Source organism: Melioribacteraceae bacterium (assembly GCA_035362835.1).
Lineage (GTDB): Bacteria > Bacteroidota > Ignavibacteria > Ignavibacteriales > Melioribacteraceae > DSXH01.
Genome location: DAOSDY010000002.1, coordinates 548,376 through 606,046 on the forward strand (window position 1 = coordinate 548,376; position 57,671 = coordinate 606,046).

58 protein-coding genes (2 of these 58 cut by a window edge) are annotated in these 57,671 nt (G+C 40.0%); 27 read left to right on the forward strand and 31 right to left on the reverse strand.

Annotated features, from left to right (window positions below; genetic code table 11):
• The 6 genes in view from recA to purD are tightly spaced (at most 59 nt apart) and all read left to right on the forward strand, a layout consistent with a single transcriptional unit that may run on beyond the window.
• On the forward strand, positions 1-190 hold the 3' portion of the coding sequence (recA, locus tag PLZ15_09590; GenBank protein ID HOI29994.1) for a recombinase RecA. 863 nt of this gene lie to the left of the window's left edge; the window shows 190 of its 1,053 coding nt (coding positions 864-1,053); its start codon lies off the left edge, out of view; it ends in the stop codon at positions 188-190.
• Positions 191-193: 3 nt separating this feature from the next.
• The gene (locus PLZ15_09595) at positions 194-826 is read left to right on the forward strand and encodes a regulatory protein RecX (GenBank protein ID HOI29995.1); all 633 of its coding nucleotides are present in this window, start codon (positions 194-196) and stop codon (positions 824-826) included.
• A 59-nt stretch (positions 827-885) separates the two neighbouring features.
• Positions 886-2,055, forward strand: a complete 1,170-nt coding sequence (locus PLZ15_09600) for an acyl-CoA dehydrogenase family protein (GenBank protein HOI29996.1) — start codon at positions 886-888, stop codon at positions 2,053-2,055.
• Between the two features lie 47 nt (positions 2,056-2,102).
• The gene (gene guaB, locus PLZ15_09605; protein ID HOI29997.1) at positions 2,103-3,581 is read left to right on the forward strand and encodes an IMP dehydrogenase; all 1,479 of its coding nucleotides are present in this window, start codon (positions 2,103-2,105) and stop codon (positions 3,579-3,581) included.
• Between the two features lie 32 nt (positions 3,582-3,613).
• Positions 3,614-4,894 (forward strand): glycosyltransferase, encoded by a 1,281-nt coding sequence (locus PLZ15_09610; protein ID HOI29998.1) that lies wholly within the window; start codon positions 3,614-3,616, stop codon positions 4,892-4,894.
• Positions 4,895-4,898: 4 nt separating this feature from the next.
• Complete coding sequence (purD, locus tag PLZ15_09615) at positions 4,899-6,179, forward strand: phosphoribosylamine--glycine ligase (protein HOI29999.1); 1,281 nt, start codon at positions 4,899-4,901, stop codon at positions 6,177-6,179.
• Here purD and PLZ15_09620 read toward each other — a convergent pair whose 3' ends face one another.
• Genes PLZ15_09620 through PLZ15_09655 form a run of 8 tightly spaced genes read right to left on the reverse strand, consistent with a single transcriptional unit; the run spans position 6,180 to position 13,924 of the window.
• On the reverse strand, positions 6,180-6,530 hold the full coding sequence (locus PLZ15_09620; GenBank protein HOI30000.1) for a histidine triad nucleotide-binding protein: 351 nt from the start codon (positions 6,528-6,530) through the stop codon (positions 6,180-6,182).
• Between the two features lie 2 nt (positions 6,531-6,532).
• Positions 6,533-7,885, reverse strand: a complete 1,353-nt coding sequence (locus PLZ15_09625; GenBank protein ID HOI30001.1) for a sigma-54 dependent transcriptional regulator — start codon at positions 7,883-7,885, stop codon at positions 6,533-6,535.
• On the reverse strand, positions 7,882-8,538 hold the full coding sequence (locus PLZ15_09630; protein HOI30002.1) for a hypothetical protein: 657 nt from the start codon (positions 8,536-8,538) through the stop codon (positions 7,882-7,884). The genes PLZ15_09625 and PLZ15_09630 overlap by 4 nt, the downstream gene beginning before the upstream one ends.
• Positions 8,539-8,552: 14 nt before the next feature.
• The gene (locus PLZ15_09635; GenBank protein ID HOI30003.1) at positions 8,553-10,208 is read right to left on the reverse strand and encodes an acyl-CoA carboxylase subunit beta; all 1,656 of its coding nucleotides are present in this window, start codon (positions 10,206-10,208) and stop codon (positions 8,553-8,555) included.
• A gap of 9 nt (positions 10,209-10,217) precedes the next feature.
• A complete protein-coding gene (locus tag PLZ15_09640) occupies positions 10,218-11,381 on the reverse strand; it encodes an acyl-CoA dehydrogenase family protein (protein ID HOI30004.1) in 1,164 nt (387 codons plus the stop codon).
• Complete coding sequence (gene meaB / locus PLZ15_09645) at positions 11,381-12,346, reverse strand: methylmalonyl Co-A mutase-associated GTPase MeaB (protein HOI30005.1); 966 nt, start codon at positions 12,344-12,346, stop codon at positions 11,381-11,383. The genes PLZ15_09640 and meaB overlap by 1 nt, the downstream gene beginning before the upstream one ends.
• A 47-nt stretch (positions 12,347-12,393) precedes the next feature.
• Positions 12,394-12,969 carry a nicotinate-nucleotide adenylyltransferase gene (gene nadD, locus PLZ15_09650; protein ID HOI30006.1) on the reverse strand — a complete coding sequence of 192 codons (576 nt, stop codon included), beginning with the start codon at positions 12,967-12,969 and terminating at the stop codon, positions 12,394-12,396.
• Positions 12,959-13,924: a PrsW family intramembrane metalloprotease gene (locus PLZ15_09655; protein ID HOI30007.1), complete on the reverse strand. Its 966-nt coding sequence runs from the start codon at positions 13,922-13,924 to the stop codon at positions 12,959-12,961. Before PLZ15_09655 ends, nadD begins: the two co-directional genes overlap by 11 nt.
• Positions 13,925-14,064: 140 nt before the next feature.
• Here PLZ15_09655 and PLZ15_09660 point away from each other — a divergent pair, with 140 nt between their 5' ends.
• The 14 genes from PLZ15_09660 (at position 14,065) to PLZ15_09725 (ending at position 26,946) form a co-directional block, all read left to right on the forward strand.
• Positions 14,065-14,562 (forward strand): DUF177 domain-containing protein, encoded by a 498-nt coding sequence (locus tag PLZ15_09660; protein HOI30008.1) that lies wholly within the window; start codon positions 14,065-14,067, stop codon positions 14,560-14,562.
• A gap of 14 nt (positions 14,563-14,576) precedes the next feature.
• Positions 14,577-14,756, forward strand: coding sequence for a 50S ribosomal protein L32 (gene rpmF / locus PLZ15_09665; protein HOI30009.1), 180 nt, complete (start codon positions 14,577-14,579; stop codon positions 14,754-14,756).
• Positions 14,757-14,771: 15 nt separating this feature from the next.
• Positions 14,772-15,806 carry a phosphate acyltransferase PlsX gene (gene plsX, locus PLZ15_09670; GenBank protein ID HOI30010.1) on the forward strand — a complete coding sequence of 345 codons (1,035 nt, stop codon included), beginning with the start codon at positions 14,772-14,774 and terminating at the stop codon, positions 15,804-15,806.
• Positions 15,790-16,797, forward strand: a complete 1,008-nt coding sequence (locus tag PLZ15_09675; GenBank protein HOI30011.1) for a beta-ketoacyl-ACP synthase III — start codon at positions 15,790-15,792, stop codon at positions 16,795-16,797. Before plsX ends, PLZ15_09675 begins: the two co-directional genes overlap by 17 nt.
• Complete coding sequence (fabD, locus tag PLZ15_09680; protein ID HOI30012.1) at positions 16,797-17,711, forward strand: ACP S-malonyltransferase; 915 nt, start codon at positions 16,797-16,799, stop codon at positions 17,709-17,711. The genes PLZ15_09675 and fabD overlap by 1 nt, the downstream gene beginning before the upstream one ends.
• On the forward strand, positions 17,711-18,322 hold the full coding sequence (locus PLZ15_09685; protein HOI30013.1) for a DUF3109 family protein: 612 nt from the start codon (positions 17,711-17,713) through the stop codon (positions 18,320-18,322). The genes fabD and PLZ15_09685 overlap by 1 nt, the downstream gene beginning before the upstream one ends.
• Positions 18,306-19,067, forward strand: a complete 762-nt coding sequence (fabG, locus tag PLZ15_09690; protein ID HOI30014.1) for a 3-oxoacyl-[acyl-carrier-protein] reductase — start codon at positions 18,306-18,308, stop codon at positions 19,065-19,067. The genes PLZ15_09685 and fabG overlap by 17 nt, the downstream gene beginning before the upstream one ends.
• Positions 19,068-19,110: 43 nt before the next feature.
• Entirely contained in the window at positions 19,111-19,344 is a 234-nt protein-coding gene (locus tag PLZ15_09695; GenBank protein HOI30015.1) for an acyl carrier protein, read from the forward strand.
• 91 nt (positions 19,345-19,435) lie between these two features.
• Entirely contained in the window at positions 19,436-20,680 is a 1,245-nt protein-coding gene (gene fabF, locus PLZ15_09700) for a beta-ketoacyl-ACP synthase II (protein ID HOI30016.1), read from the forward strand.
• A gap of 2 nt (positions 20,681-20,682) precedes the next feature.
• The gene (gene rnc / locus PLZ15_09705; GenBank protein ID HOI30017.1) at positions 20,683-21,468 is read left to right on the forward strand and encodes a ribonuclease III; all 786 of its coding nucleotides are present in this window, start codon (positions 20,683-20,685) and stop codon (positions 21,466-21,468) included.
• 88 nt (positions 21,469-21,556) lie between these two features.
• The gene (gcvP, locus tag PLZ15_09710; GenBank protein HOI30018.1) at positions 21,557-24,430 is read left to right on the forward strand and encodes an aminomethyl-transferring glycine dehydrogenase; all 2,874 of its coding nucleotides are present in this window, start codon (positions 21,557-21,559) and stop codon (positions 24,428-24,430) included.
• Positions 24,431-24,444: 14 nt separating this feature from the next.
• Complete coding sequence (locus tag PLZ15_09715) at positions 24,445-24,876, forward strand: CoA-binding protein (GenBank protein HOI30019.1); 432 nt, start codon at positions 24,445-24,447, stop codon at positions 24,874-24,876.
• 17 nt (positions 24,877-24,893) lie between these two features.
• Positions 24,894-26,240: a POTRA domain-containing protein gene (locus PLZ15_09720; GenBank protein ID HOI30020.1), complete on the forward strand. Its 1,347-nt coding sequence runs from the start codon at positions 24,894-24,896 to the stop codon at positions 26,238-26,240.
• Complete coding sequence (locus PLZ15_09725; GenBank protein ID HOI30021.1) at positions 26,218-26,946, forward strand: RsmE family RNA methyltransferase; 729 nt, start codon at positions 26,218-26,220, stop codon at positions 26,944-26,946. Before PLZ15_09720 ends, PLZ15_09725 begins: the two co-directional genes overlap by 23 nt.
• On the opposite strand, the gene PLZ15_09730 is transcribed toward PLZ15_09725, so the two are convergent.
• The 21 genes from PLZ15_09730 to PLZ15_09830 form a co-directional block, all read right to left on the reverse strand.
• Positions 26,947-27,768, reverse strand: a complete 822-nt coding sequence (locus PLZ15_09730) for a purine-nucleoside phosphorylase (GenBank protein HOI30022.1) — start codon at positions 27,766-27,768, stop codon at positions 26,947-26,949. It lies immediately after the preceding gene.
• Positions 27,768-29,120 (reverse strand): nucleoside transporter C-terminal domain-containing protein, encoded by a 1,353-nt coding sequence (locus PLZ15_09735; protein ID HOI30023.1) that lies wholly within the window; start codon positions 29,118-29,120, stop codon positions 27,768-27,770. Before PLZ15_09735 ends, PLZ15_09730 begins: the two co-directional genes overlap by 1 nt.
• 14 nt (positions 29,121-29,134) lie before the next feature.
• Positions 29,135-29,707, reverse strand: coding sequence for a thymidine kinase (locus PLZ15_09740; GenBank protein HOI30024.1), 573 nt, complete (start codon positions 29,705-29,707; stop codon positions 29,135-29,137).
• Entirely contained in the window at positions 29,704-30,105 is a 402-nt protein-coding gene (gene cdd / locus PLZ15_09745) for a cytidine deaminase (protein ID HOI30025.1), read from the reverse strand. The genes PLZ15_09740 and cdd overlap by 4 nt, the downstream gene beginning before the upstream one ends.
• Before the next feature lie 113 nt (positions 30,106-30,218).
• Positions 30,219-30,410 carry a hypothetical protein gene (locus PLZ15_09750; protein ID HOI30026.1) on the reverse strand — a complete coding sequence of 64 codons (192 nt, stop codon included), beginning with the start codon at positions 30,408-30,410 and terminating at the stop codon, positions 30,219-30,221.
• A 58-nt stretch (positions 30,411-30,468) separates the two neighbouring features.
• The gene (locus PLZ15_09755; protein ID HOI30027.1) at positions 30,469-30,915 is read right to left on the reverse strand and encodes a hydrogenase; all 447 of its coding nucleotides are present in this window, start codon (positions 30,913-30,915) and stop codon (positions 30,469-30,471) included.
• Positions 30,916-30,993: 78 nt separating this feature from the next.
• Positions 30,994-32,289, reverse strand: coding sequence for a T9SS type A sorting domain-containing protein (locus PLZ15_09760; protein HOI30028.1), 1,296 nt, complete (start codon positions 32,287-32,289; stop codon positions 30,994-30,996).
• A 144-nt stretch (positions 32,290-32,433) separates the two neighbouring features.
• Entirely contained in the window at positions 32,434-32,805 is a 372-nt protein-coding gene (locus PLZ15_09765; protein HOI30029.1) for a nuclear transport factor 2 family protein, read from the reverse strand.
• A 27-nt stretch (positions 32,806-32,832) separates the two neighbouring features.
• A complete protein-coding gene (locus PLZ15_09770; protein ID HOI30030.1) occupies positions 32,833-33,366 on the reverse strand; it encodes a hypothetical protein in 534 nt (177 codons plus the stop codon).
• Positions 33,367-33,463: 97 nt separating this feature from the next.
• Entirely contained in the window at positions 33,464-33,898 is a 435-nt protein-coding gene (locus PLZ15_09775) for an SRPBCC domain-containing protein (GenBank protein ID HOI30031.1), read from the reverse strand.
• A 10-nt stretch (positions 33,899-33,908) separates the two neighbouring features.
• Complete coding sequence (locus tag PLZ15_09780) at positions 33,909-34,475, reverse strand: dihydrofolate reductase family protein (protein ID HOI30032.1); 567 nt, start codon at positions 34,473-34,475, stop codon at positions 33,909-33,911.
• Between the two features lie 53 nt (positions 34,476-34,528).
• Complete coding sequence (locus PLZ15_09785; protein HOI30033.1) at positions 34,529-35,488, reverse strand: AvaI/BsoBI family type II restriction endonuclease; 960 nt, start codon at positions 35,486-35,488, stop codon at positions 34,529-34,531.
• Position 35,489: 1 nt separating this feature from the next.
• Positions 35,490-36,929 (reverse strand): DNA methyltransferase, encoded by a 1,440-nt coding sequence (locus PLZ15_09790; protein HOI30034.1) that lies wholly within the window; start codon positions 36,927-36,929, stop codon positions 35,490-35,492.
• A gap of 327 nt (positions 36,930-37,256) precedes the next feature.
• Positions 37,257-38,621, reverse strand: coding sequence for a patatin-like phospholipase family protein (locus tag PLZ15_09795; protein HOI30035.1), 1,365 nt, complete (start codon positions 38,619-38,621; stop codon positions 37,257-37,259).
• Between the two features lie 161 nt (positions 38,622-38,782).
• Positions 38,783-39,670: a serine protease gene (locus tag PLZ15_09800; GenBank protein ID HOI30036.1), complete on the reverse strand. Its 888-nt coding sequence runs from the start codon at positions 39,668-39,670 to the stop codon at positions 38,783-38,785.
• Positions 39,671-39,873: 203 nt separating this feature from the next.
• The gene (locus PLZ15_09805) at positions 39,874-41,760 is read right to left on the reverse strand and encodes an ATP-dependent helicase (GenBank protein HOI30037.1); all 1,887 of its coding nucleotides are present in this window, start codon (positions 41,758-41,760) and stop codon (positions 39,874-39,876) included.
• 217 nt (positions 41,761-41,977) lie between these two features.
• A complete protein-coding gene (locus PLZ15_09810) occupies positions 41,978-42,595 on the reverse strand; it encodes a hypothetical protein (protein ID HOI30038.1) in 618 nt (205 codons plus the stop codon).
• A 189-nt stretch (positions 42,596-42,784) separates the two neighbouring features.
• Positions 42,785-43,069, reverse strand: coding sequence for a hypothetical protein (locus PLZ15_09815; protein ID HOI30039.1), 285 nt, complete (start codon positions 43,067-43,069; stop codon positions 42,785-42,787).
• Entirely contained in the window at positions 43,066-43,479 is a 414-nt protein-coding gene (locus PLZ15_09820) for a hypothetical protein (GenBank protein ID HOI30040.1), read from the reverse strand. The genes PLZ15_09815 and PLZ15_09820 overlap by 4 nt, the downstream gene beginning before the upstream one ends.
• A gap of 563 nt (positions 43,480-44,042) precedes the next feature.
• On the reverse strand, positions 44,043-46,037 hold the full coding sequence (locus PLZ15_09825; GenBank protein HOI30041.1) for an ATP-dependent helicase: 1,995 nt from the start codon (positions 46,035-46,037) through the stop codon (positions 44,043-44,045).
• Between the two features lie 97 nt (positions 46,038-46,134).
• Complete coding sequence (locus tag PLZ15_09830; protein ID HOI30042.1) at positions 46,135-47,400, reverse strand: MFS transporter; 1,266 nt, start codon at positions 47,398-47,400, stop codon at positions 46,135-46,137.
• 205 nt (positions 47,401-47,605) lie between these two features.
• Between PLZ15_09830 and PLZ15_09835 the strand changes: the two genes are divergently transcribed.
• On the forward strand, positions 47,606-48,790 hold the full coding sequence (locus tag PLZ15_09835; GenBank protein ID HOI30043.1) for a DegT/DnrJ/EryC1/StrS family aminotransferase: 1,185 nt from the start codon (positions 47,606-47,608) through the stop codon (positions 48,788-48,790).
• 34 nt (positions 48,791-48,824) lie between these two features.
• Here PLZ15_09835 and PLZ15_09840 read toward each other — a convergent pair whose 3' ends face one another.
• Both PLZ15_09840 and floA read right to left on the reverse strand, forming a co-directional pair.
• Positions 48,825-49,394 carry a hypothetical protein gene (locus PLZ15_09840; protein HOI30044.1) on the reverse strand — a complete coding sequence of 190 codons (570 nt, stop codon included), beginning with the start codon at positions 49,392-49,394 and terminating at the stop codon, positions 48,825-48,827.
• Entirely contained in the window at positions 49,394-50,386 is a 993-nt protein-coding gene (gene floA / locus PLZ15_09845) for a flotillin-like protein FloA (GenBank protein HOI30045.1), read from the reverse strand. Before floA ends, PLZ15_09840 begins: the two co-directional genes overlap by 1 nt.
• Before the next feature lie 179 nt (positions 50,387-50,565).
• On the opposite strand from floA, the gene PLZ15_09850 reads away from it, so the two are divergent.
• The 6 genes in view from PLZ15_09850 to PLZ15_09875 are tightly spaced (at most 21 nt apart) and all read left to right on the forward strand, a layout consistent with a single transcriptional unit that may run on beyond the window.
• A complete protein-coding gene (locus PLZ15_09850; protein ID HOI30046.1) occupies positions 50,566-53,061 on the forward strand; it encodes an ATP-dependent Clp protease ATP-binding subunit in 2,496 nt (831 codons plus the stop codon).
• A gap of 21 nt (positions 53,062-53,082) precedes the next feature.
• The gene (locus PLZ15_09855) at positions 53,083-53,364 is read left to right on the forward strand and encodes a 4a-hydroxytetrahydrobiopterin dehydratase (protein HOI30047.1); all 282 of its coding nucleotides are present in this window, start codon (positions 53,083-53,085) and stop codon (positions 53,362-53,364) included.
• Entirely contained in the window at positions 53,364-53,939 is a 576-nt protein-coding gene (gene pyrE / locus PLZ15_09860) for an orotate phosphoribosyltransferase (GenBank protein ID HOI30048.1), read from the forward strand. Before PLZ15_09855 ends, pyrE begins: the two co-directional genes overlap by 1 nt.
• Positions 53,940-53,954: 15 nt before the next feature.
• A complete protein-coding gene (locus tag PLZ15_09865; GenBank protein HOI30049.1) occupies positions 53,955-55,223 on the forward strand; it encodes a M64 family metallopeptidase in 1,269 nt (422 codons plus the stop codon).
• A gap of 10 nt (positions 55,224-55,233) precedes the next feature.
• Positions 55,234-56,472, forward strand: coding sequence for a PP2C family protein-serine/threonine phosphatase (locus PLZ15_09870; protein HOI30050.1), 1,239 nt, complete (start codon positions 55,234-55,236; stop codon positions 56,470-56,472).
• Positions 56,469-57,671: the 5' portion of a 4Fe-4S dicluster domain-containing protein gene (locus tag PLZ15_09875; GenBank protein ID HOI30051.1), read on the forward strand. It continues 111 nt past the right edge of the window; the window shows 1,203 of its 1,314 coding nt (coding positions 1-1,203); its start codon is at positions 56,469-56,471; the stop codon falls past the right edge of the window. Before PLZ15_09870 ends, PLZ15_09875 begins: the two co-directional genes overlap by 4 nt.

Genomic DNA, 57,671 nt, shown 5'->3' on the forward strand with positions numbered 1-57,671 from the left:
AAGCGGCGCATGGTTTACTTATAAGGAGGACCGATACCAGGGAAGAGAACAGCTGAAACAGAAAATGCTGGAGGATCCTCAACTCCTCGCCTCTCTGGAAAAGGAGGTTAAAGTAACCCTTGGAATACTCAAAGAGGAACCGAAACCCGTAAAAGAGGAACAGCAGGAAACAAAACCTAAGAAAAAATAAGAAATGATTGTCGCTTCACTTGTCAGAAAAGGGAATGATGTCGAAATAATATTTGATGACGGGTCGGGTCTGTTTCTCGATTACCATGTCGTGGTGGATAACGGGATTAGAAAGAACGACTCATTGAGCGACGAACAAATAAATTATCTTAAAAACCGGAGCGAACTGAACAAAATTAAACATCAGGCGTTCCGGTTTTTAAGTATAAGAAATCACTCCTCGTATGAACTGAAATTAAAACTTCTGAAAAAGAAATTCCTTCCGCATCTGATAGATGAAGCTTTGGAATCCCTTAAAGAAAAAAAATATCTCGACGACCAGAAATTCTCCCACCAGCTGATCGAAGAAAAAATGAAAAAGGGAAAATCCGGGTCGATCAAAATTAAATCCGAATTGAAGAAAAAAGGGATATCAAGAGAGCTTGCGGATAAATTGATAGATACCCTCGATCAGAATCAGTTTTACGAAAATGCTTGTGATTTAGCGTGTAAAAAATATGATCAGCTGATTAAAAAAGAGACCGATTTTAGAAAAATCAAGCAGAAATTATTTTCATATTTAGCAATGAAAGGATTTGGATCGGATATAATAACTTTGGCAATAAACAAGATTAGAATGCCGGAGGAAACCGATTAATTCTGAATTTGGTCGGTAAGAACGTTTTAAGTATTTTTGAACCAAAAATTTTAACACTTATGCAAAAATTCACAGGATTAGATTACTATAATATCGAAAGTCTCCTCTCTGAAGACGAAAAATTAGTACGTAACTCGGTCCGTGATTTCGTCGATGATAAGATAATTCCCGTTATAGAAAAACATTACCGCGATGGTTCTTTCCCGATGGATCTTGTTCCAAAGCTGGGAGAACTTGGTTTATTCGGAATTACTCTACCTCAGGAGTACGGATGTGCAGGGATGAATAATATTGCATACGGACTCGTAATGCAGGAACTTGAAAGGGGAGATAGCGGAGTAAGAAGTTTTGTATCAGTTCAGAGTTCACTTGTCATGTACCCGATCTATACATTCGGCAGCGATGAACAGAAAAATTACTGGCTTCCGAAACTTGCTTCCGGAGAAAAAATAGGTTGCTTCGGACTTACTGAACCGGATTACGGTTCAAATCCGGGAGGAATGATAACCCGGGCTGAGAAGATTAGCGACGGTTACCGTATTAACGGCACTAAAATGTGGATTACTAACGGAACAATCGCAGATGTGGCAGTTCTATGGGCTAAGCTCGATAACGAGGTCCGGGGATTTATAGTTGAAAAAGGAACTCCCGGTTTTTCCGCCCCTGAAATGAAAGGAAAACATTCTTTGCGTGCTTCCGTTACATCAGAATTGATTTTTGAAGATGTGATAATTCCAGAACATAATTTGCTTCCTAAAAGTAAGGGACTTAAATCCCCGCTGATGTGTCTCAACCAGGCACGTTACAGTATCGCATGGGGAGTAGTCGGTTCCATGCTGGCGTGTTTCGATTCTGCTCTAAACTATGCAAATTCAAGAATTCAGTTCAATAAACCGATCTCTTCTTTTCAGCTAACACAGCAGAAACTCGCTTTCATGGCTACCGAAATTACCAAGTCACAATTATTAAATCTTCAGCTTGGAAAATTGAAAGATAACGGAGAGGTAAAGCATACTCAAATCTCGATGGCTAAGAGGAATAATTGCGAGATGGCTCTTGAGATCGCCAGAACCGCTCGAGAAATTTTGGGTGCAAACGGTATTCTCGACGAGTACCCTGTGATGAGACATTCAGCCAATCTGGAATCGGTTAAAACTTACGAGGGAACTCACGAGATGCATACGCTCATAATCGGTGAGGATCTCACCGGATTTTCCGCTTTTGAATAAAAGTGAGACCACCTTGTGTGGTCTTTTTCATAATAAATGAGGTCGATATGAAAAGTAAAAAGATCGATTTTGAAGGATTAACATTCGACGACATACTCCTTTTGCCTGCAAGGTCTCAGGTACTTCCGCGTCAGGTGGATATTAAAGCCAAACTTACTTCTTCAATTGAATTAAATATTCCATTCCTCTCGGCAGCCATGGATACCGTTACAGAATCCCAGATGGCTATCGCTATGGCGGCACAGGGCGGTATCGGAATTATTCATAAAAATATGTCGATTGAAAAACAGGCTGAAGAAGTCGATAAAGTTAAACGCTCCGAAAGCGGTATGATTGTCAAACCGATTACACTTACTCCAAATCATACTATTTATGAAGCTGAAGAACTGATGAGCAAATATCATATCTCCGGTATTCCTATAGTTGATGAAACCGGAAAGCTGATCGGTATTCTGACTAACCGCGACCTCCGTTTCGAACCGAATAGGAAGCTTCTTGTAAGCCAGCTGATGACTAAAGAAAATTTAATTACTGCTCCTGTTGGTACTAACCTTGATAAAGCCGAAAAAATTCTTCACAGGCACAGAATCGAAAAACTGCCTGTCGTAGATAAAAATGGAATTTTAAAAGGTCTTATTACTTATAAAGATATTATGAAAAAGAAAAAATTTCCGGATGCAAGTAAGGACCAGTACGGACGATTGCGTGTCGGCGCAGCCGTTGGAGTATCGAAAGATACTTTCGAAAGAGCTGAAGCACTTGTCCATGCAAATGTAGATGTAATAATTGTCGATACTGCACACGGACATTCTATTGGCGTTCTAAATACATTGAAGCAGATCAGGAATAAATTCAAAGATATTCAGTTGATCGCAGGAAATATTGTCACGAAAGAAGCTGCTATTGAATTAGTTAAGTGCGGTGTTGATGCGGTTAAAGTTGGTATAGGAGCCGGGTCAATTTGTACTACGCGTGTAATTGCCGGAGTTGGAGTGCCCCAGATTTCCGCAATCATTGATGTTGCTGAAGCTTTGAAAGGGAAAGGAATCCCGGTTATTGCCGACGGCGGAATCAAACAGACAGGTGATGTCGCCAAGGCAATTGCCGCCGGTGCTGATACTGTTATGATGGGCGGTATGTTTGCTGGCTGCGACGAAGCTCCCGGTGAAAAAGTCCTCTTTGAAGGAAGAAGCTTCAAAGTATATAGAGGTATGGGATCGCTCGGCGCTATGAAACACGGCAGCAGCGACCGGTATTTCCAGGATATGGAGGAGGATATTAAAAAATTAGTGCCGGAAGGTGTTGAAGGTAGAGTCCCTTACAAAGGACCTCTTTCCGAAACTATTTATCAGTTTGTTGGCGGACTTCGCGCGGCAATGGGATATTGCGGTGCAAAAAATATAAATGAGCTTAAAACGAAAACAAAATTTGTTAAAATATCCCCTGCAGGATTGAGAGAGAGTCACCCGCACGATATAATGTTGACAGAAGAGGCTCCCAATTATCAGATAGTTCAGAAACTTTAATTAAATATTTACCCAATTCTTAATTGATAAATATGTTCAAAGTTTTAGTTATTGCTTACTATTATCCGCCCATGGGATTAAGCGGTGTACAGCGCACTCTTAAATTCACAAAGTATATGCCCGGATTCAACTGGGAACCGACGGTTATCACAGCCGGAGATATTGCCTATTATGCTCACGATTTCAGTATGCTAAAAGAAGCCGAAGAGGCCGGTGTAAAAATTATCCGGACCGAATCATACGATCCGAATGCCATTATAGGTAAGAAGTACGGAACCGTTAACATGCCCAAGGAAATTATCCGTAAGGCATTGTCTAATTTTTCTAAAACTTTTTTTATCCCCGATAATAAAAAATCGTGGGCCAAACGTGCATACTTAAAAGCCAGGGAAATTCTATCTAAAGAACATTTCGATATAATTTATGTTACTCTTCCTCCATACAGCGGATTTGTCTATGCTGCAAAGTTGAAAGAGGAATTCGGAGTACCTCTTTTTGTCGATTACAGAGATCTCTGGGTCGATAACCATTTTGCATTTTACCCGACTCCATGGCACCGCATAAAACATAAAAAACTTGAGTATAACTCGCTAAAGGCTTCTAATAAAATAATTGTGATTAACAGAAGGATTAAAGAGAAGCTCCTTACAACCTACAATTTCCTTAATTTTAATGAAATTGTAATTATACCGCACGGTTTCGATCCAGCTGATTTCGAAACAGAAGAGCAGATTATACCCTCATCAAATAAACTGAGATTGACCTATGCAGGTATTTTTTATGAAAGTATTACACCTGTATTTTTACTAAAAGCCTTCAAACAATTATCTACCGAAAGACCCGATATTGCTGCCAAATACGAACTTGAGTTTATTGGATTGCTGCGCAAAGAAAACAAAAAGCTTATTTCCGAGTTAGGACTTACGGGATTTGTTCAGGAACTCGGATATCTCGAACACCACGAAACGGTTAAACGCATTAAACAGAGCAACATATTGTGGATGATGATAGGACATTCAAAAAATTCAGATACTATCTCAACAAGCAAACTATTTGAATACTTCGGATCGAGAAAACCGATACTGGGATGTGTTCCCGACGGAATTGCAAAGAACTCTCTTAAGGAATATGGAGCCGCGTTTATTGTTCCTCCTGACGATGTAAATGAAATAAAGAATAAACTTATCGAAATGCACGACCTCTTTATTAAGAATGAACTCCCTGTACCTAATGAAGAATTTATTCTAAAACATAACCGGATTGCTTTAACAGAACAGCTTACAACTCATTTCCAATTTTATCTGAAGGCCTGAAATTATGAAAGTTGCCATCATCGGTTCAGGCGGCAGAGAACATGCAATTGCGCGTGCCATTTCCAATAGTGATAAGCTTAAAAAATTATTTATCGTTCCCGGTAATCCCGGAACTGCTAATCTGGGAATCAACATTCCGATCAATCCCGATGATCATGATAAAGTTTTAGAATTTTGTAAGGTCGAGCAGATCGACCTTATCGTGATAGGGCCTGAAAAACCGTTAATAGCTGGTCTTTCCGATCTTCTTGTTAATAACGGATTTAATGTTTTTGGACCTTCTGGGGATGCAGCGAGAATTGAGGGAGAAAAATCTTTCGCTAAAGATTTGATGAAAAGATTCAATATCCCCACGGCCTCGTATGAAGTGTTTTCAAAAGAGGAATACGATCGGGTATTAGATTATCTGAAAACCATAAAATATCCCACTGTTGTTAAAGCAGACGGAATAGCAGCCGGAAAAGGTGTTGTTATTGCTGAAAATTATAACGAGGCAGTCCTTGCGGTTAACGATTGTTTTTTAAATTACAGTTTCGGTACTTCCGGCAACAAGATTGTTATTGAAGAATTTATGACCGGACAGGAGACATCTATATTTGCAATTACCGATGGTAAAGAGTTTATATTGTTACCGGCTTCTCAGGATCATAAACGAATCTTCGACGGTGATCTCGGAAAAAACACGGGCGGTATGGGCGCTTTTGCACCAGTACCTAAAGTAACTGATGAATTAATGAAAGTTGTGGGTGATAAGATTATAAAACCAGTTATTGATGCCATGAATTCTATCGGTTCCACATATTCAGGATGCCTCTATTGCGGATTAATGCTTACTAATGAGGGTCCGAAAGTAGTTGAATTCAACTGCCGTTTTGGCGACCCGGAGACCCAGGTTGTTCTTCCTCTCTTGGAAGGGGACTTCCTTCAATTGCTGATGAGTGTTTCTAAAGGTAAAATTGATAAGGATGCTGTCCGTTACAACGGCGGTGCTTCGGTATGTGTGGTTGTTGCTTCAAAAGGTTATCCTGATAAATATCTGAAGGGAATTGAGATAAAAGGAATTGACGCAGTTTATTCGAATGAAATTATTATTTATCACTCAGGTACTAAAGAAGTTGACGGTAAATTAGTAACCGACGGTGGTAGGGTATTTGGCGTTACTTCAATTATTCTGGAAAACGACCTTATAAAGGCGAAGCAAACCGCTTATCAAGCTCTCTCAAAGATTTATTTCGAAGGGATGCAGTTCCGAACGGATATTTCCGATAAAGCTTTCCGGAAATAATCAGCCCGGAGGCCATGTCATCTTGCGGCCGCCAAGTAGATGCATATGTATATGAGGCACTTCCTGCCCTGAATCAGGACCCGAATTTAATACAAGTCTGAATCCGCTCTCAAAAACTCCCAGGTCTTTTGCAATCCTGTTCGCTGCCTCGTATAAATCACCCAGCAGGTTTGAATGATTCTCCTTTGAAATATCCCGTGCAGATTCAATATCGGTTATTTTTGGAATTATTAAAATATGAACAGGGGCTTGCGGACGGATATCCTTAAATGCAAGTACAGAATCAGTTTCATAGACTATTTCGGCCGGAATTTCCTTCCTTATTATTTTAGCAAAAATTGTTTCTCCCATAACTATCCTTTTTCTATTTCATATTTTTTCATTTTCAGGTAGAGATGGCTTCTCTGCATGCCGAGAATCTCTGCTGTTTTGCTAACGTTCCAGTTGTTCAGAGAAAGCTGTTTCAATATAAAAGCCTTCTCCGCCTTCTCTTTAAATTCCTGAAAATTATTTGATGTACTCAAGATTTCGTCCATTGCGGAGGAGGATGCCGGAATGAATGAATTAATCTCCTTCTCGCCGATTGAATCCGACGGAACCATAATCACAATTCTTTCCACAAAGTTTCTAAGTTCTCTTATGTTTCCTTTCCAGCTGAAATTCTGAAGTCCCCGAATTGCAGCCTCGGTCCATCTTTTCTGGCTGAATTTATTCTTCTCACAGATTATTTTCGAGAAATGTTCAACCAAAAGGGGAATATCCTCTTTCCGTTCTCTAAGAGGCGGGACGTGAATAGGAATTACATTCAATCTGTGAAATAGGTCCTCCCTGAAATTCCCTTTTCCGATTTCGGAATTCAGGTCTTTGTTTGTTGCAGAAATAATCCTTACATCAACATTTATTTTTGATGATCCTCCGACTCTCTCAATTCTGCCTTCTTCAATTGCTCTCAGGACTTTAGCCTGGGATTGAAGACTCATATCGCCAATTTCATCGAGGAAAAGATTTCCGCCATCGGCAAGTTCGAATTTACCGATTCTTTGCTTTACAGCGCCGGTAAAAGACCCTTTCTCGTGGCCGAACAATTCAGATTCGATCAGCTCGTGAGGAATAGCCGCGCAGTTAACTTCAACAAGCTCTTTATTGCTCCGGTCGCTCTGTTTATGAATTTCCTGTGCAACAAGCTCTTTACCCGTTCCGTTTTCGCCGGTAATTAGTATTCGGGCATCTGTTCGTGCTACCCTCGAAATCGTTTCTAAAATGTTTTTAATAACCGGACTGCTGCCGATTATTACATCGGTAGCGGATAATTCTTTTTTAAGCTTTTTATTCTCCTTTAAGAGGCTCAATTGTTCTACAGCATTACGTACGGAGATTAAAAGTTTATCACGGTCAATCGGTTTCTCAAGAAAGTCGAATGCCCCCAGTTTTGTTGCTGTAACAGCGTTCTGAACACTTGCGTGCGCGGAAATCATAATTACTTTAATATCATTCCCTTTTTCCTTCAGCCAGCTTAAAATCTCAAATCCGTTTTTACCGGGTATCTGAATATCGAGAAGAAGTGCATCGTAATTTCCGAACTCGAGTTTTTGCATTCCCTTGGCAGAGTCGGTAGTATAATCCACTGAATAGTCTTCATACTCAAGAATCATCTTAATGCTTTCGCAAATTTCCTTTTCATCATCGATAACTAGTATTAATTTCATTGTCTCATCCTGAAATAAAATAGTTGATATACATTTAAGACGGAGGAAGGGAGTAATGAGTTGTTTTCTTTAACTGATTCGGCGAACAGTTCACCGAGGTGATTAGTAATTATGTCAAGGTTACTGTAGCCGCCTTCAATGAATAATCCTTCTTCCACTGTCTCTACAAAAATACCCATAAATTTAGATAAATTAAAAAATCCGAAATTATACCTGAGAAATGCATTACCGAAGAAGTGGGCAAGCTTGTCTTTATCGCTGAACTCGGTTTCGGGTGAATTAAAGAAAATATTCTTGGGTAGATTTTTTACTTTGGTTTTGAAAACGGATTCAGGGGGAGACGGCAGTGGAATCATGAGTTCGGAACCAAAAAGGAATCGGGTCCTGATCCTGTTGAATGGTAAACATGCAAATGTTAGTGCCAGCAGCGCTTCGGAAATATCACCGTCGTAAAAATCATATGCTTTCCGGTAAATAAGATCCACCAGTTCCGGATCATTATGGTTCTTTCTTAATTCGGCAAATTGATCTGAAGCAATGAATTCCGATAGATAGAAGAGTCCCCCGTAAAAACTTTTATCATAATTATTCTGAAAACAGTATGATGCGGGAATGAAAAGAAATATAGAAACTGAAAGAAATAATTTTCTCAAAATATTCCCGGTTTCTAAGTTTGAATTACACCAGTAGAAAATTTATTTATAACGGGATTATTATCCGCACATTCGATAGACATTGAAATATAGTCTCTTGTAAGTGCCGGATCTATAATCTCATCAATCCACAACCGTGCGGCAGCGTAAAGTGGAGAATTCTTTTCCTCATACGACTGAATAACCTCTTTAAGAAGTTTCTCTTTCTGTTCGGAAGTAAATTCGCGTCCCGATTTTTCCATCTGCTTGACTTTAATATCAAGGAGAACGCTGCTTGCCTGTGCGCCGCCCATCACGGCAATTTTAGAATTCGGATACGCGAAAATAAATCTTGGATCGTAAGCCTTCCCGCACATCGCATAATTACCGGCACCGTAACTGTTGCCGATTATGACGGTTATTTTGGGCACAACAGAATTTGCAACCGCATTAACCATCTTTGCGCCGTCTTTTATTATTCCTCCGTGTTCGGCTTTGCTGCCAACCATAAATCCTGTAACATCCTGCAGGAATACAAGCGGGATTTTTTTCTGATTGCAATTCATTATAAATCTTGTCGCCTTATCTGCGCTGTCGGAATAGATTACTCCGCCTATCTGCATTTCACCTTTTTCGGTCTTAACGACATTTCTTTGATTTGCCACAATACCAACAGCCCATCCGTCAATTCTTGCATAAGCCGTTATGAGAGATTTTCCGTAGCCCGCCTTATACTCGTCAATTTCCGAGTTGTCTACTAACCTGGCAATGAGTTCGTAAGTATCATATGGTTTTGTCGTATCCTCGGGAAGTATGCTGTAAATATCCCCGGGGGAATATTCCGGCGGTGCCGGAGTTATTCTGTTGAATCCGGCTGACTCGTTAGCCCCGTATTTACCGACAAGGCTTCTAATCTGGAGAAGGCACTCCTGATCATTTTTCATAATATAATCTGTTACGCCTGAAATATTCGATTGGACGCGTGCGCCACCGAGATTTTCGTTGTCTATGTCCTCGCCAATAGCTGCTTTAACCAGATGTGAACCGGCAAGGAAAACCGATCCTTCTCCTTCAACTATTAATGCCTCATCACTCATGATAGGGAGGTAAGCGCCGCCTGCAACACAAGGTCCCATGATCGCAGCGATCTGCGGAATTCCCATTGAAGACATAAACGCATTATTCCTGAATATTCTTCCGAAGTGTTCTTTATCAGGGAATATTTCATCCTGAAGCGGAAGAAACACTCCCGCACTATCCACAAGATAGATTATTGGAAGTCTGTTCTCAATCGCGATCTCCTGAGCTCGTAGATTCTTTTTAGCGGTAATAGGAAACCATGCACCGGCTTTTACAGTGGCATCGTTTGCAACAATTACAAAATTTTTCCCGTTTATCTTACCAATACCGTAAACCGTTCCTGAAGATGGGGCTCCGCCGTATTCCTGGTACATTCCGTAGGCCGCGAGCGTGCTTAATTCAAAAAATTTTGAATCCTTATCTGTCAATTGATCAATTCTCTCGCGGGCAGTCAGTTTTCCTTTTTCATGCTGACGTTCGACGGCGTTTTTACCGCCTCCTTGCCGGGCAGTATCCTTTGCGGCTTCAACTTTCCGTAATATGTTTTTTTGAAAATCTTCTTTACGAAGTGTCGATTCATTTTGAATTATCGGGCTGCCGATTCGCTTCATCTGATCTCCTTAGTCCTTAAGAAGGTTTCTTGCGAGAACAATTCTTTGCACTTCCGAAGTCCCCTCACCGATTGTAAGCAGTTTAACATCCCTGTAGAATTTTTCTACCGGATAGTCTTTTACAAATCCGTAACCGCCGAAAATCTGAACGGCTTCGTTTGCGGCTTTCACTGCAATTTCGCTTGCAAATAGCTTTGCCTTTACTGCCGCCATGGTTGAATCCTGTCCGGAATCTTTTAGAAAAGCTGCCTTATAAGCTAAAAGCCGTGCGGCCTGTATGTCAGTTGCCATCTCGGAGAGTTTAAACTGGATTCCCTGGAATTCGGAGATAGACCTGTTAAACTGTTTCCTCTCTTTTGAATAAGCGATTGAAGATTCAAGACAACCTTCAGCAAGTCCAACACTTAATGCCGCAATAGAAATTCTTCCGCCTTCCAGAATTTTCATTGCCTGAAGAAATCCTTCGCCTTCATTCCCGATCAGGTTTTGCTTTGGGACTTTACAATTCTCCATCAGGAGCTGGGTTGTTTCGCTGGCCCGCATGCCAAGTTTATTCTCTTTTTTACCTGCGCTGAAACCCTCGAATCCTTTTTCAATAACAAATGCAGAGATTCCTTTCTTACCTTTGGATTTATCTGTAATTGCCATAACAACTGCTGTTTTTCCCGAAGCGCCGTGCGTAATAAAATTTTTGGTACCGTTCAGAATATAATAGTCTCCGTCAGGCATTGCAGTGGTTTGCATTGCGCCTGCATCGCTGCCAGAAGACGGTTCGGTCAATCCCCAGGCTCCAATAACTTTGCCAGATGCAAGGTCGGGCAGATACTTCCTTTTCAATTCCTCGTTAGCATGCATAAGTATATGGTTTGTACAGAGTCCATTATGTGCGGCAACGGAGAGAGCAAATGAGGGATCGATTCTCGCAAGCTCCTCTACCACAATTGAATATTCGGTGTAGCCGAGTCCTGCTCCGCCGTATTCTTCAGGGACGAGAATACCGAGGAATCCGAGTTCTCCGAGCTGCTGAAGGATTTCAATCGGGAATTTCTGCGACTCGTCGTATTCCATTACCACCGGTTTAATGACATTTTCTGCGAAATCCCTGATTGTATCTCTGATAGTTTTCTGATCTTCGGTCAATTCTATTGTATGATTGTTTCCGGTTAATTCCATTATTTACCTGCCTCAGCTTTATTCTTAAAATTTTTGTAAAGGTTTTCTGCAACCTGGTAAGGGGAGATTGTACCTTCAAGAACATTTTTAAGAGATTCTTTTAATAAATTCTCACGCTCTTTAACCCAGAGTTCCCCCTGAATAAATGTCTCAACAATCTCCTTAATTCTCAATTTATAATTCTCTTCCCGCTTTTCCTTAAGAAGATTATTCGATACGAGATAATTCCGGTGTCGATCTATTTCTTCTTTGATCTCTTTAGTCCCCACATTTTCTGATGCTATACATTTTATAATATTGGGAAGCCAGTCGTTTACTTCGTGATCTTTAAGCATTAGGATAGTTTTTAAAGCTGTTAAAGCTGAATCGGATCCGGGACGGTCGCTTTTATTTAGCACAAAGAAATCGGCTATTTCCATAAGTCCGGCTTTCATTGCCTGAATAGAATCGCCTGATTCAGGTACAAGTACCACAATGGTAGTATCGGCGGTTTTTGCAATATCAAGTTCGGATTGTCCGACTCCAACTGTTTCGAAAATTATATAATCATAACCGGCAGCATCCAGCACATCGGCGGCGTCAATTGTCTTCTTGCTTAATCCTCCAAGACTACCCCTGGTTGCCATACTTCTTATAAAAACTCCTTCATCGTTACCGATATCCGTCATTCTTACCCTGTCGCCAAGAAGAGCTCCGCCTGTAAAAGGACTTGTAGGGTCCACAGCTATGATTGCAACTTTGAAATTATTTTTCCTGTAAAATTTAGCTAGCTGATTGGTCAGTGTCGATTTACCGGCTCCGGGAGGTCCTGTAATTCCGATTCTATATGCATTACCTGTTTTCTTATGAAGTTCTTTTAGTAATTCAGTCGAATTAGAGTTGTTGGATTCAACTATACTGATAGCTCTTGAAACGAAACGTTTTTCATTATTAAAAATCTTTTCTACCAACTGATTCTGGTTCATTTTAATCTTTGTTTACTAAGGTTGTTTGAATGATGAAATAGAATTAATTAACGGTATAATTTCTTTTCATAAATATATTTTTTAACCGGTTCAGGAACAAGAAAATCGATCGTCCTTCCTCGGCTTATACGGTCCCTTATATCAGTTGAAGAGATTTCAATTGTCGGTGTATCAAGTATAACGGCAGAATCGAAAAACCGGTTTCTTTCATCGATAATATCAGTTTTTCTCTTTATAACAATTAAGCGGGCAAGTTTTATTATCTCGTCCGGATTATTCCATTTTTCAAAAACAAGCAGATTATCGTAGCCGATTATCAGTTCTATTTCATCGTAATTACCGGAAAAGTGTTTTAGAGTATCGTACGTGTATGAAATGTCGCCTTTTAGAATTTCATAATCGGAAAATTCGAGATAGGGGATATTTTCAACCGCAAGTTTTACCATGTTTAAACGATGTACTCCGGAAGTAATTTTCTGACCGGTTTTGTGAGGGGAAATATGACAGGGTATGAAGATAATCCGGTTTAGATTCCTTTGCTCAAGTACATACTGAGCGAGAATGAGATGTCCGGTATGCACCGGATCAAAACTTCCGCCAAAAATTCCAATCCTATTTTTCATCTGATACCGGGTGATTGAACGCCATTAAATTACGAATTAATTCACGAAGCTGTTCAACTTCAAATTCCGAAACGGATTTAAGATATCCGGAACTGTTCCTGCTCTGCATTTTTTTGAATGCAAGATGAATCGCCGCCCTAAAATACTGTTTCCGGATTCTTTCATCAATCCATCCTTTTTTTAAGCGGAAAGAGGAACTGATAATATTTATATGGTCGACTGGCAAGTTTAATAATTCAAATTCCTCTTTCAATTCGTGCTCTATTATTTCTTTCTCTTTTTTGATTGCGTATTTGAACAGGAGAAAGAAAAAGAATGTGAGAATTATCATAAAAACAAAACCGTAGTAAAAAGTAGTGTCGAAGCTGACTGTAAAATTCCATAAAAAGTGAAAGAGAATCGCCAGGAACAGACCGGCTATAGGGAGCAAACTCTTTGAACTTTTCAGATTGAATTTCGCCATTCCTAAAAACGCGCCGAAAGTTGCTGTGGATATGCAATGCATTACTGCTGAAAAACCTGAACGGATAATTACAAGAAAAATCCATTCAGAGAATGTCTCGCCGTAGGTTATAAAATATGTGAAGTTCTCCGTCATTCCGAATCCGAGACCGATGGCTCCGCCGTAGACAAGTCCGTCGGTTATATTATCAAACTTTCTGGATTTAACAGAAAAGAAAAGAAACAAGCCTTTTGCAATTTCTTCGGAGACCGGGGCAAACAGAATTGTCTGTATCAGCGAAATATCAGGATTGCTTTCGTCGGTATAACCGGTAAATGACCCCAGCAAAATCGAACCGAGAATTCCAAGCAGTATGGCACCGAAAGCACCCCATAGGAAATGGATTATAAGGAATTGGAACGGCTCACGGTCATATTTATCCATCCGCCAAATAATTATTAGATAGATTATCATCGGGATTACAGCGGCAACCAAAGAGGCATTTACAGGCATTTTTTGAGCTCATTTAGTTTGTTTATAATGGGATAAAGGGAAAATATCAAGTTATCTCTTATATTCACTTATTTAAGCAATTCTTGATTATAAATGAATTGGTAACTATATTTTGACCCAATTTTTTGCTCTTTGTTAAAATGATAATAAAATATACAAATTTTTCCGACGGCATCCATAAGTTAGAATTCGATGAACCCGTCGAAAAAGTGGGTCTAGAGAATCTATTCTTCGGGAATGTGCTGGTTGACTGCCGTATGGATAAATCGCAGCACCAGATTGTTCTCAATTGCGAGGCAACTGTTAATTCCAGGTTTTTGTGCGATCGATGTAATTCGGAATATGAATCGAAAATTAACACCGTATTTCAACTCAGCTATATTTTTTCGAAGAGTATTCAACAATCCGATGATTTTAATGTAAAGTATCTTTCTCCGGAACAGGATAAGATTGATATAAGCAAGGATGTGTATGAGTATACGGAAATCGCGATTCCGATGAAAAAACTCTGCAGCGAGGAATGTAAAGGTTTATGCCCCGTTTGCGGTAAAAACCTGAACCTGAAGAAATGTAATTGTCATATTGAAATAAATAACGATATTTGGGAACCATTAAAAAAATTGAAATCTAATAACTAAACAAAGGTTAAACGATGCCGAATCCGAAACGCAAGATGTCTAAGAGTAGAAGAGATAAACGCAGAACACATTACAAGGCAACTGTTCCTACCTTAAGCCGTTGTTCTAACTGCGGTGAATTGAAACTTAGCCACAGGGCGTGCCCGAGCTGCGGTTATTATGCCGGCAGATCTATGTTCGTACCAGAATCCTAATATTCTATCTTTTAGATGACTAATAATCAGACTGACATTAAGTGTGTAATTGCAGTTGATGCTATGGGGGGCGACTATGCCCCTAAGAATGTTTTATTAGGCGCACTAGAAGCATACAATAAATCGCGCGACTTCGACCTTATTCTGGTTGGCGACAAAGAGAAGCTCTTAAAAGTTGCCGAAGAAGAGAAGATAAGTCTCGATGAAAGATTGATCTACCATACATCTCAGGTTATTGAGATGGGGGATACTCCTACAACTGCCATAAAGAGTAAACAGGATTCCTCCATTGTAGTTGGAGCCCGACTTGTAAAGGAGAAGAAAGCCCACGCATTTGTAAGTGCAGGTAATACCGGCGCCATGATGGCTGCATCCACATTAATTATGGGACGTATTCAAGGTGTAGGACGACCTACAATAGGCGCTTCATTCCCGACATCCCAGAACAAATTCTGCCTTTTATTTGATGTGGGAGCCAGTGTAGACAGTAAACCGCAGCACCTATTTGAATATGCTGTGATGGGATCAATCTTTGCCAGGGAAATATTTGATACGGCTTCACCTTCTATTGGTGTTCTCAGTGTCGGTGAAGAGGAAGCTAAGGGGAGTGAACTTTCGCTGGCCGCATTCAAACTGCTTAAGGAGTCTAAACTCAATTTTGTCGGGAATGTTGAAGGAAGAGATATACTGAAAGGCGGTGTGGATGTGATTGTTTGTGATGGTTTCATCGGGAACATCGTTCTTAAATTCGGCGAGAGTGTTCTAACTCTTCTTAAATCCCGTGTAAAAGATTATTCTAAAAAAGGTTTACTTAATAAAATCTACGCATTGATTGTAAAAAAAGTTTTAAAAGCCTCACTAAGCGATATGGATTACCAGACTCATGGAGGTGTTCCGCTTCTGGGTGTTAATGGTATCAGTATTATTGGTCATGGCTCGAGTACTCCGCTCGCTATTAAGAATATGGTTTTGAGAGCCAAAGAAATGCACGATAAAAATTTAATTCAGAAATTTCAGGAAGCATTAAAAGATTATGCCGTTACAAGATAAAAAGTTTAACGCAGCAATTACTGCTGTCGGTATGTATGTACCGGAAAAAATATTAGACAATAAGTATTTCGAATCGATAGTTGATACTAATGACGAATGGATTGTCACTCGTACCGGGATTAAAGAACGTCATATCATCGAGAACGGCGCTACAAGCGATATGGCCGCATTCGCAATTCAGGACCTGATGAAAAATTCCTCCCTTAAACCCGAAGAAATCGAAGTAATAATCGTTGCGACTGTTACACCGGATATGTTTTTCCCTTCAACTGCCTGCTTGATTCAGGAAAAAATAGGAGCCAAAAAGGCATGGGGTTTCGATCTTTCTGCGGCTTGTTCGGGCTTTCTCTTTGCTCTTGAAACCGGCACTAAGATGATTGAAAGCGGAGCTTATAAAAAGGTAGTTGTAGTCGGCTCCGACAAAATGAGCTCAATAACAGATTATACCGACCGTAATAATTGCATATTATTTGGTGATCTTGCATCTGCAGTTCTTTTAGAACCTACTGAGGATCTTAATTACGGAATTAAAGACTCCATCCTTTACGTAGACGGAACTGGAAAAGATAATTTATATATGAAAGGCGGCGGAAGTCTGCGACCGGCTTCTCACGAAACTGTGGATAATAAATGGCATTACATCTACCAGGACGGTAAAGCTGTCTTTAAAGTCGCTGTTAAAGGTATGGCCGACGTATCTTATGAAATAATGAAGAAAAATAATCTTAAGTCAGAAGATATTGCCTATTTAGTACCTCATCAGGCAAATCTTAGAATCATAGACGCAACCGCCGAACGTATGGGTCTATCTAAAGACAAGGTAATGATCAATATCGACCGGTATGGTAACACTACTGCGGCAACTATTCCTTCCTGTATAACTGAATATTATAGGAACGGAAAAATTAAAAAGGGCGACAACCTGGTTCTCTCCGCTTTCGGTGCCGGTTATACATGGGGCGCTATTTATCTTACCTGGAGCATTGATTAGTGGGAAAAACCGCATTCATATTCCCGGGCCAGGGCTCTCAATATGTTGGTATGGCCAGAGATATTTACGATAATTCCGTTGAAGCCAGGGAAATGCTTAAGACTGCCGAAGAAGCTATCGGAGTTTCCTTATCCCATATTATGTTTAACGGGCCGGAAGAATCATTAAAGCAGACCGATATAACACAACTGGCGATCTTTGTGCATAGTGTCATACTTTCAAGTTTAATAAGAACTCTCCAGCCGGAAATGGTAGCCGGGCATTCACTTGGCGAGTACTCAGCATTGGTATCGGCCGGTTCAATTCAGTTTTATGATGCCGTTAAACTTGTTCATACTCGCGGAAGGGCCATGCTTCAAGCCGGTATTGAACAACCCGGAACTATGGCAGCCGTTGTAGGACTTTTGCCCGATAAGCTCGAACAAATCTGTTCAGAAGCTTCCTCCAAAGGAATTGTTCAGTGTGCAAATTTTAATTCGCCGGGACAGATAGTAATTTCCGGTTCAGTTGAAGGCGTTAAAGCCGCAATGGAGATTTCTAAAAGAGAAGGAGCTAAACTTGTTAAAGAACTGGTTGTCAGCGGCGCTTTTCATTCTCCTTTAATGGCCTCGGCAAAAGATGCATTGCAAATTAAACTTGATGTTACTCCGTTTTATGATGCAAGAATTCCTGTTTACACAAATGTAACCGCCCAACCCGTAACTGATAAACATCTGATTAAAAATTTTCTTTTCGAACAGCTCTCTAAACCTGTCAGGTGGGAAGAGACTATCTTAAATATGATTAACGATGGAGCTGACACGTTTTATGAAATAGGACCGGGAAAAGTATTGCAGGGGCTGGTTAAAAGAATTAATCCGGATGCTCAGATTTTCGGTATTGATAAATTCAGTGATGTAGAAAGGTTTTTGTAATGAATAATAAATTTGCCAGGAAGATCAATGGATTGTATATCGATCCTCAGATTTTCACAGTTAAGTTTGTAAAAGCATGCGATGTCTGTATCTGCAGCGGCGAATGCTGTTACTACGGAGTTTATACCGACAAAAAAGAATATGAAAAAATCCTGAGTGTTAAAGAAAGAATTATTCAGGCTATGGATGATTCTCAGATTAAAGATGTAGATAAATGGTTTGAGGAACCTGAAGCTGATCCTGATTTCGAATCCGGTGTCGCCGTTGGTACTGAAGTCTACAACGGTAAATGTGTCTTTCTTGATAAACAGGGGTTCTGCACTCTCCAGAAAATGGCGATTCAGGAGGGAGAATACAAGTGGAAATATAAACCGTTGTATTGTATATTATTCCCGCTCGTTATTTTTGAAGGTGCTCTTACAGTTGATGACGAACATATTAACAGGATGCATTATTGCAATTTAAAACAGAATCAGACTGTTTCCATATTTGAGCATAGTAAAGAAGAAATCAGATATCTGCTGGGTGAAAAAGGATTTGAAGAATTGCTTCAATATAAAGATGAATATCTAAATTCAATTAAGGAAGTTAAAATTGCAGTCGAAAAATAAGAGAGCGATTGTTACCGGCGGAACCCGTGGAATTGGTAAGGCAATAGTTAAAGAATTAGCTTCTAAGAGCTGCTGCGGCGTCCTCTTCTCGGATGTTGCTTTCATTTATAACAGCTGTGATGAATGTGCAGCGGAAATTGAAAGAGAAATCGGAAGCCTCGATACAAAAATTATTGGATTTAAAGCCGACGCTACTTCTCTGGAAGCCGCTCAGGATACGGTTAATGCTGCTATTGAGAAATTGGGAGGCGTCGATATTCTTATAAATAATGCCGGTATTACACGCGATAACCTGCTTCTCAGAATGTCTGAAAAAGAATGGGATGATGTTATCAATGTTAATCTTAAAAGCGTTTTTAATTATACCAAAGCGGTTCTGAAACACATGGTTAACCAGCGGTATGGAAGAATCGTCAATATCGCTTCGGTTGTCGGCCTAATCGGTAACGCCGGACAGGCAAACTATGCCGCTTCAAAGGCAGGTATTGTCGGTTTTACTAAATCGATTGCAAGAGAGGTTGCTTCACGTAATATTACTGTTAATTGTGTAGCGCCCGGTTTTATTGAGACCGATATGACTAAAAGTTTGAATGACAAACAGAGAGAAATTCTCTCCCAGACAATTCCAATGAAAAGAATGGGGAAACCTGAAGATATTGCACGCGTTGTTGGTTTTCTCTGCGGGCCGGATGCTGATTATATAACCGGACAGGTTATTGCAGTAGACGGCGGAATGACAATGTAATTAATTATCTAATTAATAATTATCAACATTAAAGGAGCATTAAATGGACGTTGAAGCAAAAGTAAAAGAAATCATTATGGATAAACTCGGTGTAGAAGAATCTCAAATTACACCTGAAGCTTCATTTACAAACGACCTCGGCGCAGATTCTCTCGATATCGTTGAACTTGTTATGGGTTTCGAATCTGCTTTCAATATCTCTATACCTGATGAAGATGCTGAAAAAATCTCCACTGTCGGAGATGCTACAAAATACCTTAAAGAAAAATTAGGTTAATATTTATTGGGACAGTTTTACAAGCAGGAAGACTAAACAGCTTTTAGGACTGTCTCTTTTTCTTTATTCATAAACACTCTTTGGAGATATAATGAGCAATAGGAGAGTTGTAATTACAGGAATGGGTGCAGTTACTCCAATCGGAAACAATACCCGTGAATACTGGGAAGGATTGATTAGCGGCAGAAACGGAGCGAATATGATAACACGGTTCGATGCTTCCGCTTTCCCTACCAGGTTTGCCTGTGAAGTTAAAAATTTCGATCCATTGACATACATCGATAAAAAAGAAGTCAAAAGGATGGATCCTTATACTCATTATGCTCTTGCTACCGCTGCAATGGCTCTCGAAGATTCCAAACTTGATCTTTCCAAAATCGATAATGAAAGAGCCGGCGTTGTATTCGGAAGCGGAATTGGTGGAATCTTAACACTCACCGATGTTCATTCGGCCTATCTCGAAGGAGGGCCCAGAAGAGTAACTCCCTTTTTTGTCCCGATGATGATTCCCGATATTGCAGCGGGACAAATTTCAATTAAGTATGGTCTCAAAGGACCGAACTATGCAACTGTCTCTGCATGCGCTACTTCTTCTCATGCTATAGCGGATGCTTTTATGCTTATTCAAAGAGGTTCTGCGGATATTATTTTCAGCGGCGGTTCGGAATATTCTCTTATTCCTCTTTCCGTAGCCGGGTTCTGTGCTGCCAGAGCAATTTCTAACTGGAACGACAGATATCTTGAAGCTTCACGCCCATTCGATAAAGACAGGAACGGTTTTGTTATGGGCGACGGAGGCGGTACTCTCGTTCTGGAGGAACTAGAGCATGCTCTTAAACGCGGCGCTCATATCTACGCTGAAATCATAGGTATCGGATTATCGGCCGATGCTTTCCATGTTACAGCCCCGCCGCCCGGCGGCGAAGGAGCCTACCGTTCTATGCGCGAAGCCCTTAAAGACGGCGGTATTCAACCGGAACAGGTTGATTATATTAACGCTCACGGTACTTCGACTGAATTAAACGACCTGAATGAAACGAAAGCTATCAAAACTCTTTTCGGTGAACATGCTTATAAACTTGCAATAAGTTCAACCAAATCGATGACCGGACATTTGCTTGGAGCTGCCGGAGCTATTGAAGCAATTGCGACCGCACTTGCAATACAGAATTCAATTATTCCTCCTACAATAAACCTGGATAATCCAGATCCCGAATGCGATCTTAATTATACTCCAAAGGTTGCTGCAAAACGGGAAATTAATTACGCTATTAGTAATACATTCGGCTTTGGCGGCCATAATGCCAGCTTGCTGTTTAAGAAGTTTACAGGTTAAGATTGTTAAAAAGTTTTTTTGAAAATCTTAAAAAGATTTTCAATCGAAGAATCATTAGTAATACAATTCCTGCTGAGATTCTTTCAAAAATAGAATCCCTTCAGGAAAAACTCGGTTTTAATATCGAAGACCGGGCATACTTTGTTAAAGCTATTACTCACAGATCCTACCTCGAAATTAATCCCGGCCTTGAAAAATCCAATGAACGGCTTGAGTTCCTCGGTGACGCGGTTTTGAATATGATTGTTGGCGCTTACCTCTTTGAAAATTATGTTGAAGAAGAGGAAGGTTTTTTAACCAAAGCACGTTCATCACTCGTAAATCGGGAACGTCTCTATATGACGGCTGAAAATCTCGGTCTGAAGAATTACCTTATGTATAATCACCGTTATATTGGCGACTCTTTCGAAGGATTGAAAACAATTCTGGCCGATTCACTTGAAGCCATTATCGGAGCTATCTATATCGATAAAGGATTGCAGGAAGCTGAAAAGTTTGTACTTAATAACATCGTTTATCCTTATGAGGAAGACGAAAGCTTCCTGGTAGATAAAAACTTTAAAGGACAGCTCCTTGAATTTACACATTCAAAAAAAATGGATCCCCCAAGGTATGTTGTGACAAAAATGGAAGGCCCTGAGCATAAAAGAGAATTTACTATTGAAGTTCACATAGGGGATTTACTTTATGGTACAGGAATGGGAAGGAGTAAAAAATCCGCTGAGCAGGAGGCATCCCGGCAGGCCATTTCATCTCTTAGATCAAAAAATAAAAATATTTCATCCTGAAAATCACATCCCGAATTCTCTCCTTTTATTTATATTTGAAGACGAAAATAACTCTTTAATTGAATAACCTTACTATAGTGAGATTAAAATGAATAATTTCGAATTCTTCGACAAATTCGTTGACCGCCATATCGGTCCCGATGAAAATGAGATTAAAAAGATGCTTGATGTTATTGGCGTTTCTTCCCTGGATGAATTGATAGAGAAGACTGTCCCAAAATCGATTAAATTGAAAGATGAGCTGAAACTTGATGAACCGATGACCGAATTTGAATTTCTCAATCATCTGAGAGACGTAGCATCAAAGAACAAAATTTTCAAAAACTACATCGGTATGGGTTACTATCCTACTATAACACCCGGTGTGGTTAGAAGAAATATTCTCGAAAATCCCGGATGGTATACTCAATACACTCCGTACCAGGCAGAAATTTCGCAGGGAAGGCTCGAAGCACTTCTCAATTTTCAGACTATGATTATTGATCTGACCGGTTTACCGATAGCAAACGCGTCTCTTCTGGATGAAGCAACCGCTGCCGCTGAGGCGATGGGTATGCTTTATTCTGTTAGAAAAACCAATAAGAAAAATTCTAATGTCTTCTTTGTAAGTGACGAAGTTTTTCCGCAGACCGTTGATGTGCTTAAAACCCGTTCGGCTCCTCTTGGCATTGAATTAAGAATAGGTAATCTTAAAAATCTTGAACTGACCGATGACCTGTTCGGAATATTTGTACAGTACCCAACAGGTGATGGCGAGATATATGATTACAGAAAACTTTTTGAAGAAGCTTCTTCTAAAGGAATCTATAAAGCTGTAGCCGCAGATCTGTTAAGTCTTGCTCTTCTTACTCCTCCCGGCGAATTCGGTGCCGATATTGCAGTCGGTTCCGCTCAGCGATTCGGTGTCCCGATGGGATACGGCGGACCTCATGCGGCATTCTTTGCTACCAAGGATGAATTCAAACGCCAGATTCCGGGAAGAATTATCGGTGTCTCCGTTGATAGCCAGGGTAAAAGAGCTCTTAGAATGGCTCTTCAGACACGTGAACAGCATATTAAAAGAGAACACGCAACCAGTAATATCTGCACCGCTCAGGTTCTTCTGGCTATTATGGCTGGTATGTACGCAACATATCACGGTCCTAAAGGTATTAAAGCAATTGCCGGCAGGATAAACAACCTTGCCTCTCTGCTTTCTGATAATCTGAATCAGCTTGGAATTAAACAGTTAAATAAAAATTATTTTGATACTCTGAAAGTGGTTATGAGTAGTTCCGGAGAAGCGGGTCGCGTTAATAAATCGGCTCTCGAAAAAAGAATTAACCTGAGAATTATTGACGATAAGACTTTTGGAATCTCGATAGCGGAACCAGATACAATTAACGATGTTATGGCCCTTACCGGAATATTTGCATCAGCAGTAAACCGCAAGATTCCGGATATTAATTCTAATCTTAACGCCGATAGCATCCCGGCGGAATTGAAACGGAAGTCGGATTTTTTGACTCATCCTGTTTTCAATTCATATTACGCAGAAACGGAAATGCTCAGATATATTAAAGGACTTGAGAAGAAGGATCTTTCGCTTACGCAATCTATGATTCCGCTCGGTTCCTGTACTATGAAGCTTAACGCCTCAACAGAAATGTTTCCCGTTACCTGGAGCAAATTTGGAGAGATTCATCCGTTCGCTCCTTCCGATCAGACCGCAGGCTATAAAGAACTGATAACAAAACTTGAAAACGATCTGGCACTTATGACCGGATTTAAATCCGTCTCGATGCAGCCCAATTCCGGCGCTCAGGGTGAATATACCGGTCTGATGGTTATAAGAGCATACCATCATAGCCGTGGTGATTTTCACCGCGATGTAGTGCTGATCCCTGCTTCTGCACACGGTACAAATCCTGCCAGCGCTGTAATGGCAGGCGGTAAAGTTGTTGTTGTAAAGTGTGATGAGAAAGGGAATATCGATCTAGCCGACCTCCGCGCAAAAGCCGAACAGTATAAGGATTCACTCTCTTCGCTTATGGTTACATATCCTTCAACTCACGGAGTTTTTGAGGAGGAGATAATCGAAATCTGCAAAATCATACATGATTGCGGTGGTCAGGTTTATATGGATGGCGCTAATCTAAACGCTCAGCTCGGTTTAACAAGCCCCGGTTCTATCGGCGCGGATGTATGCCATCTCAATCTTCACAAAACATTTACTATTCCGCACGGCGGGGGCGGACCCGGTATGGGACCGATTGCAGTAGCCGATCATCTAACGCCGTTTTTACCCGGCCACCCGGTTGTTAAGACCGGAGGCGATAAGGCGATTAACGCTGTTTCGGCTGCGCCTTGGGGCAGTGCGAGCATCCTGGTTATTCCTTATGCATATATTAAAATGATGGGCGGTAAAGGATTAACGTTTGCTACTAAGGTTGCAATACTTAATGCCAATTATATAAAAGCAAAACTTAATGGTTATTACCCAACTCTCTACACAGGGGCAAACGGTTTTGTTGCTCATGAATTGATTTTTGATACGCGCAATTTTAAACAGTCTGCAAACATTGAAGTTGAGGATATCGCTAAGAGACTTATGGATTATGGTTTTCATGCTCCAACAGTTTCTTTCCCGGTACCTGGTACTCTAATGGTTGAGCCGACTGAAAGCGAATCGTTATACGAACTTAACCGTTTCTGCGACGCTATGATTGCCATCAGAAAAGAGATTGAGAATGTTGAAAAAGGGAACTGGGATAAAGCCGATAATCCTCTTAAGAATTCTCCCCATACTGCAGAGGTTGTAATTGCAAATGAATGGAATCATAAATATACCCGTGAAGAAGCTGCTTTCCCTGCAAACTATGTAAGGGAAAATAAATTCTGGCCCGGCGTAGGACGCGTTAATAATGCTTACGGCGACCGTAATCTTGTCTGCAGCTGTTTACCGGTAAGTGATTACGAATAAATGACATGTGAGTGATGAATACGGATAATAAAGTAAATATATGCCGGCTCTTAAAAGATTCTAAAACAATTGCGGTTGTAGGAATCTCGAGGGAAAAGTGGAAGACGAGCAGAAAGATTGCCTCGTTCCTTGCTGATCATAACTATGATGTTGTCGGAGTAAATCCCTCGTTCGGTGATGGAGATGCGGACGGAATAAAAGTATACAAATCTATTTCAGATATTCCGCATCAAGTGGATATAATTAATGTGTTTAGGCGCTCCGAAGATATTCCCGCTCTAATTGAAGAAGTGCTTGAGAAAAATCCTAAAGCCCTCTGGCTTCAGCAGGGTATTAGAAACGATAATGCAGTTAAGCCTGTTATTGAAAAGGGGATTATTACAATTCAGGATGAATGCATTTTTGTTGAATACAATAACTGTAAATCATTTTCATCGAAGAGTTAATCAGAAAGCCGGTTGCAATGAAATTCTTTAAAAAGGAATACTTCATAACTGCAGCCGGCATTTTTATTTTTCTTCAATCCATTCTTACTGCTGCTCCCGATTCACTCTATGTTGATAACGAATATTTTATTGTCGATTCAATTAAGATCTCCGGCAACGATATAACCGAGGAATATATAATCCTCCGTGAATTAACATTTAAATCGAGCGATGTGGTCTCAACCTCTGATCTGCGCTATAACAGGGAGCGGATATTCAGTCTCCGGCTTTTCACGCGGGTTGATCTTAAAACTGAAGCGTCGTCCGATCAGGATAAAAAAAATGTAATTATCGACCTGGCAGAAAGCTGGTATATCTATCCTATTCCGTTTATAAGGCGCAATAATGAGGCTTCAGGCAAATACTCCTTCGGTGTCAATCTTTCATTCAAGAATTTCAGGGGGCGGAACGAGCACCTCCGTTCCGTAATTAGTCTCGGTTACGATCCCTACTTTGCACTTTTATATCAAAATCCTGCATTCGATTTTAAGAATAATCTCGGAATCAGTTTCGGATTATCATTTCTTAAACTCAGCAATAAAAGTGAATATGCTAAAACAATTTACGGCGGTGATTTCGAATATAAATTCTATTCTATAGGCTTTTCACTCGGTAAGAGAATTGATCAGTTCAACGAATTATATGGCACTGCAGGTTTCGATTATATTGAGGGACCGGAAGAATCGAAAGGGAGGATTACGGCATCGGGCAGGCCGATAGATCGAGTACTCTCTCTTAAAGTCAATTATGATTATGATTCGAGGGACCTGAAGCAATTCTCCCAGAATGGAATTTTTTCTTCCGTATCACTAAAACATAACGGGTTCGGAATAAACAGCATAAGCTACAATGTATTCGAGTTTGATTTCAGGGAATACAGGAGCATTATTAGCGATCTTTCGGCAAGGTGGAGATTCGCATTCCGTCATACCTTCGGAGGATTTATTCCTTACTATGATTATTCCTACTTCGGTTACGGAGAATATGTACGTGGCTACAGTAATGATAATCATGAAGGGAATAATTCAATTATTGCATCTGTGGAAATGAGCTATCCTTTAATCAAAGAATTTGATTTCAGTATTAAAATCCCGTTAATTCCGCAACAGTTAACATCTGCCAGAATCGGCATTTATCTCTCTGCATTTGCCGATGCGGGTCAGGTTTTTAATAATAATCATCGGTTCAGATTTTCTGATTTTTATCCGGGTTACGGTTTCGGATTAACTATTTTAGTGCTACCTTACAATGCGCTTAGGTTAGAGTATGCATTCAATAAATACGGCATAGGAGAAATATTAATTGGCACCGGATTTTCTTTCTAATACAGATCTCTATTACTCACCCGATCCAGTAATTGAGAATAAAATATCCATTACGGGTGAAGAAGTTCATCACATAAAAGATGTTATGAGGCACAGGGAAGGCGATCCGCTTGCTGTTACTGATGGAAAAGGAAATATATTCAAGAGCCGGATCGAATCAATTTCCAAGAACAGTATTCAATGCTCTATTAGTGAAGTGTTGCATTACGGCAATCCGCTGGAAAAAATATTCTTCTGTATCCCGAGGTTAAGGACTCAGGACCGTTTTGAATTTGCCCTGGAGAAATGTGTTGAGCTTGGCATAACAAATTTCATAATCTTCGATTCGATCAGGACCGTTGCCAAAGGTCCGAAGATCGACAGATGGCAGAAAGTTCTAATGGCTGCTATGAAACAATCTTTAAGGTCATACTTACCGACTGTACAACATCTCAGATCAGTTTCCGAAATCGCAGGTTTACCCGGTAAACGGATTATTTTCGAGCAGACAGCCGGCTTAAAACTCGACAAATTCCTTTCAACTTCCGGTCCCTCATTCGGTGATGAAAATTTCTACTTTGTTTTCGGTCCGGAAGGTGGCTTTGCGGATGAAGAAATATTTATGACGAAAAAATGTTACTTCGTTAAGCTGACAGGGAACAGGTTAAGGACTGAAACCGCGGTTATATCGGCGGCTGGAATGGTTGCTACAATCTTAGGTAACTAATCAGATCAGTTCGATTATTTTTTTTACAAGCCGCTCGAAATCGATTTTTACATGTTCGGCTGTTTCCATCACTTCCGAATGGGATAATTTCTGCGAGGAGAGCCCGGCAGCAAAATTTGTTATACAGGAGATTGCCCCGACTTTAAGACCCAAATAAGAAGCATATACGGCTTCGTGGAATGTGGACATCCCGACGGCATCGCCGCCGAACTTCTGCATCATTTTTATTTCCGCTTTAGTTTCGTAGCTGGGGCCTTTAGTAAACCAGTAAACACCTTCTCTTAATAAGATTTTTTCCTTCAGCGCGGCAATTTTTATTTTATCATTAATCTCTCCGGAAGGGAAATCAATAAACCCGTTCCGCCTGTCAATTGTTGTAAGTCCTAATACTTCCGTTAATTCTTTTTTAATTGCGGTTCCGTTGAATGAGGAGATAAGCATCAGGTCGCCCGGCTTGAAATTGGTGTTTATTCCGCCGGCAGCATTTGTAAGAATTATTTTTTTGCAGTTCAGCTTAGCGGCAAGATGAACAGGTATAATACACTCGGATAGTTTATATCCTTCATAGAAATGAATTCTTCCCTGAACTATCAGAAGTTTTTTACCGGCATATTCAGAGAAGTGAAGATAGCCCTGGTGTCCTTCAACTGTCGATTTGGGATAACCGGGCAATGATGCGGTGGAGAATGATTTGACTGTCTTAACTTTCTCTGCAAAGTCGCCTAATCCGCTGCCGAGTACAATACAGATTTCCGGTTCAAACGGAATTTCCGCTTTCATCGATTCAATTATCGGCCGGTATTTCTCGTTCAGATTCACCATTAAAACAAAATACCCGCCAGAGTTGCAGTTAGAAGCGTCGATATTGTTCCTCCGATAACAGCACGGATTCCAAGCTTTGCCAGGTCGGTTCTTCTGTCGGGCGCCAGCGGGGATATTCCGCCGATCTGAATAGCTATCGAACTGAAGTTTGCAAATCCGCACAAAGCGTATGTAGCCATTAATATTGCTTTTTCATCCATCAGGGACTTCATCTCAACGAGTTTACTCATATCGAGATAAGCTACAAATTCATTGAGAACCACCTTGGTGCCGATGAGGCTTCCGAAGTGATAGGCGCTCTCCCACGGAACACCGATTCCGTAAGCAAGGAACTGAAGCACCGAACCGAATAAAAGCTGCAGTGAAAGCTTATTTCCGAACTGTTGAGTAAGATATCTGTTGAATCCGAATAGATCGCCGACCCATCCGAGGAAATAATTTATGAGTGCTATAAGAGCAATAAACGCAATCAGCATTGCTGCTACGTTTAAAGCGAGTGTTAAACCTTCGCTTGCGCCTACGGCTGCAGCTTCAATTACATTCGATGCGTTCTTTTCGACAGATACTTTTACGGTCCCTTTTGTCTCAGGTTCGCCGGTCTCCGGAAACATTATTTTAGAAACAAGCAGGGCGGCAGGTGCTGCCATAACGCTCGCGCCGAGAAGATGCGTAGCGAACAGGAGCTGCGCTTCCTGAATCGGAATGTTGTTCGCCTGTGCGAATGCGGTTCCGAGTATTTGAATGTATGCCGCCATTACTCCGCCGGCTATAGTAGCCATTCCGCCGACCATAATTGTAAGAAGCTCGCTCTGCGTCATCCCTTTCAAATACGGTTTTATCATCAATGGGGCTTCGGTCTGTCCGACAAATATATTTGCGGTACAGGACAATGATTCAGCGCCGCTCGTTCCCATTACTCTTGCCATGAACCACGCCATCCCCTGAACTATTTTCTGCATAACTCCCAAATAGTAGAGGAGAGACATCAGACTCGCAAAAAAGATTATTGTAGGCAATACCTGGAACGCGAAGAAGACACCTATACTTCCCTCGTTGCCGGGTCCGAGTCCGAGGCTACCGAAAACGAATCTCGCTCCTTCGGAAGTGAAGTTCAATATCAATACAAAGAATGAACTTACGAAACGGAAAAATTCTTTAATCCATCCGAGCGGACCGAAAAAACTTCCGAGCTGATCGCCTTTTATGATGAATATGGCAAGGACAATCTGAATTGCCAGACCGCTTAGAACCAGCCGCCAGTTGATCTTCTTTTTATTGTTCGATATAAGGAAAGCAATTCCTAAAAGAATAGCTATACCTAGAATGCCGCGTAACAATGAAGTGAAATCCATTTATCACCAGTTTTTTATTCGGGAATGTAATGACATTTTCTGCAGCGGGCTTCGTAGCTGTCGGCCGCTCCAACAAGAACTCTTTCCGATGAAACGACCTTACGCTGTGTTTTATCGGCGGGATTTCCGCAATTGACGCAGATTGCAAGTGTTTTGGTTATATACTCGGCAATTGCAAGAAGCTGCGGCATCGGTTCGAATGGAATGCCGCGGTAATCCTGATCGAGCCCGGCTACAATTACTCTTTTACCTTCGTTGGCCAGTTTATTGCAGACTTCGATAAGATCGGCATTGAAGAACTGCGCTTCGTCTATACCTACCACCTGGGCATTATCAACGTAATCCAGTATCTCCTTTGCGTTCTCAACCAGAATTGAAGGCATCGATTGTTCACTGTGAGAAACGATATCGCCCACCGAGTAGCGTATATCAATTTTCGGTTTGAAAATTTTAACGTTCTGTTTGGCGATCTTGGCTCTTCTCAATCTGCGTATCAGTTCCTCGGTCTTGCCGCTGAACATACATCCGGCAACTACTTCAATCCAGCCGGTCTCCTTGGGTGTTGCGTGTGCCTGGAATTCCATCATTTCTTTAAAAACTCCTCACTGAATGAAAAGGGGATCAGCTCTTTCAGCTTAACTACTTTGGTTTCATTTTTACTGTTAATAAAGATAACATCGAGATCGGTTCCGCAAAGATCTGCAAGAACCTGCCGGCAGGCTCCGCATGGAGGAAGGAAATCTTCCGTATCGCCTGTTAGGGCAATCGCTTTGAATTTCCTGTGCCCGTCAAGTATTGCCGCAAATGCGGCTGTCCTTTCTGCGCATATGGTTAAACTGTAGGATGAAGTCTCGATATTGGCGCCCTGATATATTTTGCCGCTCTCGGTTAATAATGCGGCTCCTACATGAAAGTTTGAATATGTCGGAAGGGCTTTGGATTTGGCTTCGACCGCTTTTTGGATTAGCTCTTTAATGTCGTACATGCAATCTCTGTTTTAGTCTTTGCAAAGATAGGGGATTATGGAATTAAAAAAAATATAGATTCATAATGGAAAAAATAAAAGTACCTACTGATATCTGAACTTGAATGATCCCTTCACTTAAAAAATGAGAGGAGAGGTTTTACCGCCGCAAGGATCCAGATTATAAGATACCAGTACCAGTCGAGACTTAGAACAGGCGCCCACAATTTTGCGAGGAGAAGAGTAGCTGCAAATACAGCAATTTTTAAAAGAGCTATATCCAGCATTCCCATCTGAAACACTTCACTTCTTTTTAAGAAATTCATGTTATTACTCCCGATGAGTAAAATTATTCCTCAAAATATTCTGCTCACGAATCAAACACTATTTAAGGGTTAATTTATTTCTTAATCCCAAAAGTATCAGAACAGAGACCGCGACAATTGATACTGAGAGGGAGATCAATCCGAATTTGATAAGTATCTCCTGGAATGGAGTTCCGGTCATATCCGCGCCTGCAATCGGCATCATTTCGCTTCCCGCGCCCCATACTGCGGCCAGAAGAGTAGTACCCCAGTTTACGAATGTACCGTAAAGCGCGAGCACAAATCCCCATCTGAGTGTTTTATCGGATAGATTAAGCTTCGGCCAGATTAGTCCGAACAGAACCAGAAGCATTCCGTTCATCGTTCCTTCAAGATGACTCGATAATCCCATCCTCGGATTCTGAAGTGCGGGTATTAGAAAACCCGTTAGTAATCCGAAGAGAAAGAGGAGTATACCGTAGAAAATTAATTTATGAGATGACTGCGATTTATATTCTGCTTCCATTTTATCCTTTCGGAAATTGATATTGAATTATTCTGAGCCTATTATTCCCAAAACTATCTGAAGGAAAATATAACGTAATTATTTGACTAAAAGCATACTTCTGATTAATGAATTATTCCCCGAATTAATCCTGTAGAAGTAGACACCGCTAGATAAATCGGTTCCGTCGAAAGTAACTTCATAAAATCCGGGCGGTTTAAATTCATCCACAAGCGTTTTTATTTCGCGACCGAGAAGATCAAAGATTTTCAGTGAAACAATCTCTCCTGCGTTTTTCCATCCTACAGAAAACCGGATTGTTGTGACAGGATTAAAAGGATTGGGATAATTCTGAAACAATTCAATCTCTTCTGGAACCGGTCTGTGATCGGCTGAACCGCTTATCAATCCTCCGCAATTATTCGTATAGATTAATCTGCCGTCGCTGCCTGTAATCCAGCCGGTTCTTTGATTTCCGAATTCAATATCGAAAGGATGAAAAGCGTAGGGGATAACCTGTTCAACAGAAGTTTTCCCGGAATCACTGCTTAGTAAAAGTCTTGAATAAGAACTGATCCAGAGGAGTTCAGGATGATCCGGAACAAACTCGATATCACGCGCTGGAGAATCATTCGTGTTTTGAGTCAGCGGAAAATCAGTCCAGCTATTGCCCCCGTTCGTTGTACGGTAGAGATTCGGAACAGCCGCAAGAAATCCGTAGTCCCGGTCATAAAATTTTAGAACATTAGCATAGACTCCGAATTGAGTCTCCTCCCAGTTAATTCCGCCGTCGTAAGTTCTGCATAACCATCTCGGCGGTGGACCGCCTTTAGGTGAATAAAAACCGACATCGTTATCAACGAAATCAACACTTTGCCAGCCGTCTGCCGCGCCTCCTCCAAGCTGTTGCCTGCATGTTTCCAGCCAGTCAATTCCGTTGGTCATCCTTATAAACAAAGGAATAAGTGTTTTTACCGATCCAGTTCCAGGAGCGTCTCCCATACCGATCCCTTCAATCGGACTGAACATTTCGATATAATTTGCAAAATAAGTCCTGCCGGGATTTGTATAAAATTCTGTCCAGGAATCTCCGCCGTCAGTTGTTTTGATGAAATTACCGTTTCCAAGAGCGGCATAAAAAGTTGTTTCGTTAACGGCTGAGATATCGACCGGATAACTGTAAGGAATCGGTTTTACGGACCACGATCTTCCAGCGTCAGTTGTTACGAATACTCCCTGCGGGTATGTACCGATTACAGCAAAGTTTTCTCCGATAGCATCAATACATTTAAGCTGCCTTATTTCAGGAAGGTTTGTAACCTCGGTCCACTGCGCGTTTAATCCAGATATATTCAGTACAAATAATATAAAGACTAAACTCCGTCTCAGTTTCATTCGATAACTCATGATTTTATAAAATGGAAAACTGTTAAGTGATTTATAAATGAACCGATACTTATTTGAAATCTATAAATTTATTTAATCTGCCAATAAGTTCTGCCGGGGTATTATGAGATTCTCAACCATCCTTTTTGTCTTTTAAGATTTTATTTCAGTCTCATGCGACCTGTAATACTTCCAGGAATTTCCCTCATACTTAAAAATATCCGTGAAGAGAACGTTGTGACTGAACTTATACTCATTAAAACTGCCCGCGATAAATCCTTTGCCGGAGACAATCCCGAGCTCTCCCGAGATTTCGTAATGAACATCTTCAACACTGTATTCTGTTATTACAACTTTTCCGGGCGCATAGCAGTCGATAATCTCTTTCTTCGTCTCAACAGTACCGTTTAAGCTGAATCCCCGGTAATCGCCTGATATCAATTCACTAAGCCGTTCCGTATCGCTTTTCTTCAGGCATTCTTTAAGTTCCTCCGAAGCGGCTCTCAATCCTTCAATATTTTTCATTGATTTTTCCATTTACCTGGAAAAAAATTATTTGGTTGTAACACCGCCCATTTTTGTCAGGACAGAATCGACCGGCTCCCAGAGCTCAATCTTGTTTCCTTCCGGGTCTAGGATATACGCGAAACTGCCGTATTCATAATCCTGTATTTCACCCAGGACGGTCACGCCTGCGGCTTTAAGATTCGCGATCAATCCTTTCAGGTTTCTAACTCTGTAATTGATCATAAAATCTTTTTTGGAAGGATCGAAATAATCGGTCTTCTCTTCGAATGGAGCCCAGCGGAGATAATTTACTTCTCCCGGATCGTTGGCGTTCCTGAACTCGAATACCGAACCGTAGAGGTCGATTGCCAATCCAAGGTTCTTTCCGTACCACTCTTTTACCCTGGAGGGATCTTTCGAACGGAAGAAGATTCCACCAATCCCGGTAACCTTTGGAGTGGTGTCATTTAAAGCCGCTGCGTTTTTGCCGGGAGTTTCATCTTTAGATGCGTTCTTTTCATCCGGAGAACAGGCGGCAATAATTAAAAGAATTAGCAGGAGGCCGGTTAATTTATTCATTCTCTTTTCCTTTCTGATTTTGGATACCGTTAAGATACGGTTTTATTTTTAAGATAGGGAGGAGAGGCATTTATTGATCTTAAGTAAATATTAAAAATCATTTCTCGAGAAAGATTTTAAGGTTTCCCTTTAAAAAATATTCCCAGCCGTTAATGCAGCTCTCGCGCCGGAACTCCGGTATGAACTCCGGAAAATCCTCCTGAACCTCTACAACCAGACGGAGAAGAGTCGACTGGTTATCGCTGAATAAATGGAATGCGGAGGTAGATCTGCCGGGATACCCAACGAACTCCCAGGAGTATTTAATCAGCTGAAGAGGTATTACTTCCGTAACCCTCCATATGTGTAGGAAGTCCCGCCCGCCGCTCTCAACATTGAATTGTGTAGTAAATCCTTCTTCGGGTACGAAGTCGGGAATGTTCTGGAAGTACCAGAGGCGCATCCTGTCGATGTTTGTAAGTGCGTCCCAGACTTTCTGAACGGAAGCGTTGTATCTCTCTTCGATTATGATCGGCTTATCGGAAGCTTTCATAAAAGCCCCTTTAGATTTTTTCGTAATAACTTTTTACGAGCGAGTCGTTGAGTATTTCCGTTTTTGCGTGTCTGAATTTCTGCTCCGTCTCAATGCCGCCGAAGAGGGGAATACCGCTGCCGAGCAGGACGGGGATCTTTGTTATTATCATTTCGTCTATAAGTCCGCGTTCTAAAAATCTTCTTATTGTTTCTCCGCCGTCGATGTAGAGGTTTCTGTAATTGCGTCCGTTAAGCGTGTTTACGATCTCCTCCGGCGTTCCGCTCAGTATCTCAACCTTATCCCGGTATTTCAACTGGTCTTTCTTTAGAGTAGTGCTTAAGAGGAAGACCGGCTTTGTATAAGGCCACGAACCGAACGCCTCAACGGTCTGGTAAGTGTTTCTCCCCATTACGATAGCGTCGATCCGCTTTATGAAATCGCCGAATCCGAAGTCGCTTCCGTCGGGATTCGGAATATCCATCAGCCAGTCGATGCTTCCGTCCAAACGCGCGATGTACCCGTCCAGACTTGTGGCTATGTAGATTGTGTTGAGCATAAAAATTCTATCGATAACGACGTTGCCGCTAACCGGCATTTTTATGCCAGGCCGTCCGTCCGTGTTGAGCGGCTTGTTATACTGCGTTTTGATTAAAGATTACATAACCAATCACATATAGAAACTAATTGCTTTTCGTTAGTTAGATTGGCAGCATTAGTCAATGTTTTATCAACAAGTTGATTATATATTTCTTGGGACATACTTCTTTCGATTGCGGCACCAATAAAAAAAGTATTTGGAGATAATTTATGTTCATTAAATGAATTTCTAATTCTACCGAGTGCGGTATTTGCAGTCTTCCAATGTTCATCAGCTCCAGCTGGATCAATTCCACCTTTCAATTCACCAAGAGCAATGTATTTGTCAGGTTTTGTATGAATAGAATTGGCATCCCCATTTATGTATTCGCTATATTCACAATCAAATAAACACAAATCGACGTTTTTATTAACGACTGGTGGAGTAATATTTAATACCAGTGTTCGATTTTTATTTTTATATTTCCAATACAATCCCTTCGTGTTTTCGTCAATAGTCATATCTTTAGAATCACCAGCTATCCAAGTTTTAGTATCTTTATGATAATATTTGAAACTAATTCCTTTTAAAGAAAAAGTTGAAATTAGTGCTCGTATCAATTTACGTTCACCGAGAGTACCAGCAATATTTCTCATAATACCACCAAGAGCATCTCCTTTGGTGAGTAAAAATCTATAAATTAACTCTTCAATAAAATCTTTGCCCGAAGGTTCTAAAAATTTTTCAATTAATTGTGAAATAGCCTCATTTTTATCTGACTCTGTTAGATGACCTTGAGCTTTATCACTTAAACCAGAAGCTGAAAGTAATGAGGGGTAAATTTCTTCTAACTTCAGCAGTTCTTTTGCGTTCTTTGCCTTTTCAGCAAAAACTTTTAATATTCTTGCTTCTTGAATAAAAGGTGTAGCTTTAACATTTTTTTCAAAAGCAATTGCTACAAATCCTTTTCTTGTCGCTTCTTGTGTTGTTACTAAATCTTCCCATTTTTTAATGTGATTATTAAAAGGCATTTTATTTCTCCCATATGTAAACACATTTACGAAGCTCACTTCTCCCGTGTTCACCCATTTGTTGACTACTATTACCTTTACCAGTTGGTAAAGTCCATATTTTTTTTATTTTGAAGCCAATTATTTTTGCAAAGTCAGAAAGAATAAGATCAACAGGAATTTCCTCACCTCCATATCTAACATTATCATTAACCATTACAACGACACCATTATATTTTAAAAGACGATACATTTCATAAATGACAAAAAGCATTTCGTAAAAATAATTCTTTACCATTCTAGGAATGTTTGAGTTGTTGAGTTTGCCTAGTCCATTTAATTTGGAAAGTATATCATTAATTTCCGTCATTGCAGGATGAGAATAGTATATCGAATTGATCAAATTGTAATCAGATGGACGATTTAGTTCAGTATAAAGATTTTCTAAGTAATTTAATTTCTCTTTATTTTCCACAGTACAAGTCAACATAGTTTGACGAAGTTTTTTCACATCATCATCATTGTTATTTAAGAATATAAGTTCTAAAGCGTAAGTCCTTGTATAGTCGTATCTGTTGCAGTAAGGAGGCGATGTCATTACAAAATCAAATATATCGGACTTCATTCTAGGTAAAACATCAAGAGAGGAACCTTGTAGAATTATCGGATCAATCAATTCGGTTTGAGCTTCTTCTCTAGAGAAAAGTTCAAGATTATGATGTGGTGAAAGGTCAATAAATATTTCATCAATTTTTTCTTTAACGATTTTAATAAAATTGTAAATTTCCCCTTTATTAAACTCAGTATTACCAAAGGATCGATTCGCCCTTGAATCCCATCTCAAGTATTGCCCATCTTTTCTAGTAAAACTAATTTCTTCTAACACAGAAAATGCTGCAAATTCAAGAAGCTTTCTAATGGAAGAATCCGATATGCTTTTACAGCAGGCTAAATATCGATTTAGGCTGCTTTCGTTTTCTTCTGGAAATGCTCCTCTAGTAATTGATATATGTTTGATGATGGAAGTATTGATTGTAGTATTTTCAAAAGATTCCCAAAAAGAATCAACCTCTCTTTTGAATTTATCTAATGATACTTTTTCCGCAGATAACCTAGCTTCAACATTAAAAATACCGATTGGGAGAAGTTCAACTCCCGTAGATTCCCAACCTTTTTCTCTAGCCGCAAATAAAGTTGCGCCCGAGCCAGCAAATGGATCTAAAATATGGCCCTTTGATGGATGATATTTTTCGATGAAATAATCTATTAATTTTTTAGAAAAGCCTTCTTTGTACTTTAACCATCTGTAAAATGGTTCTTTTTTGTTTGCTTGGAAGCTGACTAAGGTTCTGTTTAAAGTGTAGTTTGTTTCAATAATATGTTTATATTGATCAAAAAGCTTTTCTCTCTCATTTGGGAATAGTATATTTTTGCTCACATAGCTCAAACTTGGTTCGGACATTTCAAATCCTATAATATTCTAATCTTTTCTATAAATTTAACATAATTTTGACAAAAGAACTGATATTGACTTCAGAAAATATTAAGCAGTATAACGACGTGACTTTTCACCAGTTCACCCCGAACAGTATTGATGAACTGTAAATTTATTGCCAATAAGTTTTAAGAATTTTATTTAACAGAACAATGCTACAAACAATGCTTGCCTTTTTCATCAAACCTAAAATCAGAATAAAGCCGTTCTGAAAACGCGGTCGTGTTGAAAAGCTGGTTAGGCAGTTGATTGATTTTACATATAAAAAATCCGAGTAATAATTTCATTATTTTTTCAAAGAAAACTCATGTTACTGATTATCCTTTCTGCATCCGCTTTACCAAGAGCAATCAAGCGCTGTGCATATTTTGCTTTGAAGTTCATAGTTCCACTAAAGAACTTGCCAAGTTTTTTCTTGGGTGCGATCGTAATTAATCGAACCTTATTCGGAAACTGGTGGAATGGGATGTTCACAGGTGGCTCGATGCTACTTTTCTCAAATTGGCTATGCGGAGATTTGCCCCTTATAGCTTCAAACATACTACGTGCATCATCAATTGATAATTTAGGAACGCGAATTTTTCTATCCACTTTCTGCCAATGATTCACTAAGTCATTTTCATGTTCTAATGGTTGTAAACGTACGATCCACACTTCATTGCAGTTTTCAATGTTTAACAACGGCCACAATGGAAGGTTATCTGAAACTCCACCGTCAAAATAATCTTTCCCATCTAATTGAACACTAGGAAACAATCCTAGTGGAAGAGCTGTAGTGGCGACTAACAGATCTGTAAATTGATTCGATTGTGAATCAGAAAGTTTTTCATAAATGGGTATCTGTATTTCAGAAGCGAATGGTTTCCAAAGAGCAGGACCATTACCAAAAGGAATAAAATATGAAATGCTCGGTTTGTCAGGATCAAATGCTAATTCACATTTTGACAATGTAACATATGTGGGTATAGCAAGTTTGGATCCGGAGAAAGCAAATCCAATCAAGTTACGAAGTGGCAAAGTATCAAAGAGAGTTAATCTAAGGTGCCTCCAAATTAGTGAGCCAATTGGGGGCACTACTTTCAGAAAAATGAATATAGCAGAATATAATAGAATGGAAATAAAGAATATATTGATACCAATTCCTAACCATAATGGCATTTCTGCAGGTATTCTTCTGAACGAGAATATTTCAAATATTCTTTTAAATCCGTCCCAAAAGCTCATAGAGTGTTCAGAGGAATTTCCAAATACTAATGCAATACCAAAGGCTACAATCGCACCCCAAAGAGTAAATAAAAACATCAAAACTCGACGTCCGATTATATGAAGAACTCCTTTAGTAGACTGAAATCGCATATTTGAATCTGTTGTAACACTCAAAAGATGGAATGGAAAGAGGAGATATATAAGAAATTTAAAACGTGGTTTGCAAATTGAACGGAGACTAAGAGAACGCCAGAATGCTTCACCATTGTCAAGTCGATTGGCTGACCAAAGTGCAGCATTAAGAGCACCAACTGAAGAACCAGCAATAGAGTCAAATGTAATTCCCGCGTTTTTCAATGCTTGGAGACAACCAAATGCATAAGCTCCTTTAGCTCCACCACCTTCAAGTACTAGTCCCCTTATAACTTGAGATTTACCGTCACTCTCACACATATTAGTGTATCTTTTATTTTAATAACTTTACACTTAATAGTAAATGAAATAGTATTTTTTACTGCCTAACGGCGTTGCCGCTAACCGGCAGTTTTATGCAGGGCTGTCCAGCCTGTCCGGTGCATTCTACCGGATGTTGAGCGGCGAATTATGTAAACTCTTTATTTAATTATTTGTAACAAGCGATTCAACTGAGTCTGAAAAGAGGATGAAGAAATAATGTTATTAATATATTCAACTGACCAGACTTTTGATAAACCGGTGTTTTCTTCGAATACAACTCTTGGACGCTTAGACTGAACACTTATTGCTACTTCTTGATATGGAAGATATTCTCCTATAACTCCAATAAATTTATTTGCATATGGATCACCACCCAAATTTACTATTCCAGGATTATCTGATCTTATAAAAGAAGGCTTGAGAAATACGGGACTTCCGCTATTACCAGGGAATGCAAATGCATCAATAAAAAATGATTTGTCTTCATTTTTTAAACTTACGGCTCCTATGCGAATTATAGGATTTATTTTATTTCTTGATTGTAAGCCCGGCTGAAAAGAGACAAAGAACACATCATAAACCTCATAGATTTTATTTGAAGATAAAAAGAAGTTGTCAGGTATAACACGCAAGTCATCGTGAAGGGTGTCTATCGCAAAAGGAATCATAGCTAAATCAATATTTGGGTTAGAATCATATATCCAATTCACTTTGTATTGATTTTTGATTTCAGTTAGAGAACGCGATAATAATATGCCTTCTTTTGAATTGAAGAATACTTGATAATTTTCATCTAATAGTTTACCAGTAAATTTATCATCAATTAATTCCATGATAACATGTTTAGCAGTTACTAGATGAAATATGTTTTTAATAGATACCAAAAATCCAGTAGCATGATAAATTGGTTCCTTTTTTGAATTGTATTCACCAATAAAAACAGTAGTTTTTTTAATTATGTCAAGATCACTTTGTTGAGCATTTACAGTGGAAATAAAATTAAGGGCTAGGATAAATAATATACCAGAAATTATTTTGGATACCATTTTAACCTCATCTTATTTACATATAACGGCCTTGTTTTTAAGCCGCCACCCAAGACAGCCATGCTATTTAAAACACAAAAGCCAATAATTTTGAAATAACTTTTTTATTGTAACTTACTTTAAAGAGCAACTAACTTTTACAACAAAACTTTATTACCACACAAATGCCGCTATTTTTAAAGCGGCCGGTCTTGAAGAACTTGTTAGCTAGCATCCAGTTTATAATTAATTCCTATCTCTGATTTAATGTTTGGAATTCCTTCGAGATAACGAGATAAATTTCTTTTTGTAGTATCAATTTTTTTATAACCGGTATGCCTTTGTTGATCAATTCTATCAACACAATAAGAAATAAATAAGTAATGTTTAGCTCTAGTCAATGAGACATATAGGAGACGTCTTTCTTCATCTATATCATTTTTTCCAGGTATATATTCTTCCTCGCAGGCTACAATAAAAACTACTTCTGCTGTCAAACCTTTTGCTTGATGCATAGACATAATTCTAACTCCGTCAACATCTTGGTCGAGTGGTTCTGCAGGTCCAAACAAATCATTAATAAATGTATTAAGCCCACCAATACTTGTTATTTTTTGACGAGTAATGATATCTAATAATGAATCAATAAATTCCTTAGAATGAGATTCAAAAAGTTCTTTGAGTAATTGGACTTGTTCGTTGAAATTATCTGCCTTAGCTTTTAACGAATCTAACAGCTCATCAATATATTTCAAAGTTTCTTGAACTTTAGAAAGATTTTTTATGTCAGTTTCTTCACCATTTTTAATTTTTTGCAAAATAGATACAAAGTCGCTTCGATTTTTTGCAGCGAGATTGTAAATAGAATTTATAGTTACTCCACCAATACCATTAACAAGATTTAGTATAACTCTATAGGCAAGGCCATTTTCGTGATTATCATAAAGTTTTAGGATAGAGATAAGATACCGTCCCAAATTGGAATCAAAAATATCATAAAGGCTTGTATTGGCATTTACTTTTAAATTGTTAGCGAGAAGTTTTGAGGTTAGCACAGTTGAAAAACACTTATTATGATCACTTCGGAGTAAGATAATTACTTCTTCTTCTTTTGATATTTTATTGTCAATAATTTCCTTGATAATGCGAGAAATATTTTCTGCTTCTTCATATTGGGTTGCAAATTTAAGAAGAGCAGTATGACCAATACTTTTGGAAGTAGATTTAATTGTTTTACTAATTCGTTTATAATCTTGCCTAATAACATTTGAAGCTAATTCAAGTATTTTCGGATCACATCGTTGACATTCAGTAATATGGAATGATTTGGAATTCTTAATTACATTTGTAAAATTTCTAATACCCTCAGGATAAGCATATCTAAATCCATAAATACTTTGGTCATCATCACCAGCAACAAATAGTTTTGCTCCTTTTGAAAAGAGTGTTTCGATAACGCGTAAATCACATCTATTTAGATCTTGGTATTCATCAACAATCAAATATTCTATTGGTCCATCTAAAGATATTTCGGTGGTTGATTCTAAAATGTTTTTAAATTGATATACAAGTTCTGATCGCAATCCATAACCATATATCTCTCTATGCTCTTTCCAAGCGCCAAGAAATTCTGGACTATCAAAGTTTTGTTCCCAATCATCTCGATCCGCATTTAAAGTTTCCCAATTAGCAGAAAGTAAATTGAAAAGTCTTCTGATTTCCTTGATGTTAGAGTTAAGCAGCACTTTTATATCTTCAAGTATTATGTTCCTCTCTTCATAGTCGTCTGCAATGACAAAATTTGAAGGGAGAGTGGATATCCTTCTCGAATTTTTCATCAATTGTCTTAGCGAAAAGCCGTGCAGGGTAAAGACATAAGGTAAGTCTTCGGCAATTTTAAGTTCCTTTGATATTTTGGTTTTTAATTCGGCGGTTGCCGCACGTGTGAAAGTTAAAACAAAAATTCTTTTGGGGTCAATTCCTTTTGCGTTTATTAAATCGGTAATAAAGCCAATGATTGTGAATGATTTACCCGTTCCAGGGCCAGCTAAGACTAATCTATTCTCAACTGTAGAATTAATAGGAACCAATTGTTCATCTGTAAGAGCCATTTCTCTCCTTATTATTGCTAGCTAAAGGCGTAGTTGCTAATCCGCCGCCCAAAACAACAATATTGGTTTTGTCAACGCAACTATTATTTATAAATCTGTTTAAAGAACTCAATCAACTTTGAGCAACAAACTAATTCTGAAAAAGCAAACCCAAACGCGGCTCAAAAAGATCGCATCGATGATAGCGGTCGCCGCTGAGGCGGTTGTTAGGGCTATTTTATAAATCTTCTGTTAATAAAATATTGCCTTCCATAAAATGTTTCTTAAGAACAATCATAAGATTTGTTATTTCATTTTTGGGAATAGTTAAAGACGGCAACATTACAATATCAGTTAATAAAGGGTCGGGATTAATTTTTCGGCTATCAAATGAAATTAAATATGAACCGTGAACACCAATTAAAGAAAAACTCATTTCTATATCACATTCAATTGAATAGTCTGTTTTAATAAGTTCAACAATTTCACTAAAGCGACGTGCCTTTAAATAAATATCCTCTATTCGAATTGTTTTCAAAGTTGTGTCTAGCTGATTTACTTTTGAAATACCAGCTTGAAATAACTCTATCTGCCCATTATTACTACAAATAATATTATGCTTATTCTTAAGATTTATTATAAATAAATTATCTTTAACAGACTTCGTTGAACCAGTCAAATAATATCGAAGCCTATGCATTAGTTTCTCTTGAATTTCATTATTCTCAAAATCAATTATGCCTTTTATATCACAACTGGGAATAAAATGAACTAGAAGTCCATTTGAATCCCTAAACTCCGAAATATTATTTAGAAAATATTCTCGCCTACTTCTAATGTAATCTCTTGTATTCATTTTTGAGCCCTAACGGTGTTGTAAATAACTTGCCGCCCAGAACAGACGGCTTGTGAGAATGTACAAAACCAATGATTTATAAAAAATTTTCATATTGAAATAAACCCGAATAAGAAATTTATGAATACAGACAAACCTAATAACTGTACAAAACCAGCGAGAAAAGAAGCGGTCAAGTTGAGTTGCTTGTTAGCTGTTTTTCTTAATCCACTCCCAAGCATCATCAGGAAGTCTTCCTTGTCTATCATTTAAATCAACTTTTATAACCAAATGTCTGATTTTTAATGTATTTGTTTTTAAACATTCTGTTAGATGGTTAGATAATTCTTTCGCTGATAAATCCGTGCCGACAATGTACATAGTTTTAATATAGTGCCACCACTTTTTTATTTTTGGATGAGAAACAAAATCCTCGTGAAATTTCTTATAGGATTTTAATGGCTCCCTATCTAAAATGACAGAATAATATTTCATTTCCCAACCTCCTTATCAGAGGCTTCTCCAATTTGTTTTATCGAAGTATCTTCAATTAATTCTACCTCTTCAACTTCTGCAGCTTCTACTTGTTTTGACTCGGTTCCCATTCTTTCCATCTCAATCTTTAGAACCTTTTGTACGTGGGATTCTGACCTACAAAAGTCTGGTTGTTGAATGGACTTTATAAAATATAGAATGATAAATAAAAAACACGAACCTAAAATTAGATACACAAAAGTGGAAATAATGAATTGATTTTCTGGAAACAAAATGAATAAGGTAATGGCAAGTCCAAAAATAAGAATTAAATAAATTAGGAAAGGCCTAAAGCCACTTGAACGTTCAGTGCGACTGAACCAATCTTGTGCACTTTTTAGCCAATCTAAAGGATTAAAAGGATTTCCCATAATATTTTTTTTTTTGATTAAACAGCTAACTAATAATTAACCCGCCAGAGGGCGAGTAGCATTATTTAAAATCTCCCGCAGGGTTTATTGTTTATTAATTTATAAAAGAAGCTCCGGTGCTTTATATCGTCCATAAAATTTTGCGGTTTTTTTAGTCAGACGTGCAGGGCAATATCTGATGCAGTGAGTAGCTGATAAGAATTAATGACCCCTCGATTAATTCTAAAATATATATAAATGTTGCAGCGGGCAGAGTTCCCTCGGGGAGGGCAGGGCCCCGTCAGGAACGGAAGCAACTTAATAATTGGAATTTAATTAGTCAAGAAAAATATTACACTAAATTATAATAGCGTGATTACAGATGAAGAACTGGATAGAACGCGGATGACACGGATTAAGCGGATTAAGCGGATTAACGCGGATAAAATCCGCGAATCTCAGTCCGGTCCGAATATTATTGTCATAATAGAATTTAATAGAGTTTGAATGAGATGTATAAAATCCGCGGATATCCGCCCGATCCGCTGAATCCGCGTTCTATCAGCTAAGTTCTTTACCGCGGATTAATCCTCAAGAAGCCACTGGTCGGCAAGCTCTTCGGAGATCGAATCGATGAACCGCGACGGCTTTGCGAATGTAAACCCGTTCTGCCTGTCGAATATATGCATCGGATAGCAGACGAATAAATTCTGCTTGGCGCGCGTGGAAGCTACGTACATCAGCCGGCGCTCCTCTTCGAGGCTCTCAAACTTCTCAAACGACTGCGAGGAGGGGAAGAACCCGTCCACCGCGTGAATAATGAAAACCGAATGCCACTCCAGTCCTTTAGCGGAATGAATCGTAGAGAGCGTTAGGAACTCCCGCTCTTTATCCGTAGCGTCGATATCGATAACGCTGTCCTGCGGCGGATCGAGAGCCATATCGGCTAAGAGGCTGTCGAGCGATTTGTAATTCTCGCTTATGTTGATGAAAATATCGAGGTCCTTACGGCGCTTGTTCCAGTCGTCGTATTTTTCCTTGAAGATCGGCTCATAATACTTAAACGCCATCTCGGCTTTGTCTGCCGGGAGCTGATTCTTTGTATGGATCTCGTGAAGGAGCGAAAAGAGATTGTAGATGCGGTCGGGATATTTTTTAGGCACCACTTTTTCGGCTGCCGATTTAATCGAGAGTTTTCCTGCGGCTATTTCATCCATTATCATCTGAGCTTTCTTCGGACCGATTCCTTCGTGGAGCAGAAGAATCCGGTACCAGCTAACATAATCTGTCGGATTCTGAGCAATCCTCAGGAAAGCGAGAAGGTCTTTAACGTGAGCGGTCTCAATGAATTTCATTCCGCCGAATTTGAGATACGGAATGTTTGCTTTGTTCAGTTCAATTTCGAGGTCGAACGAATGGAACGAGGACCTGAATAGAACCGCCATGTCATTCAGCGGAACGCCCTCCTCGCGGAGCTCGAGGACTTTCTCTACAATAAACCTCGACTGCATATTTTCATTAGCCGCGCTTATAATTCCGGGGAGGTCGCCACCCGTCTTACGCGTGAAAAGATGCTTCGGGTATTTCTCCATCGCGAATTCAATAATCCGGTTGGAGAAATCGAGTATCTGCTGTGTGCTTCTGTAATTCTCTTCGAGAGTAATCAGTTTTACGTTCTTAAAGAGTTTCGGGAATTCCATTATGTTCTTAAAGTTCGCGCCCCGGAATGAATAGATCGACTGCGAGTCGTCTCCAACAACCATAATATTCTGGTGAACCTGGGCAAGTCCTTTAATCACTTCCGCCTGAAGTTTGTTCGTATCCTGGTATTCGTCAACCATCGTAAATTTGATGGTGTTGAGAAGGGATTTTGCGGCGGGGGAGAATTCAAGAAGAAAATCCCTCAGGTAAACGAGCAGGTCGTCGTAATCGAGCAGATTGTTCTGACGTTTGTAAGAAGTGTATACTTTATTTATCTGCAGAAATTTTTCTGTGTATTCGGCGAAGTGGGGGTATTCCTCTTCAAGAATAATTTCAACCGGCCGGCCTGTATTAACGCCTAAGCTGAGGACTTTAAATATCGTCTGCTTGTTAGGGAAACGTTTCTTATGCTGGGATAGATTTAGCTGTCCGCGTATCAGGTTTATAACATCCTCGCTGTCGCTCTGATCGAGGATAGTAAAGCCGTTATCGAGCTTTACGGCTTTTGCATATTTGCGGAGCGTAAGATTTGCGAACGAGTGGAACGTTCCTCCGTTAATTTTTGAGCACCTGTTATCGAGGAGAATAGCGGCGCGGTCCATCATCTCTTTTGCGGCTTTGCGGGTGAATGTAAGAAGAAGGATCGATTGAGGGTCGTATCCGAGTTCTACGAGCCGCGATACTCGGTAGACGAGCGTGCGTGTCTTGCCGCTCCCTGCGCCCGCTATTACAAGGTAATTTCCTTCAACAGCGGAGGCCGCTTCGTACTGGGAGGGATTGAGTTCGTTCCGGTAGTTGATAACAAATTTCGATTCATCTGCTTCAGGTTTACGAACCGGAATCTCTCCGACTCTCTTTAACTGGTATTTTTTAGGCATGTAAAAAATTAATAGAATCCGGATGATTCCGGCTTAGCCGGTGAAAGCGGATTAAACCGCTTTCATCAGCCCGTCCGGTCAAACGTATTCTATTCCGTTAAGCTTTCTCGCTCTTAGTTACAAAGTAATTATAGATCCACATTAAAATTGTTGCAAGCACGCCAATTCCGATCATAACGAACCAGACCAGTTCAGGTTTGCCCGCGGCTTTGGATGACTGGTAGAGCCATCCTCCGAACGGATCGCCTACGAAACGCGCGATTGCTATCGGAAGAAACGCGTAGCCCTGATACAATCCCTGCTGACCCGGAGGTGCGATCTCGGAAATATATTCGTAATAGCGCGGCGCCTGTATCATTTCGCCTATTGCGAATGCAACTATTCCGGCTACTATCGTAGGTATGCTAGGATAGATGCCGATTATAATCCATATCAAACTTGATATAGCGAATCCGTATAGAATCGCGTTATGCGTCTTTATTTTTTTCGTAAGGAGGTTCAGCGGTATCTGAAGAAGAATAATTGCGCCGGCGCCTGCCCACGACTGAATTATTTCGTACGGCGCATTCGCATCGATGTAATCCGTTATGTAGTAAGGAACGATAATAAATTCTTGCCAGAAGATTATCCAGTATAAACTGTAGATCAGAAGAAAGATCATAAACTTAATGTTTCCGAGAACTACGAAGAGGTTTTTAATCTTCTTTCCGAAAGACTCAACAATGTCTGTTGCAGGACTCTTAACCTCTTTATATAAAAGTAAGTTTACTATAAGCATCAGGAGGCAGGCAACAGAAGAAACAATATAGACCGCTTTATTTCCGAAACTGTCGCGTGTGAAATATGCGATTGTCGGTCCTAGCATAGCTCCGGCGTTAACGAGCCAGTAATAGATCGCAAAGCCGAGCGATTTTGTTTCGGATGTTGATGTAACCGCGACTGTTCCGAGAACGGAAGGTTTTATAAATGAACCGCCGAACGCTGTAAGAATCAGAAAGACCATCAGGAGCCAGTACTGATCCATTCCGCTGTAGACTCCGGAGAAGAGACTCATACCGACAGAGCCGATTAAAAAATATCCTAAAGCAAGAACCGAAAATGCAACGTTGAACGCGCGTCTGAATCCCCATTTATCGGCTAACGTTCCGCCGAGTATCGGAAGCAGATAGATTAATCCGCCGAAGACACCCGATAACTGTCCGGCTTCGGCTTCCGAAAATCCGAGATCGTTCCGCATATAGATCATAAAGACAATCTGCTGACCGTAATAGGCAAGCCGTTCGAATAATTCCATTACATTGGCTACCCAGAATGTAGGATGGAAACCGGCTTTGAGTTTCTTGAATTGTTCTGAAAGGTTCACATTAACTCCGCTAGTTAGTGAATCATTGAAAAAGTCGGCAAAATATAATACCTATATGCTACAAATAAAAATCCTGCTGATGTAAAACTTCATCCGTCCGATTGCAATCAGTTTCATTGTTGAATTCAAAATTGATTCTTCATTAGGTTGGATTACAAATAATATATAATTTTGCAAAGATAAATTTTGAAATGAGGGAGAAAAAATGAAAGTACCGTTGCTCGATTTAAAAGGGCAGTATCAATCAATCAAAAAAGAAATTGACGAAGTAGTCCAGAAAGTAATCGATTCGCAGTATTTTATTATGGGTCCGGATGTCGGCAAGCTTGAAGAGGAGATAAACGCTTATCTTAACTGCCAGTTCTCGGTTGGTGTCTCTTCAGGAACCGATGCGCTCCTTCTGGCATTGATGGCGCTTGATATCGAGCCGGGTGACGAAATAATCGTACCGACTTACTCATTCTTCGCAACAGCGGGCGTGGTAGCGCGTTTGAATGCGAAACCGGTATTTGTTGATTCCGATCCGCTTACCTTCAATATCGACCCGAAACTGATTGAGAAAAAAATTACTTCGAAGACTAAAGCGATTATTCCGGTTCATCTCTACGGACAGAGCGCCGATATGAACCCGATTATGCAGATTGCTAGAAAATACAGTCTCTTCGTTATAGAGGATGCCGCTCAGGCGATCGGTACGCAATACAAGGACGGAAGATTTGTAGGAACGATTGGCGATATCGGCTGCTTTTCATTTTTCCCGAGTAAGAATTTAGGCGGTTTCGGCGACGGAGGAATTGTTACTACAAATAATCCGAATCTTGAACACAAGATGAGAATAATGCGCGTACACGGAATGGAACCGAAGTATTACCATAAAGTGATCGGAGGAAATTTCCGCCTCGATTCGCTTCAGGCGGCAGTACTTCGTGTTAAACTCCCTCATCTCGATGCATGGTCCGAAAAACGCAGAATGAACGCCGCTCTCTATACAAAATATTTTATCGAAGCAAACCTTGCCGAAGAGGAAGGAAAATTAACATACGATCCGAACAACAGAGTTCTGCTTCCAAAAGCTGTTTATATGCCGAACGAGGAACAGAAGGCGCACGGACTTCTTAAGAATTACCATATCTATAATCAGTTTGTTATCCGTGTTGAGAAGCGGGATGAATTATGGGAATATTTGAAGAAGAAGGATATTGGCTGCGAAGTTTATTACCCGGTTCCTTTCCACCGTCAGGAGTGTTTCCAGTATCTGAATTGCAAGGATTCGGATTATCCTGTATCCAACGCTGCCGCATCACAGAGCCTCGCGCTGCCGGTCTATCCTGAATTATCGGAGGAACAGATTAAGTATGTTGTTGAGATGATAGCAAAATTCATGAAGTAAAAAAAAGCCCGCTTTCAAGCGGGCTTTTTCATTTCTACTTTATCTTCCTGAGTGCTCTCGGCTTATTGATTATCTCGGAGATAATAAAAAGATCCCTGATACTCTGAGGGTCTCTAAGTTTCTGTTTTATTTCAACAGTACGCTTATTGAGCGAAACCATGGTAATAGGTTTATGTTTCGTAACAGCCGGTTTTAATCTCTTTTTAGATTTTTCAAGAGTTGTAATCCTGTCGTAATTCACATCAGCATATTCTTTCTCGATATTCCTGTATTCATACTTCTCTTTTTCTTCAACTTTTTTCTTGAAATCCTTTTCTGGGTCCCACGACTGGTATTCGAGATTCTCCTGGTTTTCAGGACGGGAATACGGATCCGCTTCTTCAGGTTTCGGGATTTTCAGGCCGAACAATTCTTCAAGAATATCCTGGGAAGAAGGTCTCTGAGGAATACCTGTTTGAGGAACTCTTCTAGTCGGCTGGGGAATATCCGGAACAGTTGTATCAGAAGGTTGTGCCTTCTGCTGTTTTTTCTTCTTACCGAACAGGGAGCTGAGAATACTGTAGATAACAAAGAAGAAGACGATTATTTCAATTATATTATCCATCAGTTACTGTCTTTATCTTTTTTCTCGTCAGGTTTAGCGATTGTATTCCTCATTTCGGTATCAGCCTGAATGTTACGTAAATTATAATAATCCATAACGCCAAGATTTCCTTCGCGGAATGCTTCTGCTATCGCTCTCGGAATTTCAGCTTCAGCTTCAACAACTTTGGCACGCATTCTTGCAACTTCGGCGGTCATTTCCTGTTCGGATGCAACAGCAGCTGCTCTTCTTTCTTCTGCTTTCGCTCTTGCAACTTTAAGATCCGCCTCAGCCTGATCGGTCTGAAGAATAGCGCCGATGTTCGTCCCAACGTCAACGTCGGCTATATCGATCGATAGAATTTCGAATGCCGTTCCTGCATCAAGGCCTTTCGATAAAACTACCTTAGAGATAGAATCGGGATTTTCAAGAACTTCCTTATGAGTTATGCTTGAGCCGATAGTAGATACAATTCCTTCGCCAACACGTGCAAGAATTGTAGCTTCGCCTGCGCCGCCAACGAGGCGTTCGAGGTTTGTTCTAACAGTAATTCTTGCCATTGCTTTGAGCTGAATTCCGTCTTTTGCAACCGCAGATACAAGGGGTGTTTCGATAACTTTCGGATTAACCGACATCTTCACGGCTTCGAGAACATCTCTTCCTGCCAGATCTATTGCGGCTGCCTTCTCGAATTCAAGATCGAGATTTGCTTTATTTGCTGAGATTAAAGCGTTAACAACTTTTGTTACGTTTCCGCCTGCTAAGTAATGCGCTTCTAAAAGTGAAATATTTAAATCCAATCCTGCTTTCGTAGCAGCAATTAAATTTCTTACAATCACCTGGGGTGATACTTTCCTTAATCGCATTCCGATCAGGTCACGGAAAATCTTTACTTTTACACCGGAGAAATAAGCTGTAATGAATAGTCCGATCGGCACATAGTAGAGTATTATTATCAGAAATATTACAGCAACAACAATTATGAGAAGGGATAATCCCGTCAAAGCTTCCATTTCTACTCCTTTTTAATTAAAACTGATTGCAAAATATTAATAAAGAGGGACTATTACAATTTAGTTCCAAATCAAGCCGTTAATTATCCGCCTTGATAAGGGAGACCTCAATCTTTATATTTAAGAAACCATTTAACGCTATTTTCTGTTGAAAGAGCTAAGATTTAGAAAGGAATAATATGGAAGGCAATTTTTCTGAAAGGGTTCAGGAAGTTATAAGGTTAAGCCGCGAAGAAGCTTTAAGGTTGGGTCATGATTATATCGGCACCGAACATCTGTTGCTTGGTATTATAAGGGAAGGCCAGGGCGTTGCCGTCAAAATTCTTAGAAACCTCGAAGTCGATCTTGTAAAATTGAAAAAAGCAATTGAGGATACCGTCCGGACTTCCGGCGGAACTCTAACGATCGGAAATATACCTCTTACCAAACAGGCCGAAAAAGTTCTTAAGATTACTCAGATCGAATCGAAAATCTATAAGTCGGATGTAATCGGTACTGAACATATTTTACTGTCTCTGCTGAGAGATGAGGACAATATCGCGACACAGATTTTACATCAGTTTACAGTTACCTATGATAATGCCCGTGCCGAATTGAACAGTATATTAAGCACTAAAAGCACAGAAAAAGGCGGGACTGCTCAGCCTTTTACAGCAAAGAAAATCGATAAATCTAAAACTCCCGTTCTTGATAATTTCGGTCGCGACCTTACCAAGCTGGCAATTGAAGATAAACTCGATCCTGTAATCGGACGTGAAAAAGAGATTGAAAGAGTTGCCCAGGTACTGAGCCGCAGAAAGAAGAATAATCCAGTTCTTATTGGCGAACCGGGCGTAGGCAAAACAGCTATCGCTGAAGGTCTTGCTTTAAGAATCGTTATGCGTAAAGTGCCCCGAATACTCCAGGATAAGAGAGTTGTAACTCTCGACCTTGCAGGACTTGTGGCAGGTACAAAATACCGCGGACAGTTCGAAGAGAGAATGAAAGCCCTTATGACAGAACTGGAGAAGGCAGACGACGTTATTCTCTTTATCGACGAGCTCCACACAATTGTAGGTGCCGGCGGTGCCTCAGGTTCTCTCGATGCTTCAAATATGTTTAAACCCGCGCTTGCCCGCGGGGATATTCAGTGTATCGGTGCTACTACTCTGGATGAATACAGAAAATTTATTGAAACAGACGGCGCACTCGACAGGCGTTTTCAGAAAGTAATGGTCGATCCGCCGAGTGCCGATGAAACTATTAAAATTCTTGAGAATATCAAATTCAAATACGAGGAACATCATCACGTTAAATACTCAAACGAAGCGATCGATTCGGCTGTTAGATTAAGTGAACGTTATATAACCGACCGTTACCTGCCCGATAAGGCTATAGATGTAATTGACGAAGCCGGCTCGCGTGTTCATATGGGTAACTTTACGGTTTCGGAAGAAGTTCTTAAGCTCGAAGAGGAAATTGAAAAGATTAAACAGCAGAAGATCCAGGTGGTTAAACAGCAGGATTATGAAGAAGCTGCACGCCTGAGGGATAAAGAACGGCAGTTCCAGTCCGACCTCGAAATCGCGAAAAGAGAATGGGATAGTAAAACTAAGGACCTCGTTTATGATGTAAGCGAAGATGATATTGCAACTGTCGTCTCCATGATGACGGGAATTCCGGTAACTCGTGTTGTACAGGCAGAATCCGAGAAACTTCTTAAAATGGAATCTGCTCTCAAAGAAAAAATTGTAGGGCAGGATGAAGCGGTTATTAAACTTAGCAAAGCGATTAGAAGAACTCGCGCAGGATTGAAACGGGCTAATAAACCGATTGGCACTTTTATATTCCTTGGGCCCACAGGCGTTGGTAAAACCGAGCTTGCTAAAGAACTTGCAAGATACCTGTTCGATAGCGAGGAAGCCCTTGTCCGGATCGATATGAGCGAGTATATGGAAAAATTTGCAGTATCAAGACTTGTTGGCGCACCTCCCGGATATGTGGGATATGAAGAAGGGGGACAGCTGACTGAACGGGTTCGCAGGAAACCTTATTCGGTCGTTCTATTTGATGAAATTGAAAAAGCTCATCCGGACGTGTTCAATATTCTCCTTCAGGTACTTGATGACGGTCAATTGACAGATAGTCTCGGCAGACGCGTCGATTTCAGAAATACAATTATTATTATGACGTCCAACGTCGGAACCAAGGATATTAAGACTACAGGCGGATTCGGATTCAGCGGTCAGAGCGAAGCCGACCACTATTCCCAGCTCAAGAATACTGTTGAGGATGCAATGAAACGTCTCTTTAATCCGGAGTTCCTGAACCGTATTGACGAAGCCATCGTATTCCGCAGCCTCGATAAGGATGATATCAAACAGATTATCTCTATCGAGATGAAGGACCTGGTAAAGAATATAAGCGACAGCAAGATGAGTATCGAGCTTCATAAATCGTCAATTGAATTTCTAACCGATAAGGGTTTTGATCCCAAATTCGGAGCAAGGCCTTTAAAGAGAGCAATCCAGAAATATGTTGAGGATCCTCTTGCCGAAGAACTCCTTCTTAATCATTTTAAAGAAGGGGATAAGATTCTTGTTAAACATAAGAAGAATACTGAAGAATTATATTTTGTCCCGGCTAAGACTACGGAACCTGAAGAGCAGGGTAGCGAAGAGAAGCAATCTGTTTAATTATCTGCGTAAGGTATTTGTATGAAATTACTTAGTACTGAACAGATAAAAGATTCTCTGACTTTACTTGGCGATTGGAAAATTGAAAATGATACATTAGTTAAAGTCTTCCATTTTAATGACTTCCCGGAAGCACTTGCTTTTGTTGTAAGGTCCGGTATTGAAGCTGAAAAGATGGATCATCATCCGGATTTACTCCTCTTTGGATGGAATAAAGTAAAGGTTTCAATTTTTACCCATAGCCTGGGCGGATTAACCGAAAAAGACTTTAATCTGGCACAACAAATCGATAAAATAAAATAATGAAAAACATCTACGATATTTTCCTGAGTACAAATGCCCTTTTAAACGGGCATTTTTTATTAACTTCTGGAAGACATAGCAATCAGTACTTCCAATGCGCCCTTGTGCTCCAATATCCTGAGTACAATGAGATCATTTGCAAAAAAATTGCCGATCATTTCAAGAATTTTGAAATTGATGCCGTCATTTCACCTGCTATCGGAGGCATCATAGTCGGTCAGGAGGTAGCCCGGCTTCTCAATAAAAAGTCGATCTTTGCAGAAAGAGAGGAAAAGAAACTGACCCTGAGACGCGGATTCCATATCGAAGAGGGAAAAAAGTACCTGGTCTGCGAAGATGTTGTCACAACCGGCGGATCAGTTTTCGAAGTGATGGAAATTGTTAGGGAATATGGTGGGATTGTTGCCGGAGTCGGGTATATAGTTGACCGGAGTAATAATAAAGTCCAGTTCGGTGTCCCGCAATTCAGTACTCTACAACTAGAGGTCGTATCATATCTGCCTGAAGAGTGCCCACTCTGCGCAGAAAAAAAGATTGAACTGGTAAAACCCGGTTCCAGAAAGATTTCTAAATAATTTACAGGGGGTTAAATGAAAAAGATCCTTTCGATTTTTCTGCTCGGATTTCAATTAATTTCCGCGCAAACGGGATTTGAAAAATATTTTTCAGGAAATACTTTACGCCTCGACTTTTTTCATACGGGCGATAAGTCTGCCGAATTGATAACATTCGATAAGCTGATTGAAGAAGGACCCTGGAGCGGGACAAGAACAAACCTGATCGATCCTTTCGGTTATGGGAATTATATGCTAAAGGTTTTTGATTCTGCTTCCGGAGACCTGATCTATTCGAGAGGATTTTCAACACTCTTTCAGGAATGGCAGACTACTGAAGAAGCTAAAAATACTAAAAGAAGTATGTCAGGCTCTGTAACTATGCCTTTTCCTAAAATGAAAATCCGGATTGAAATCCACAGAAGGGACAAGTTCAATAATTTTGAAAAACGATTTGAATACATGGTAGATCCACTTAATTATTTCATCATCAAAGAAAAAATTAAACCGTATCCAAGTTTTCAGGTCTATTATTCAGGCGATCCTTCAACAAAACTTGATATTGTCTTAATTCCGGAGGGTTATACGGAATCTGAAATGGAAAAATTCCGCTCCGATTGCAAAAGATTTGCCGGTTACCTTTTTGAATATTCACCATTCAAAGAAAACTCAGATAAAATAAATTTCTGGGGAGTGGAAGCTCCGTCACCGGAAAGCGGCACTGATATCCCGGGTAAAAATGTTTGGGTCAGAACAATTGTTAATTCTCATTTCTATACTTTCGACAGCGAAAGATATCTGATGACGACCGATTATCATACGATTCGTGACATTGCCGCTAATGCACCCAACGACCAGATCTTTATACTTGTTAATACTTCGAAATACGGCGGCGGGGGAATTTATAATTATTATAATGTTACTTCGGTTGATCACCAGGCATCGAAACAGGTTTTTGTTCATGAATTCGGTCATGGACTGGGTGGTCTTGCCGATGAGTACGGCGATGATCCTACATATCAGGATTTCTATCCGGCAGGAGTTGAACCATGGGAACCGAATATTACTACTATGGTGAACTTCGAAAGCAAATGGAAGAATCTGATCGATAAAGATACTCCGGTTCCTACTCCCGATGAGGAGAAATTCCGGAATAAGATCGGAGCTTTCGAGGGTGCCGGTTATGTCCCTAAAGGTGTCTACCGTCCTACTCACGACAGCATTATGAGAGCATTTACATCTAATGAGTTCAACCGGGTCTGCAGGGAAGCACTGGAAAAAATTATTTTCTCATATACAGAATAGATCAAATTTTATGGATCAGAAAAGATTATTAAAAACCATCGATTCAATTGCAGGCGGTTATTTCAAAACTGAAACCGAATTAATGCAATCTGTTGTTGAACAGCTGGTTAAAAGCAGCAAATTCAATGTTACAGGCGGTAGAATCTGGAAATTAAATCATTCTAAAAAAGCCTATAAACTTCTTTTCCAGACTGGCAATGTTCAGAAGATTCCTGATGATTTTTATCTCAACATCAAAGAATATCCGATATTTGAAAGACTCTCCAGAGAAAGGACTCTTCTTGCCGATGAAACAAACAAAACTCTTCTTTCAAAAGGGATTTTCCGTTATTCGGCTTCGGGTGTCGGTAAAAAAATAAATATCGGAAATAAAAAATATTATGAATACCTGATTGTGGTAAACAGCGAATCGATTGACGAAGACCTCAGATATACATTGAATATTGTTGCAACAGTTTTAACATCCAGACTGAAAGAAAGATTTTTATCCCAATCGAGAAAAAATCTGATTCAGGATATTGACAAGGCAAAAGAGCTTCAGAGAAGTATTCTGCCTGAACATCAATATAAATTCCACTTTTACGAACTGTTCGGTGTTACTATCCCGGCCGATACTGTCGCAGGTGATTTTTACGACTATCTTAAAATAGGAGAGGATGAGGAACGGCTCGGAGTAGTTGTCGGAGATGCCGCTTCGAAAGGACTTGCGGCTTCTGCAGAGGCGATGTACATATCCGGCGCTATAAGAATGGCATCCACTTTCCAGATTAAGATTACTCCGATGCTCAGCAGAATTAATCAGCTTGTAAATAAAATATTCAGCGACGATAAATTCTCATCCCTCTTCTACGGCGAATTATCCGTGGATAAAAAAGGACTTTTTCTATATGCTAACGCCGGTCAGAATCCCCCGATATTTTTCAGTAAGAAAAACAAAACTTTTACTATGCTCGATCCGACAGGACCGCTTTTGGGACCTGCCCCAAACTCGAGATATGAAACCGACAGTATAAATTTTAAGCCGGGTGACCTTCTTGTAATATATTCGGATGGAATAGTTGACACAGCCAATGAAAAATATGAATTTTATGAGGAGAAAAGACTGAAGAAGATAATCCTGGCATCAGCCGGATTATCCGCCAAGGAGATTGCTCATTCTATTCTGGATGATGTAATTAAATTCGGCACTCCGGAACCGGGATATCAAGACGATAAAACAATTGTAGTGATCAAAAGGAATGAAGAATGAACCTCGAAGAAAAAATCTACAATGCAGGTATTGTCGGTGCGGGCGGTGCCGGTTTCCCGACACACGTAAAAGCCAGATCGAAAGTAGAATTCGTTCTTGTAAACGGTGCTGAGTGTGAACCTCTTCTGCACAAGGACTATGAAATAATGCTTCACTTCGCTCCTGAAATTGTTAATGGCGTTGAAGCAATGGTTAAACAGACTTCCGCAAAGAAAGCCTACTTCGGAATTAAATCGAAAAATGCTCTCGCCGTTGAGGCTGTTGAGAATAATCTGACAAACGGAAAAATTGAAATGTGCCAGCTCGGAGATTTTTATCCTTCGGGTGATGAATATGAACTTGTCTATGCTGCGACAAAAAGACTGATACCGCCGCACGGCCTTCCTCTAGATGTAGGATGCGTAGTAAATAACGTTGAAACTTTCTACAATATTTCAAGAGCTCTTGAGGATAAACCTTTAACCAAAAAATTTGTTTGCGTGGCAGGAGCTGTTAAAAAACCTCAGACCTTTTTCGTCCCGGTCGGTACGAGTGTTAAGGAATTGCTTGAACACGCAGGCGGTGCTACAGTAGGTGAGTATGGAATATTTATGAGCGGTATTCTGATGGGACGGCTTACTTTCGACCTCACGGAAACAGTTACGAAAACAACAGCCGGAATAATAGTTCTTCCGAAGGTTCATTATCTGGTTATGAGGCAGGAACGGCCGGTTAACGATATGAACCGTATTGGTAAATCAGCATGCGATCAGTGCAGCTATTGTACGGAGTTCTGTCCCCGTTATCTTCTCGGTTATGATGTTCAGCCTCATAAGGTGATGCGCTCACTCGTATTTACGACTACAGGTCAGGCGGTCTGGAATCAATATGCCGACCTCTGCTGTTCATGCGGATTATGTTCCCTCTATGCATGTCCAGAGGATCTATACCCCCGCGAAGCATGCGACCAGGGAAAAGTCTATATGAGGCAGAACGGACTTAAATACCAGCAGCCGAAAGAAGTAAAAGTTCATCCTGTTAAAGATGGAAGAAGAGTTCCTCTCAAAATGCTGATGAGAAAACTCGACCTTTTGAAATATGATTCTCATACACCGTTCAATAAAACCAGTCCGGATCCTTCTCAGGTAAAAATTTATCTTAAACAGCATGTTGGTTCCCCGGCAAAACCGGTTGTTAAAATTGGTGATAGTGTGAAAGAA

Coding starts and splice junctions, on each gene's coding strand:
- PLZ15_09715 (HOI30019.1), top strand. CDS start 24,445: ATGAATACGGATAATAAAGTAAATATATGCCGGCTCTTAAAAGATTCT.
- purD (HOI29999.1), top strand. CDS start 4,899: ATGAAAGTTGCCATCATCGGTTCAGGCGGCAGAGAACATGCAATTGCG.
- PLZ15_09600 (HOI29996.1), top strand. CDS start 886: ATGCAAAAATTCACAGGATTAGATTACTATAATATCGAAAGTCTCCTC.
- PLZ15_09625 (HOI30001.1), bottom strand. CDS start 7,885: ATGAAATTAATACTAGTTATCGATGATGAAAAGGAAATTTGCGAAAGC.
- pyrE (HOI30048.1), top strand. CDS start 53,364: ATGAAAAACATCTACGATATTTTCCTGAGTACAAATGCCCTTTTAAAC.
- PLZ15_09765 (HOI30029.1), bottom strand. CDS start 32,805: ATGAAAAATATTGAAGGATTGAGAGCCGCTTCGGAGGAACTTAAAGAA.
- PLZ15_09770 (HOI30030.1), bottom strand. CDS start 33,366: ATGAATAAATTAACCGGCCTCCTGCTAATTCTTTTAATTATTGCCGCC.
- PLZ15_09815 (HOI30039.1), bottom strand. CDS start 43,069: ATGAAATATTATTCTGTCATTTTAGATAGGGAGCCATTAAAATCCTAT.
- PLZ15_09595 (HOI29995.1), top strand. CDS start 194: ATGATTGTCGCTTCACTTGTCAGAAAAGGGAATGATGTCGAAATAATA.
- floA (HOI30045.1), bottom strand. CDS start 50,386: ATGGAAGCTTTGACGGGATTATCCCTTCTCATAATTGTTGTTGCTGTA.
- cdd (HOI30025.1), bottom strand. CDS start 30,105: ATGTACGACATTAAAGAGCTAATCCAAAAAGCGGTCGAAGCCAAATCC.
- guaB (HOI29997.1), top strand. CDS start 2,103: ATGAAAAGTAAAAAGATCGATTTTGAAGGATTAACATTCGACGACATA.
- PLZ15_09865 (HOI30049.1), top strand. CDS start 53,955: ATGAAAAAGATCCTTTCGATTTTTCTGCTCGGATTTCAATTAATTTCC.
- PLZ15_09775 (HOI30031.1), bottom strand. CDS start 33,898: ATGAAAGCTTCCGATAAGCCGATCATAATCGAAGAGAGATACAACGCT.
- PLZ15_09660 (HOI30008.1), top strand. CDS start 14,065: ATGATAATAAAATATACAAATTTTTCCGACGGCATCCATAAGTTAGAA.
- PLZ15_09760 (HOI30028.1), bottom strand. CDS start 32,289: ATGAAACTGAGACGGAGTTTAGTCTTTATATTATTTGTACTGAATATA.
- PLZ15_09720 (HOI30020.1), top strand. CDS start 24,894: ATGAAATTCTTTAAAAAGGAATACTTCATAACTGCAGCCGGCATTTTT.
- PLZ15_09620 (HOI30000.1), bottom strand. CDS start 6,530: ATGGGAGAAACAATTTTTGCTAAAATAATAAGGAAGGAAATTCCGGCC.
- PLZ15_09730 (HOI30022.1), bottom strand. CDS start 27,768: ATGGTGAATCTGAACGAGAAATACCGGCCGATAATTGAATCGATGAAA.
- plsX (HOI30010.1), top strand. CDS start 14,772: ATGACTAATAATCAGACTGACATTAAGTGTGTAATTGCAGTTGATGCT.
- PLZ15_09810 (HOI30038.1), bottom strand. CDS start 42,595: ATGAATACAAGAGATTACATTAGAAGTAGGCGAGAATATTTTCTAAAT.
- PLZ15_09635 (HOI30003.1), bottom strand. CDS start 10,208: ATGAAGCGAATCGGCAGCCCGATAATTCAAAATGAATCGACACTTCGT.
- nadD (HOI30006.1), bottom strand. CDS start 12,969: ATGAAAAATAGGATTGGAATTTTTGGCGGAAGTTTTGATCCGGTGCAT.
- PLZ15_09870 (HOI30050.1), top strand. CDS start 55,234: ATGGATCAGAAAAGATTATTAAAAACCATCGATTCAATTGCAGGCGGT.
- PLZ15_09820 (HOI30040.1), bottom strand. CDS start 43,479: ATGGGAAATCCTTTTAATCCTTTAGATTGGCTAAAAAGTGCACAAGAT.
- PLZ15_09790 (HOI30034.1), bottom strand. CDS start 36,929: ATGTCCGAACCAAGTTTGAGCTATGTGAGCAAAAATATACTATTCCCA.
- PLZ15_09755 (HOI30027.1), bottom strand. CDS start 30,915: ATGGAAGCAGAATATAAATCGCAGTCATCTCATAAATTAATTTTCTAC.
- PLZ15_09735 (HOI30023.1), bottom strand. CDS start 29,120: ATGGATTTCACTTCATTGTTACGCGGCATTCTAGGTATAGCTATTCTT.
- PLZ15_09840 (HOI30044.1), bottom strand. CDS start 49,394: ATGGATAATATAATTGAAATAATCGTCTTCTTCTTTGTTATCTACAGT.
- rpmF (HOI30009.1), top strand. CDS start 14,577: ATGCCGAATCCGAAACGCAAGATGTCTAAGAGTAGAAGAGATAAACGC.
- PLZ15_09795 (HOI30035.1), bottom strand. CDS start 38,621: ATGTGTGAGAGTGACGGTAAATCTCAAGTTATAAGGGGACTAGTACTT.
- PLZ15_09750 (HOI30026.1), bottom strand. CDS start 30,410: ATGAATTTCTTAAAAAGAAGTGAAGTGTTTCAGATGGGAATGCTGGAT.
- PLZ15_09655 (HOI30007.1), bottom strand. CDS start 13,924: ATGCCTGTAAATGCCTCTTTGGTTGCCGCTGTAATCCCGATGATAATC.
- meaB (HOI30005.1), bottom strand. CDS start 12,346: ATGAACCAGAATCAGTTGGTAGAAAAGATTTTTAATAATGAAAAACGT.
- PLZ15_09695 (HOI30015.1), top strand. CDS start 19,111: ATGGACGTTGAAGCAAAAGTAAAAGAAATCATTATGGATAAACTCGGT.
- fabF (HOI30016.1), top strand. CDS start 19,436: ATGAGCAATAGGAGAGTTGTAATTACAGGAATGGGTGCAGTTACTCCA.
- PLZ15_09855 (HOI30047.1), top strand. CDS start 53,083: ATGAAATTACTTAGTACTGAACAGATAAAAGATTCTCTGACTTTACTT.
- PLZ15_09785 (HOI30033.1), bottom strand. CDS start 35,488: ATGCCTTTTAATAATCACATTAAAAAATGGGAAGATTTAGTAACAACA.
- PLZ15_09640 (HOI30004.1), bottom strand. CDS start 11,381: ATGGAATTAACCGGAAACAATCATACAATAGAATTGACCGAAGATCAG.
- PLZ15_09825 (HOI30041.1), bottom strand. CDS start 46,037: ATGCCTAAAAAATACCAGTTAAAGAGAGTCGGAGAGATTCCGGTTCGT.
- PLZ15_09805 (HOI30037.1), bottom strand. CDS start 41,760: ATGGCTCTTACAGATGAACAATTGGTTCCTATTAATTCTACAGTTGAG.
- PLZ15_09835 (HOI30043.1), top strand. CDS start 47,606: ATGAAAGTACCGTTGCTCGATTTAAAAGGGCAGTATCAATCAATCAAA.
- PLZ15_09675 (HOI30011.1), top strand. CDS start 15,790: ATGCCGTTACAAGATAAAAAGTTTAACGCAGCAATTACTGCTGTCGGT.
- PLZ15_09780 (HOI30032.1), bottom strand. CDS start 34,475: ATGCCGGTTAGCGGCAACGTCGTTATCGATAGAATTTTTATGCTCAAC.
- PLZ15_09610 (HOI29998.1), top strand. CDS start 3,614: ATGTTCAAAGTTTTAGTTATTGCTTACTATTATCCGCCCATGGGATTA.
- PLZ15_09685 (HOI30013.1), top strand. CDS start 17,711: ATGAATAATAAATTTGCCAGGAAGATCAATGGATTGTATATCGATCCT.
- gcvP (HOI30018.1), top strand. CDS start 21,557: ATGAATAATTTCGAATTCTTCGACAAATTCGTTGACCGCCATATCGGT.
- PLZ15_09740 (HOI30024.1), bottom strand. CDS start 29,707: ATGATGGAATTCCAGGCACACGCAACACCCAAGGAGACCGGCTGGATT.
- PLZ15_09800 (HOI30036.1), bottom strand. CDS start 39,670: ATGGTATCCAAAATAATTTCTGGTATATTATTTATCCTAGCCCTTAAT.
- PLZ15_09850 (HOI30046.1), top strand. CDS start 50,566: ATGGAAGGCAATTTTTCTGAAAGGGTTCAGGAAGTTATAAGGTTAAGC.